Source organism: Cuneatibacter caecimuris, assembly GCF_004216775.1.
GTDB lineage: Bacteria > Bacillota > Clostridia > Lachnospirales > Lachnospiraceae > Cuneatibacter > Cuneatibacter caecimuris.
Genome location: NZ_SGXF01000003.1, coordinates 1 through 57671, shown reverse-complemented (window position 1 = coordinate 57671; position 57671 = coordinate 1). Strand labels below are relative to the sequence as shown.

The 57671-nt window shown below is 48.6% G+C and carries 56 protein-coding genes, 2 tRNA genes and 1 CRISPR repeat array (1 of these 59 running past the window's edge); of the genes, 11 read left to right on the top strand and 47 right to left on the bottom strand.

What is annotated here, in order from left to right:
- The 4 genes from EV209_RS08575 to EV209_RS08560 all read right to left on the bottom strand — a co-directional run.
- A protein-coding gene (locus EV209_RS08575) for a hypothetical protein (RefSeq protein ID WP_130435053.1) crosses the window boundary here: on the bottom strand, positions 1-474 show its 5' portion. 378 nt of this gene lie to the left of the window's left edge; only the first 474 of its 852 coding nucleotides appear in the window; it begins with the start codon at positions 472-474; its stop codon lies off the left edge, out of view.
- Between the two features lie 168 nt (positions 475-642).
- A complete protein-coding gene (locus EV209_RS08570) occupies positions 643-1713 on the bottom strand; it encodes an undecaprenyldiphospho-muramoylpentapeptide beta-N-acetylglucosaminyltransferase (RefSeq protein WP_130435052.1) in 1071 nt (356 codons plus the stop codon).
- Between the two features lie 10 nt (positions 1714-1723).
- A complete protein-coding gene (locus tag EV209_RS08565) occupies positions 1724-1975 on the bottom strand; it encodes a TIGR03905 family TSCPD domain-containing protein (RefSeq protein ID WP_130435051.1) in 252 nt (83 codons plus the stop codon).
- Between the two features lie 88 nt (positions 1976-2063).
- The gene (locus tag EV209_RS08560; RefSeq protein ID WP_330520998.1) at positions 2064-2474 is read right to left on the bottom strand and encodes an HIT family protein; all 411 of its coding nucleotides are present in this window, start codon (positions 2472-2474) and stop codon (positions 2064-2066) included.
- Between the two features lie 220 nt (positions 2475-2694).
- Here EV209_RS08560 and EV209_RS08555 point away from each other — a divergent pair, with 220 nt between their 5' ends.
- Complete coding sequence (locus tag EV209_RS08555; protein WP_130435050.1) at positions 2695-3405, top strand: sensor histidine kinase; 711 nt, start codon at positions 2695-2697, stop codon at positions 3403-3405.
- Here EV209_RS08555 and EV209_RS08550 read toward each other — a convergent pair.
- The 17 genes from EV209_RS08550 to EV209_RS08470 form a co-directional block, all read right to left on the bottom strand.
- Positions 3344-4384, bottom strand: coding sequence for a rhomboid family intramembrane serine protease (locus tag EV209_RS08550; RefSeq protein WP_130435049.1), 1041 nt, complete (start codon positions 4382-4384; stop codon positions 3344-3346). The genes EV209_RS08555 and EV209_RS08550 overlap by 62 nt on opposite strands.
- Positions 4385-4415: 31 nt before the next feature.
- Entirely contained in the window at positions 4416-5588 is a 1173-nt protein-coding gene (locus EV209_RS08545) for a DUF6382 domain-containing protein (RefSeq protein ID WP_165388871.1), read from the bottom strand.
- A complete protein-coding gene (locus EV209_RS08540; RefSeq protein WP_130435047.1) occupies positions 5536-5985 on the bottom strand; it encodes a hypothetical protein in 450 nt (149 codons plus the stop codon). The genes EV209_RS08545 and EV209_RS08540 overlap by 53 nt, the downstream gene beginning before the upstream one ends.
- The gene (locus EV209_RS08535) at positions 5982-6410 is read right to left on the bottom strand and encodes a prepilin peptidase (RefSeq protein ID WP_130435046.1); all 429 of its coding nucleotides are present in this window, start codon (positions 6408-6410) and stop codon (positions 5982-5984) included. The genes EV209_RS08540 and EV209_RS08535 overlap by 4 nt, the downstream gene beginning before the upstream one ends.
- Positions 6411-6414: 4 nt before the next feature.
- A complete protein-coding gene (locus EV209_RS08530) occupies positions 6415-7311 on the bottom strand; it encodes a TadE/TadG family type IV pilus assembly protein (RefSeq protein ID WP_130435045.1) in 897 nt (298 codons plus the stop codon).
- A gap of 6 nt (positions 7312-7317) precedes the next feature.
- Positions 7318-8754 (bottom strand): DUF5702 domain-containing protein, encoded by a 1437-nt coding sequence (locus EV209_RS08525; RefSeq protein ID WP_165388870.1) that lies wholly within the window; start codon positions 8752-8754, stop codon positions 7318-7320.
- Entirely contained in the window at positions 8744-8917 is a 174-nt protein-coding gene (locus tag EV209_RS08520) for a Flp1 family type IVb pilin (protein WP_130435043.1), read from the bottom strand. Before EV209_RS08520 ends, EV209_RS08525 begins: the two co-directional genes overlap by 11 nt.
- Before the next feature lie 17 nt (positions 8918-8934).
- Positions 8935-10392 (bottom strand): type II secretion system F family protein, encoded by a 1458-nt coding sequence (locus EV209_RS08515; protein WP_130435042.1) that lies wholly within the window; start codon positions 10390-10392, stop codon positions 8935-8937.
- A gap of 6 nt (positions 10393-10398) precedes the next feature.
- Entirely contained in the window at positions 10399-11067 is a 669-nt protein-coding gene (locus EV209_RS08510) for a type II secretion system F family protein (protein WP_165388869.1), read from the bottom strand.
- Positions 11048-12367, bottom strand: coding sequence for a TadA family conjugal transfer-associated ATPase (locus EV209_RS08505; RefSeq protein ID WP_130435040.1), 1320 nt, complete (start codon positions 12365-12367; stop codon positions 11048-11050). The genes EV209_RS08510 and EV209_RS08505 overlap by 20 nt, the downstream gene beginning before the upstream one ends.
- A complete protein-coding gene (locus EV209_RS08500) occupies positions 12345-13325 on the bottom strand; it encodes a P-loop NTPase family protein (RefSeq protein ID WP_130435039.1) in 981 nt (326 codons plus the stop codon). Before EV209_RS08500 ends, EV209_RS08505 begins: the two co-directional genes overlap by 23 nt.
- Before the next feature lie 11 nt (positions 13326-13336).
- A complete protein-coding gene (locus EV209_RS08495) occupies positions 13337-13843 on the bottom strand; it encodes a prepilin peptidase (protein ID WP_165388868.1) in 507 nt (168 codons plus the stop codon).
- A 454-nt stretch (positions 13844-14297) separates the two neighbouring features.
- Entirely contained in the window at positions 14298-14966 is a 669-nt protein-coding gene (locus EV209_RS08490) for a peptidoglycan recognition protein family protein (protein WP_243647554.1), read from the bottom strand.
- 61 nt (positions 14967-15027) lie between these two features.
- Positions 15028-15672 (bottom strand): hypothetical protein, encoded by a 645-nt coding sequence (locus EV209_RS08485; RefSeq protein ID WP_130435037.1) that lies wholly within the window; start codon positions 15670-15672, stop codon positions 15028-15030.
- Positions 15669-17123: a sensor histidine kinase gene (locus EV209_RS08480; RefSeq protein ID WP_130435036.1), complete on the bottom strand. Its 1455-nt coding sequence runs from the start codon at positions 17121-17123 to the stop codon at positions 15669-15671. Before EV209_RS08480 ends, EV209_RS08485 begins: the two co-directional genes overlap by 4 nt.
- A complete protein-coding gene (locus EV209_RS08475) occupies positions 17120-17779 on the bottom strand; it encodes a response regulator transcription factor (protein WP_130435035.1) in 660 nt (219 codons plus the stop codon). Before EV209_RS08475 ends, EV209_RS08480 begins: the two co-directional genes overlap by 4 nt.
- Before the next feature lie 52 nt (positions 17780-17831).
- Positions 17832-19121, bottom strand: a complete 1290-nt coding sequence (locus tag EV209_RS08470) for an LCP family protein (RefSeq protein ID WP_130435034.1) — start codon at positions 19119-19121, stop codon at positions 17832-17834.
- 390 nt (positions 19122-19511) lie between these two features.
- A CRISPR array of direct repeats spans positions 19512-19955; the repeat unit is 34 nt; unit sequence ATTTCAATCCACGAAGCCTACGCAAGGCTTCGAC.
- Between the two features lie 341 nt (positions 19956-20296).
- On the opposite strand from EV209_RS08470, the gene EV209_RS08465 reads away from it, so the two are divergent.
- Positions 20297-20557: a DUF2508 family protein gene (locus EV209_RS08465; protein WP_130435033.1), complete on the top strand. Its 261-nt coding sequence runs from the start codon at positions 20297-20299 to the stop codon at positions 20555-20557.
- 42 nt (positions 20558-20599) lie between these two features.
- On the opposite strand, the gene EV209_RS08460 is transcribed toward EV209_RS08465, so the two are convergent.
- On the bottom strand, positions 20600-21211 hold the full coding sequence (locus EV209_RS08460; protein WP_243647553.1) for a TetR/AcrR family transcriptional regulator: 612 nt from the start codon (positions 21209-21211) through the stop codon (positions 20600-20602).
- Positions 21212-21365: 154 nt separating this feature from the next.
- Here EV209_RS08460 and EV209_RS08455 point away from each other — a divergent pair, with 154 nt between their 5' ends.
- Positions 21366-22364 carry an NAD-dependent epimerase/dehydratase family protein gene (locus tag EV209_RS08455; protein WP_130435032.1) on the top strand — a complete coding sequence of 333 codons (999 nt, stop codon included), beginning with the start codon at positions 21366-21368 and terminating at the stop codon, positions 22362-22364.
- A gap of 165 nt (positions 22365-22529) precedes the next feature.
- Here EV209_RS08455 and EV209_RS08450 read toward each other — a convergent pair whose 3' ends face one another.
- From EV209_RS08450 to EV209_RS08440, 3 genes are all read right to left on the bottom strand, one after another.
- Positions 22530-24821 carry a hydratase gene (locus EV209_RS08450; protein ID WP_130435031.1) on the bottom strand — a complete coding sequence of 764 codons (2292 nt, stop codon included), beginning with the start codon at positions 24819-24821 and terminating at the stop codon, positions 22530-22532.
- A gap of 82 nt (positions 24822-24903) precedes the next feature.
- Positions 24904-27207, bottom strand: a complete 2304-nt coding sequence (locus EV209_RS08445; RefSeq protein ID WP_130435030.1) for a sensor histidine kinase — start codon at positions 27205-27207, stop codon at positions 24904-24906.
- Positions 27208-27209: 2 nt separating this feature from the next.
- A complete protein-coding gene (locus EV209_RS08440) occupies positions 27210-27917 on the bottom strand; it encodes a response regulator transcription factor (RefSeq protein WP_130435029.1) in 708 nt (235 codons plus the stop codon).
- Between the two features lie 144 nt (positions 27918-28061).
- Between EV209_RS08440 and EV209_RS08435 the strand changes: the two genes are divergently transcribed.
- Positions 28062-28134, top strand: a tRNA-Val gene (locus tag EV209_RS08435).
- 77 nt (positions 28135-28211) lie between these two features.
- On the opposite strand, the gene EV209_RS08430 is transcribed toward EV209_RS08435, so the two are convergent.
- Complete coding sequence (locus EV209_RS08430) at positions 28212-29084, bottom strand: SIR2 family NAD-dependent protein deacylase (RefSeq protein ID WP_130435028.1); 873 nt, start codon at positions 29082-29084, stop codon at positions 28212-28214.
- 252 nt (positions 29085-29336) lie between these two features.
- On the opposite strand from EV209_RS08430, the gene EV209_RS08425 reads away from it, so the two are divergent.
- Complete coding sequence (locus EV209_RS08425) at positions 29337-29675, top strand: winged helix-turn-helix transcriptional regulator (RefSeq protein ID WP_130435027.1); 339 nt, start codon at positions 29337-29339, stop codon at positions 29673-29675.
- Between the two features lie 83 nt (positions 29676-29758).
- On the opposite strand, the gene EV209_RS08420 is transcribed toward EV209_RS08425, so the two are convergent.
- From EV209_RS08420 to EV209_RS08360, 13 genes are all read right to left on the bottom strand, one after another.
- Positions 29759-30772, bottom strand: a complete 1014-nt coding sequence (locus EV209_RS08420) for an N-acetylmuramoyl-L-alanine amidase (RefSeq protein WP_130435026.1) — start codon at positions 30770-30772, stop codon at positions 29759-29761.
- Between the two features lie 51 nt (positions 30773-30823).
- Entirely contained in the window at positions 30824-31609 is a 786-nt protein-coding gene (locus EV209_RS08415; protein ID WP_130435025.1) for a rhamnogalacturonan acetylesterase, read from the bottom strand.
- Entirely contained in the window at positions 31599-32195 is a 597-nt protein-coding gene (locus EV209_RS08410) for a nitroreductase family protein (protein WP_130435024.1), read from the bottom strand. The genes EV209_RS08415 and EV209_RS08410 overlap by 11 nt, the downstream gene beginning before the upstream one ends.
- A gap of 23 nt (positions 32196-32218) precedes the next feature.
- Complete coding sequence (locus EV209_RS08405) at positions 32219-32653, bottom strand: Fur family transcriptional regulator (protein WP_165388867.1); 435 nt, start codon at positions 32651-32653, stop codon at positions 32219-32221.
- Positions 32654-32702: 49 nt separating this feature from the next.
- Complete coding sequence (locus tag EV209_RS08400; protein ID WP_130435022.1) at positions 32703-33533, bottom strand: putative manganese transporter; 831 nt, start codon at positions 33531-33533, stop codon at positions 32703-32705.
- A 173-nt stretch (positions 33534-33706) separates the two neighbouring features.
- Positions 33707-33779, bottom strand: a tRNA-Lys gene (locus EV209_RS08395).
- 77 nt (positions 33780-33856) lie between these two features.
- On the bottom strand, positions 33857-34624 hold the full coding sequence (locus EV209_RS08390; RefSeq protein ID WP_130435021.1) for a response regulator transcription factor: 768 nt from the start codon (positions 34622-34624) through the stop codon (positions 33857-33859).
- Between the two features lie 132 nt (positions 34625-34756).
- Positions 34757-35626 (bottom strand): carbohydrate ABC transporter permease, encoded by an 870-nt coding sequence (locus EV209_RS08385; RefSeq protein WP_130435020.1) that lies wholly within the window; start codon positions 35624-35626, stop codon positions 34757-34759.
- A gap of 13 nt (positions 35627-35639) precedes the next feature.
- Positions 35640-36527 carry a carbohydrate ABC transporter permease gene (locus EV209_RS08380; protein WP_130435019.1) on the bottom strand — a complete coding sequence of 296 codons (888 nt, stop codon included), beginning with the start codon at positions 36525-36527 and terminating at the stop codon, positions 35640-35642.
- Between the two features lie 81 nt (positions 36528-36608).
- A complete protein-coding gene (locus EV209_RS08375; RefSeq protein WP_130435018.1) occupies positions 36609-38000 on the bottom strand; it encodes an ABC transporter substrate-binding protein in 1392 nt (463 codons plus the stop codon).
- A gap of 53 nt (positions 38001-38053) precedes the next feature.
- Positions 38054-39853 (bottom strand): sensor histidine kinase, encoded by a 1800-nt coding sequence (locus EV209_RS08370; RefSeq protein ID WP_130435017.1) that lies wholly within the window; start codon positions 39851-39853, stop codon positions 38054-38056.
- 101 nt (positions 39854-39954) lie between these two features.
- Positions 39955-41367: a phosphoglucomutase/phosphomannomutase family protein gene (locus tag EV209_RS08365; RefSeq protein ID WP_130435016.1), complete on the bottom strand. Its 1413-nt coding sequence runs from the start codon at positions 41365-41367 to the stop codon at positions 39955-39957.
- Position 41368: 1 nt separating this feature from the next.
- Complete coding sequence (locus tag EV209_RS08360) at positions 41369-43768, bottom strand: glycoside hydrolase family 94 protein (RefSeq protein WP_130435015.1); 2400 nt, start codon at positions 43766-43768, stop codon at positions 41369-41371.
- 219 nt (positions 43769-43987) lie between these two features.
- On the opposite strand from EV209_RS08360, the gene EV209_RS08355 reads away from it, so the two are divergent.
- Both EV209_RS08355 and EV209_RS08350 read left to right on the top strand, forming a co-directional pair.
- Positions 43988-45316: an MATE family efflux transporter gene (locus tag EV209_RS08355; RefSeq protein ID WP_330520977.1), complete on the top strand. Its 1329-nt coding sequence runs from the start codon at positions 43988-43990 to the stop codon at positions 45314-45316.
- Positions 45317-45334: 18 nt separating this feature from the next.
- Complete coding sequence (locus EV209_RS08350) at positions 45335-46687, top strand: MATE family efflux transporter (protein WP_130435014.1); 1353 nt, start codon at positions 45335-45337, stop codon at positions 46685-46687.
- Between the two features lie 120 nt (positions 46688-46807).
- Here the strand turns inward: EV209_RS08350 and EV209_RS08345 are convergent, their stop codons facing one another.
- The 4 genes from EV209_RS08345 to sfsA are packed head-to-tail and all read right to left on the bottom strand — an operon-like array spanning position 46808 to position 49804.
- On the bottom strand, positions 46808-47638 hold the full coding sequence (locus tag EV209_RS08345; protein ID WP_243647552.1) for a TPM domain-containing protein: 831 nt from the start codon (positions 47636-47638) through the stop codon (positions 46808-46810).
- A gap of 13 nt (positions 47639-47651) precedes the next feature.
- Positions 47652-48731 carry a hypothetical protein gene (locus EV209_RS08340; RefSeq protein ID WP_130435013.1) on the bottom strand — a complete coding sequence of 360 codons (1080 nt, stop codon included), beginning with the start codon at positions 48729-48731 and terminating at the stop codon, positions 47652-47654.
- A gap of 14 nt (positions 48732-48745) precedes the next feature.
- On the bottom strand, positions 48746-49030 hold the full coding sequence (locus EV209_RS08335; RefSeq protein ID WP_130435012.1) for a hypothetical protein: 285 nt from the start codon (positions 49028-49030) through the stop codon (positions 48746-48748).
- A 21-nt stretch (positions 49031-49051) separates the two neighbouring features.
- On the bottom strand, positions 49052-49804 hold the full coding sequence (sfsA, locus tag EV209_RS08330) for a DNA/RNA nuclease SfsA (RefSeq protein ID WP_330520972.1): 753 nt from the start codon (positions 49802-49804) through the stop codon (positions 49052-49054).
- A 155-nt stretch (positions 49805-49959) separates the two neighbouring features.
- On the opposite strand from sfsA, the gene EV209_RS08325 reads away from it, so the two are divergent.
- The 4 genes from EV209_RS08325 to EV209_RS08310 are packed head-to-tail and all read left to right on the top strand — an operon-like array spanning position 49960 to position 52730.
- The gene (locus EV209_RS08325) at positions 49960-50535 is read left to right on the top strand and encodes a xanthine phosphoribosyltransferase (protein WP_130435011.1); all 576 of its coding nucleotides are present in this window, start codon (positions 49960-49962) and stop codon (positions 50533-50535) included.
- Between the two features lie 10 nt (positions 50536-50545).
- On the top strand, positions 50546-51628 hold the full coding sequence (locus EV209_RS08320) for a Gfo/Idh/MocA family protein (protein WP_130435010.1): 1083 nt from the start codon (positions 50546-50548) through the stop codon (positions 51626-51628).
- Positions 51629-51640: 12 nt separating this feature from the next.
- Complete coding sequence (dtd, locus tag EV209_RS08315) at positions 51641-52087, top strand: D-aminoacyl-tRNA deacylase (RefSeq protein WP_130435009.1); 447 nt, start codon at positions 51641-51643, stop codon at positions 52085-52087.
- 1 nt (position 52088) lies between these two features.
- Positions 52089-52730 (top strand): histidine phosphatase family protein, encoded by a 642-nt coding sequence (locus EV209_RS08310; protein WP_130435008.1) that lies wholly within the window; start codon positions 52089-52091, stop codon positions 52728-52730.
- Between the two features lie 224 nt (positions 52731-52954).
- Here the strand turns inward: EV209_RS08310 and EV209_RS08300 are convergent, their stop codons facing one another.
- The 4 genes from EV209_RS08300 to EV209_RS16495 all read right to left on the bottom strand — a co-directional run.
- A complete protein-coding gene (locus EV209_RS08300; RefSeq protein WP_130435006.1) occupies positions 52955-53662 on the bottom strand; it encodes a GTP pyrophosphokinase in 708 nt (235 codons plus the stop codon).
- A 32-nt stretch (positions 53663-53694) separates the two neighbouring features.
- Positions 53695-57021 carry an FtsX-like permease family protein gene (locus tag EV209_RS08295; RefSeq protein WP_130435005.1) on the bottom strand — a complete coding sequence of 1109 codons (3327 nt, stop codon included), beginning with the start codon at positions 57019-57021 and terminating at the stop codon, positions 53695-53697.
- Positions 57022-57077: 56 nt separating this feature from the next.
- Entirely contained in the window at positions 57078-57446 is a 369-nt protein-coding gene (locus EV209_RS08290) for a Fur family transcriptional regulator (protein WP_334295321.1), read from the bottom strand.
- Positions 57447-57459: 13 nt separating this feature from the next.
- A partial coding sequence (locus EV209_RS16495) for a hypothetical protein (protein ID WP_207220591.1) occupies positions 57460-57671 on the bottom strand: 212 nt, incomplete at its 5' end.

Here is a 57671-nt window from a genome sequence, read left to right as displayed (position 1 = left end):
TTCCAGGTAACGTTCTTTACCCTTTTCATTGGCCAGCAGATGGAACAGGGCCAGGCCAAGCGCGGCCACTGCACCTCCCGCCGCAGGATACATCATCTCCCTCGCAGAAAAGCCAAACCACAAACAGCCCAATAAATCAGCGGCTGCCGCCAGAAGGCATGCTACCCCGGCAGGAATCGCAGCACGGGCAAAGCTGGACAGATGTATTCCGCACACCCTGTAGGAAAACAGCTTTTTGCGAGTGAAAACTTGTCCATCCATCACTCCTGCGCCAATCTGCGCCGCCTTTTCATATTCCATCCTCAATCTCTTAAAAAATGGATGTTTCGCATAAACAATCCTCTCTGCCTGTTTGTTTAATCTTCTGTAAATATGCCCTGCTGTCAATTCGCACAATATACCCAGTGCGCACAGAGCTCCCATCAGATACACAACGTATCCCTGCGCCAGAAATTCTTTCATAAAATCTCTCATAAAAAAAGCGCTCCTTTCTTTCCAATGTGCAAACATAATATCATGATTCCACTTTTTTGGAAAGAGAAGAGCGCTAAGAATCGTTCGTCCTATTTCACTGCATTCTATGCTGTTTTTCTAATATTCGACAGCCATTTTTCTTTTTCAGCAAAATACTGTCCCCGACATTTATCGTCCGTTTTCGCAAAAGCCTTCCAAAAGCCCTGAGACCACTTGAACTCCGTCATTTAGCTTGCTGTTTTCCATAGCAGATATATATTTTCTCCGCTCCGCATATACCTTCCGGATTCCGCTCAGCAATGTTTCTTCGTTCAGCCTTTCTTCTTCAATCACATAGGAATATCCCTGCTTCTCAAAGGATTTGGCATTCAGGATCTGATCTCCTCTGCTGGCCGCAGCCGAAAGCGGAATCAGGATATTGGGCTTATGTAATGCCAGAAATTCACAGATGGAATTTGCTCCTGCCCTGGATAATACAATATCTGCGGCCGCCATCAGATCCTTCAGTTCTTTGCTGATATATTCATATTGAACATATCCGTCCAACTTCAGCCCAGGAACTGTCTTACCCTTTCCGCACAGATGGATTACCTGAAAATCCTTCAGCAAATCAGGCAGGATTTTTCGAAGATTTTCATTGATAATTGCAGATCCCAGGCTGCCCCCCATCATGAGGAGCACAGGACGGTTTGCAGAAAGACCGGTAAATTTTAATCCGGCCAGGCGCTCTCCCTGCAGCAGTTCTCTGCGGATCGGCGAGCCGGAAAGCACAGCCTTTTCCTCAGGAAGATGCTTCATTGTTTCCGGAAAATTACAGCATACCTTATCTGCTTTAGGAATACAGAGGCGGTTGGCAAGCCCTGGCGTCATATCAGACTCATGAATCACAATAGGTATGTGATATTTCCTGGCAGCAAATACTACCGGAACAGCCACAAACCCGCCTTTTGAAAACAGCACGTCTGGCCGGTAGGCCTTTACCAGTTTCTTGGCCTCACCATACCCTTTGAGCACCCGAAAAGGGTCTGTCAGATTTTTCAATGAAAAATACCGGCGCAGTTTTCCTGTAGAAATCCCATGATAAGGGATCCCAGCTTTTTCAATCAGCTGCTTCTCAATCCCCTCATAAGAGCCGATATACTCCACCTGGTACCCTTTCTCCTTCAGCGCGGGTAAAAGAGCCAGGTTTGGAGTTACATGCCCTGCAGTTCCCCCGCCGGTAAGCAATACCCTTTTCATCTCCATGCCTCTACTGTCTCTCTTTCTTGTAAGCAATCAGTGCCTTTGCCAGCTGATCCGGGCAGGATGTTCCCTTTCCGCCGCAGTCAATCCCCTGGATTCTGGAAATAGCCTCATCAACATCCATTCCTTCCAGTAAACGGGCGACTCCCTGGGTATTTCCCGCACAGCCCCCAACAAAATTCACTTTCTTTATAGTATTCTCATCAATTTCGAACTCAATTGCACGGGCGCATACTCCCTTAGTTTTATATACTTCCATTGCTGTTTATTCCTCCTGCGCTATAATATGCAGAAACCATCATAGCAGATTTCCCTCCTGCTGTACAGTCCTGCTCTTACTGATCCTATCAAAGAAAAGACGCAAGTTTTCCTGCTACTGATTTCAGGGCCTCAGGATCTGACTTTCCCGGTTTCCAGCTCACCACGTCCGGCCCGCCTTCATATCTGGGAATAACATGAACATGGAAATGAAATACCGTCTGTCCGGCGCTTATTCCATTATTCTGCAGCACATTAAATCCAGTGCACCCCAAAGCCTTCTTCATAACCTCTCCGATTCTGGCTGCCAGGGGGAGCACCTTTGCCGCTGTCTCAGCATCCAGCTCAGTTATGTCCGTAAAATGTTTTTTAGGAAGAATCAGAGCGTGCCCTTCAGAAATAGGGTTCAGGTCCAGTATTACTCGAAACTCCTCATCTTCATATACCGTGGCAGAGGGTATCTGCCCTGCTGCAATTTTACAGAAAATACAGTCATTCATATTAATTCTCCTTACCTTTTTTAAGTTTATGGTCTCTTCAAACCTTTCATGATATGATTTTAGCACTTCTTCAAAAAAAATTGAACCCTCTCTCCGCGTTTTTTCAATAATTCGACATCCGGCGCGAATTTTGTCGTACGAAATCATTTGTCCCCTTATAAGATTAATGGTATACTGTCCTAAGATTTTATAGATTAAATGTATTAAAGGACAGACTATTATGGAAACTCCCATCAATATTACCGACAAAGAGAAAAAGGATCCAATATTTTCCGCGCTGACCCATGAACTACGCAATATCCTGACCATGACGTCCTGCTCTATCGACCTGATCGAGCTAAAACACCCTGAAGTAGTTTCTTTCGCCCACTGGTCTGATATTCGGTCGGACTTCCAGACAATGCGCTCGCTTCTCCAGGAGCTGTCAGATTATAATAATTCTGCAATTTTAAACCTGACTCTGGTTGATCTCCCAGCCTTGGTCAGACATATCTGTTCCACCTGTTCGCCATGGCTGCAAAAGCAGGGCCAGACACTGTCTTTGCATGTTGCAGAGCCTGTTCCACTCCTTTCACTGGATTCTACGAAAATCAGCCAGCTGTTAATTAATCTCATTAAAAATGCTTCTGAAGCAAGTTCTGTCGGCGGACATATTCATGTAAGCCTTCATCGCTGCACCGCAACAGTACAATTAAAAGTATCTGATAATGGCTGCGGCATTTCGTCTGAAGAAGTATCCCATGTATTTGAGGCTTATCATACCACCAAACCTGATGGGACAGGGCTTGGCCTGCCGGTATCTGCCAGAATTGCACAGGCGCATGGAGGAATTCTGTCTTATACAAGCAATCCCGGAGGAGGTTCCTGTTTTACTGTCTCGCTGCCCTGTTCCCTGTCCGGAACAGAACTGCTCCCAGCAGAAAACCAGTAATCAGTCCGCCTATATGGGCGCTGTTATTAACTCCCGCAGTGGAAATACCATGGAACAGGGTAAAGCCGATAACAAGAAATAGCTGGTTTCGGCTGATCCCGTCCACATGGCCGCGCCGTCGGAGGAGGATCGCCAGCAAAGCCCCCAGCACTCCAAAAATGGCTCCTGACGCTCCGGCAGACACTACCATAACATCACCTGTATGGATGTTCCATAAAAGCGAGATGGCATTTGCGCCTATTGCGCTCAATAAATAGAGCATTGAATATTTTTTCCACCCCAGCAGCTTTTCCAGCTGGGCTCCTGTGACAAGCAAAACAAGCATATTGTTAAACAAATGCTGAACGCCAAAATGCAGGAACGCGCTGGTAATCAGCCGGAACCACTGTGGATCTGTGAGGAACTCAGATATGCCGAGCCCTCCCCAGTGATAGACATATGCTGCGCTTCTGGTATCCCCCAGCATCTCCATAATTGCAAAAATAAGAATATTCACAGCAATAAGCAGCGTATTAACAGGGGTCACCAATTCTTTCCAGGCTTCAGTTCCTTTTCCTGCCAGCGCTCGTTCAATGCAGTCCCGGGCGGGCCCGTATTCTCCCGGCTGGTTTTCATAGACCACAAGCCTTCTGGTATCTTCGTCCACCAGCCAATAAAAAATGCTGTCTCCTGCCTGTTCTCTGCTCCTGACCACATTATCTGTCAGTATCACCGCCAGCATATTATACTGGGCAAAACTATCTCCGCTGAATCTGCTCCATTCGTTTCTGATATATTCCCCAATACTCACAGATAAACGGTCATAAAAGCCATACCCAAAACGCTCCAGCGCTCCGCCCCTGTCATCAGCCAGGCACAGACATTCCACGGTTCCCCCTGCCTCTTTGAGAAAAAATATAATTTCTTCATTCTGCGTTCTCACCATTGTATATTTTCTGGCAAGTAACTGATCTTTTACAGCAGTCTTCAAGTCTGACATCAGGATTTCACATCCCTTTCTATATGCTGATTCAGACTTTATCACTTAATCCGCTCTCTGTCAAATCAGTTTCAATTTTTTCTTCCTCTTTTGTCTTTCTGTATATAGCCACTACCAGTTCGTCCGTACCATTTGTCATTGAAACAAGCTGATATCTGGTCCTGTCAGTAAAAAATTGTACCGCATTTTTCTCAGGGGATATTGCCATCTCAATCCCTTCCTGCACCGCATGATTTTCATTTTCTTCCGTTCTAATCTCCTTTTTGCCGGATAATTCTGCAGTTCTCTCCGGCTCTTTGATCTTCTCCGGCACTTCTTCCGCCCGGACTTCCTTAACTCCCATACCTTTCCTTATTCCAGCATATTTTAACAGAGCAGCAAATATAAGAACACCGGTACCTGCCAAAAACCATGGGAAATACCTTTGAAAATTTTTCCCTGCGCCGAACAGCAGTTCCCAGGCTGCAGCACACCAAATAATTCCGGTAATCCAAAAGATAAGATGAATTTTTTTAGGGGCGCCGGAGTTTTTCTGTTCCGCAGGCTTAGGTTCATCCTTTTCTTCATAAGTACCGGTTTCTTCTGCTGGCTTTTTTTCTTCCTCCTCTCCTGATGCCTCTGCATGTTCCTCCCTGTTCTCACGAAGCAGTTCCAGCAGCTCTTCCAGATCAAAATCCTGTTGAACTGCAGTTTGATACACTGCATATGCCAGTTTAGCAGCTGCCTGATCCTGATGATCAACTTCTTTAATCATCATTTCTGATAGTGCAAGAAATGATTTTGAAAAGCTCAACTGTTCATCCAGGCGGTAGCAAAAAAACAACTTCGTTCCGGCATGATCCAAAAAAATACATTCCGGCTCTAAAACCAGCTGATGAAAATCCAGCAAAAACTTTTCCAAATTTTCTATCACAGCATGGATTTGCAAAACAATTCTGGTGATTTCCCCGACATTCAGGTCATGCTGCCCTAAATATTGAAGCAGCGCCTGTTTTCCCGTAATATCATAGTAATACTCATTACAGCCGTCTACCTGCCGGAAATTTACTTTTAAAAGCCCTTCTACCTGATTCCCCGTCATCATTTTCAGCTGGTAAGGCGATGCATAGTGTTCTTCTTTTCCCATTATCACCAGATAATTTCTGGTCATTTCATTTCTGTAATGGACCATCATCCTGCCCTTCCCCCCTTCCTTTCCAGGCATAAAGAATCCGTACCGCTTCCGCCGCCTGGGGATGTCCGCAGCATGTTTCAGCGTAAAACAAAATTTGCTTTTTTCCTGATACCAGTTTCCATATACCTGGTATCGGCATCTCAAATTCAGCACTGCAGTTTACTTCTGTGGTCAGCAGCCCTTTACTGATCTCAATCTCCAGAACTCTTGCTCCAAACATTTTTTCTTCTGATGTCTTCCATATTTCCCTGCGCAGTTCCTCTTCCTCTCTCCATGCCAGCTCCCAGCTTTTCTTGGCAGCGATACTTTCCAACACTATTTTGTCATATTGACAGACCGCCAGCATGACCACTGACCAGACAGAAAAGATCAAAACCCACATAATCAGCGCAGCTTCTACTGTGTATGAACCTTTTAACCCTTTCATCCCAACCACCCCGCACAAATTTGGAAGGCTGCCGCTAACAGCAGGCAAGGAGCAAACGGAATTGCTGTTTTTCTGTTCCCCCTGCCAGCGATTAGGACTGTCGCGGACACGCCAGCTGCAAAAATAAGTGCCAGCAGAAGCATTTCCAACATGGAAGCCCAGGTCATAAAACAGCCGCAGGCTCCTATGAGTAGCGCATCACCTATTCCTATGGCTCCATGTGTTATCAAACTTATAACAAGAAAGCACATTGCCACTAGGCTGTTAATTCCCAGATGGTGCCACCCGATCTGTCCCCCGCAAAACAGAATGCCCGCCAAAGCCAGTCCTGTTATCCACACAGGCGGCAGCTTTCTGGTCCGAAAATCCACAACTGCACAGGGTACCGTTAACAGCAGCAGCCCTCCTATCTGTAATATATTCATATTCTCATCCACCCCCGCACCGGCTGCATGGCTTCAGGTTTTCTTCTTCCGCCTCTTTCCGGGTAATCGTCCTGATTCCTCTTGTTAAACCTGAACATGAAATCGTACCGTGATAGCAATCCCCGTCTGACGTGATGAAGGTCCTTCCGGCATGTGCGCCTGTTATGCATCGTTCACAAGGCCGGTACTTTGCTCCGGCATTATTTCTAAGAAATTCCAGTTCAGAAAAATCCACCTCCCTGGCAGACAGATTCAGATGGCTGCAGTTCAGAGATTCATGATACACTGCGCCATAAGAAGTCACATATACCATATCTTCAGAATTATTCTCTCCTGAGCTGAACCCAGACCAAATTTTTCTCCTGCATCTCTGCATACAGTGAATGTACTGATTGCCTAGTATTGGAATGGGAATTTTTACCTGATAAGCGGCAATCAGATCCACCACCTCGTCATCTACTGAAGAGCCGGCGAATGAAATTCCTTCGGCTCCGCCTTTTACTCTTTTTTCCTCCAGCCAATTCCGCCCTACCTTAGAGATCACTGCGGCCCGCAGTCCAAGAACAGTATAGAAGTCTCCGTTAATCCCATTTCCCAGCTGCCCTACCGTCTGCTCCTGCCCCTCCTGTCCAATAACAGCCAACACCGCAGCAGCCTGCTGTACTTCCGCCTCCATTGCCCCCTGCAAACGTAATTTTAGTATCATCACATCTCCCAGCAGCAGCACTGCAGTCATTATAAATAGAAACAGCGGCAGCGCAAAAGCAGTTTCCACTGTAATGCTCCCGGAAGCAAAGACAGATACCCTTTCCCTGCACTTTCTGCGCGCCTGTGCCTGGAGAGCCTCTGTTTTTGCAGATCTTTTTTTGTTTTTCCCTGTATAAATGCCGGAAAAGGGCATCTGTCTTCACCTCCTTGCATAGGAAAAGTAATCCTCAGCAGTTACTTCTGATTGTCCCCGCCTGCCTGCAGTGCCTCTTACTGTGCATCCAGCTGCCCCTGTACAATCAGCGGCACGGAATGTGCTGTCGGTTTGCTGCATGCGCAGCTGTATTACGTCCATCATCCTGTAACACTTATCCTGCCCATCTGCCAGTGCAAGAAGAATTCTAAGATAATCCTGATATTTCAGGCCTTCCAGGGTTTTGTCCTCCCCCAGATCTTCACTGCCCAGGGAGACCAGATTTTCAAGAGCAAAATTCCAGGTGTCCGCACTTTTTAACAGGGGCACTCTTCCTCCCTGAAGCAGAATATGGACATCTGACAACGCCTCCGCATAGGACCATCCAGCCAAAATAAGATATTTTGCCGCACTGATCAGCGCCGGATTTCCTGTCCATCCCAATGCCAGCGCCGCTGCCCCTCCTGCCTGTGCTTTTTTTCCTTCATCCTGCATCAGATACATCAGATTCAAGCCAGATCTGAACCCTGCTATCCGGTTCAGTATTGCATAAAGATTTTCCTCCTCATCTTTTTTTCCTGCCAAAATATATTCTATCTCATACTGCAGACCATCCTCTTGAACCTGATCCGTACAGCAATTTGCCCTTAGCAGGACATATTCGTCAAACAGCAAGGTTCTCACAGGATTTTTAAGAAGATCAAGTCCTTCTGCACCTTCCGGAAGCGCCGTCCTGTAGTCGGCAGACGGAAGCCCGTCTTCCGGAATATTCCGGCCTGAGAGCACTGCGCCATCCGGCTTTACCAGATTCCAAATTCCCTTGCCTGCAAATCTCTCCAGCTGTCCCAGACCGCTTTCCAGTAAAGAATCCTGAACCTCCTGATTGCTGTATCCCGTTTCTACTTCTTCTGTTTTGCTCCAGTCAGTCCCTTCAAATTCTTTCTTCCACCCTTCGGCTTCCGATGCGGAATCCATACCCAGCCCCAGGGTCTCCAGCTGTTCTAACAGTGAAACTGCAAATGCGCCAGGATTGTTGTATTTTAAAAATGCCAGTGCACTATCAACCAGCTGCGTTCCTCCCTGTTCTGACATGCGGAGCTCCTTTAAATAATCATCTTTTTTAATATCAACGCTAAAGAAGCTGTCTCCTGCTGCCGGAAATTCTTTTCCCGGATCGCGCTCGTAATCCAGATACTCCAGAAATTTTCTGTTCAGCTCCTCTTCACTGCCTATAGCGAACATCAGCCCATAGAGTTCCATCAGCTCCCTGGAATAACCTGCAAATACTGATTCCAGGGCAGAGGAGGTATACATTTGCAGCATAGCCTCTGTCCCCCTGAGCCTGGCTGCCTCAAGGAACGATCCAATCATCCCCAACAGCACCGGCAGCAGCAAGCTCAGAAAGACTGTGATCTGCCCTGAAACCTTCCGGTCAATATACATCTGTGGCAGAATCATTGATCTGCCCAAAAATGTTTTTAACCAACTGGATCAGCTGATTCTTAAATATTAAAACTAATCCGATCAGCACCACTAATATCAGGATTACTTCCACTACGCCGACGCCCGATTCATCTTCAAAAAAATCCCTGATTGTATTCCCCATCTGAAAATCCTCCCTTATTAAAATGCCAGAAACGCTGGGACTGTGACTATCACGAGTACCACTCCCAAAAGCATGAACAGCGGCAGCATCATTTTGGAACCAGCCTCCTCCCCTAATTTCCGGGCCAGGTTTTTCCGTTCTTCAAATGCATTTTGAACCTCCTGCAGAAGCATTCCCTGCATACCTCTTGTCCCTTTGGACAGGTTTTGTTCCAGCAGCCCGCTCAGCCTTAAATAAGGATATAGACCACAGCGCCTTCCAAATTCCCCATATGCCCGGTTTTCTCCTGCTCCCTGCCTGATCTGGTTCACCATAAGCACAACTTCTTCATAAACATAGTTTTTCTTTGAGATCCCTTCTTTCAATTTTTTCTGGTAATCATCTGCCAGGCGCTCCCAGGCGCTTCGCATGGTCAGTCCGGCCCCTGTCAGTACCGCAAGCTTACTGACCATACCCGCATATCCGTTTCTCAGCTGCCGTTCTCTCTCCTGATACCGCCTCCTTATTTTCCCTGCAGGAATCCAAAAGCCAATACCGGCTCCGGCCGCTGCCAGCAGCACCAGAGCCCCTCCAGGATTTTCCTGAAAGTGTGTATATGTGAGCCGGCCCCCCTCCAACTCTTCCGGCAGATATATCTCCTTTGCAGCCGGATCTTCTTCCACAGCCTTCTTTAACAGTGATTCCAGTTTTTTCCTCATTTTTTGATTTTCAGTTTGTTCAGCCGGCACAAGACGTACCGGAAATTGGTATGTTTTTTCCGTTTTTTTATATCGCAGCATTAGAGTTAAAACTGTCACAGTGCCTGTCTCCGGAAGCTCGTCTGTCAATAGTTCTCCCGTAAAATCCATTAATTCCGGATTTTGAGGATACCAGTCTGCCCGGATATTTCCTGAGACCCTGTCAGGAAGCAGCAGATCGCCTGATACCTGATCCAGGGATGGATGCCCATTTAAAATACTTGTTTTCAGCTGTTCTGCCGTCTTATCTAAAAGAGTCTCAAGTTCTCCATCAGAGGGTTCGCGGCCCCGAACCTGTACTTCCACCACCTCCTTTTCATCATTTATACCTTCTACCTGAAGCAAATAGCTCTGTTCCCCGTCTCCAATATCCCCACGCTGCAGAACAGTCACATTTTCTTCCCTGCCCATAAATGATCGGGCCGCAGCAAACAAAAAGAGCAAGATAAACAGCATACACCAGGCCCCTGCCACACATTTCTGAAATGGCGGGTTTCCTTTTCCATTGCCCGATTTTTCTCCACAGCGTTCCACTGCTATCTGCTGTTCCCGCATCCCGGCAGATATTCTGCCGGCTGCTGCAACATTTTTTTCCAGCCAGTCTCCCAGCGGGTACAACAGGCCCAGCGTCTGTTTTTCTATCCCCTCTCTCTTTCTTTTCCTTAAATTTGTCACGACCACAGGCAGAATGATCAGCGCCAAGCAAATAAACTCCATATCCAGTCCTTTCATTATCATTATGTCTCACACGGAAATTTCTGTAATTCTTCTGCCCATTGCACAGGCGCCCAGATATACTGCTAAGCAGGCAGTCATGACGCATCGGCCCATTGCCCCTTCATACATCACCCCCAGTAATTCCGGGGCGCTAAAATTCAAATATAGCAATATACCCACCGGAACCCAATTCATAATACGCAGCTCCAGTTTCCGGGACGCGATCAGTGTCTGGATCTCCTGTTCCGTCCGGATTTTCTCTCCTATCTGTTCTGCAGTACGTTTCAAATTCCCCGAAAAATCACCTCCTGTCTTTTTGAGCACTGCAAAAATCTGTGCAAAATCTTCCACATCTTCCAGTCCGCTCTCTCTCCCAAAATCAAGCCATGCACTCTCCAGGCTTTTACCCAAGCCCATCCTGTTCTTCATCCTGCTCAGTTCTTTACAAATCAGACTGCTGCTTCCCCATAACTGCTTCATCTCCTTTTCCGCTTCCTCCATTCCATTTTCCACGGAAAATCCCGCAGATAAGGAACCCGAAAGGGAAAGCGTCATATCCCTGAACTGCCGGCGCAAAAGTTCCTGGCGCTTCATACTGTATTTTTTCTTTCCTTCGGACAAATACCAGATCAGCCAGGGACTGCAGACCAGGGGAGCCCAGAAACTATGATAAAACTCATAGGTGACTGCCGTCATCAGAATGATTCCCTGAAACAGGCAGCGCAGGAACTCCTCTGCATTCCACCCTCCGCAGCTGTTCCTGCAGCCCGGCCGCCTGGAGCTTGGCCGTATTTTCCAATCGGCGCTCCGTCCTTTCCAATTTTCCTTCCACTTTCCCATTTTTCTCACCCGATTCCCGAAAAATATATAGTTCCCCCAGACCTATTCCTCCTTCATGCAGCCCAGTTACTTCTTCGATAGACAGTACCTTTCTGGTCCGGTCCCGTAATCTTCCCAGGTGTACCATTATGTCCAGCGCAGAGGCAATCTGCCCTCTCACTGCCTGCAGCGGCAGATCCATCCCCATCAGCACCATTGTTTCAATTCTGGACAGCATATCTCTGGCAGAATTGGCATGTCCTGTGGAAATAGAACCATCATGCCCTGTGTTCATAGCCTGAAGCAGATCAAGCGCTTCCGGTCCGCGAATCTCTCCGATCAGCAAACGGTCGGGACGTGCCCGCAGCGCCGTACGCACAAGATCCCTGATGGTTATTTCCAGCATACCGTCCATATCCGCGCTCCTGGCTTCCAGTCTAACCAGGTTTTGAATGCCTTTCAGCTGAAGTTCTGCAGAGTCTTCTATGGTAATCACCCTCTCATCCGATGGAATATAGGCGGATACTGCATTCAGAAATGTTGTCTTGCCGGAGCCGGTCCCGCCGCTGATAAAAATGTTGTAACCCGCTCTCACCAGAATTTCCAGAAATGCCGCGGCCTCTTCCGTAATAGATCCCAGGCAGATCAGCTCTTCCATCCCAATGGCATGAAACGGAAATTTTCTGATTGTCACCACCGGACCGTCCAGGGCGGCGGGAGGCAGAACAATATTTACTCTGGAACCGTCCGGCAGTCTGGCGTCCGCTATAGGAGAGCGGGCATTCACCTGTCTGTTTATACCGGAGACAATTTGCTGAATAATATTTTCCAGCCTTTCCGAGGATGTAAAAGCCTTGTCACAGCGTTGAATTTTTCCTTCTTTTTCCACAAAAATTCTGTCATAACCATTGACCATAATTTCGGATATGCTGTCATCCTCCAGAAGCGGGCTTAAAACATCCAGTCCCCGAAAATAATGAAACAGTTCTCTGCTCAGCTCTGCCTTTTCCACAGCTGTGATGCAGATATCTCTGCTTTCTTCCGTCATAACCCGGGCAATCATATCCCGCAGTTCAGAATCCTCCGGCATCGCGGCAGGGTCCAGCCGTTTTTCTACTTTCTCCGCCAGATATCCTCGTATATCCTGACCTTTTCTAGCAAAGTCTGCTGCGCACATAGTCTCCAAATTCCCCCCAAACCAGTTGATCCAGATAGACCTCGCCCCCGCCAAAACAATGGCTGTAAGGCAGCTTCAGCTTTTCTGTTCGGAGCATCACCTCTTCTTTCCCCGCCTGCAGCATATATCGTTCATATTCCCGAAGCTTTGCCAATGATACTGTGTCTTCCTTTACCGGCATGTAAATCCTGCTGCAGCATTCCAGAATGTGAGCCACGTCAGTAACAAACCCGCCCACGTCTATTACACTGCACTGATATGCCCCGGACTGCTCCAGCAGATCCAGTACCGCATTTAAATCTCCCGCTGATACCTGATGAAGATCTTCCGGGCATCTGGCTGAGGCCAGATAATCAAGACTGTGATGTGTTCTCAGCATGGAATGAATTTTGGATTGGAGATCCCCCTGACGGAAAAAATAAAGCGCATCAGACAGATCTTCCTCTCCTTCTCCCCCCAGGATGGACGACAAACCTGAAAATGCATCCAAACTACAGTATACTGTCTTTTTTTCTCTGGACAGCATTTCTCCTAAAACCAGAGATAAGGAGGTCTTCATACAGCGGCCCAGCGGTGAATACACTGCAATCCGTTCTGTGGACCGGCATACCGCGCAGGATATTTCCTCCTGACTTCCATATGCCTGCACCACTTCCCGGATAACGCTGTCTGATGATTGGTACTTGTAAATTGCAGGATACCGGCTCAGTTCCTTCAGCACATCGCCTTCCGTCAGAAGCATGATCTGTCCGATATCTTTTCTCAGTATTTCTTCAGAAATCACATTTTGACTGATCAGCAGCACATCCACATGGCGTTTATCCAAATAGCTGACCAATGCCTGCCTGGAGGTAAACGCAACCATCTGAAAAGGATGGCTGGTCCTGGTATTCAGATAGGATGTAAGCCTGTCCCCATAGGCGGTATCTGTATCGTAAACTGCCAAAATTCTTTTCACTCTATCCCCCCTCAGAAAAACAAATAGCAGAAAAATCCGGCCGCCACTGCTCCGGAAAAGCAGATTGATGCCTTATTCCTGTCCTGTACAGGCACATCATAAGGAGTCCATGTTCTACATAAAACAGCTCTCCGGCAATGGCCTATAAAACAGCGCAGCCTGCTGATGAGACTCCGCTGCAGCAGCATCCTGACCAGTCCATATACAGCTCCCAGCAGCAGAGACCATAATGCAATCCGAACATATGCCTTCAGGCCGAAATATCCTGCGCCAAGCCCCAGAAGTTTACCATCACCTCCCCCCAGCGCCCCAACGCGGAACAGTAAAACAAATGGAACAAATCCAATAAAAGTTCTCAGCGGAAACAAAATAAACTGAATCAGGCCCCCGCGCCCCCATGAAAGTACCAGGCCGCAGACGGCTGAAAACCACAGCACTTCCGAAGGAATCCTTCTGCATCGGATATCCCACAGAGCGCTCACCATTAAAGTGATCAGAAATGTAATATGAAGTGCCAAGCTCATTCCCCCCATAAAAACGTACGCAAAATCCCCCTTGCAATTTCTTTTAATTTTAACAAGATAATAGTAAATTGGCCGAGACAGCCAGGACGGATCATTCCGCCAGAGCAGCATATGCTGCAAGAAGAGGCAGGCGCCTCAATAGGAAATATGAATTGTGAGTATCATTTTACTCCGTTATTTTAATAAGTCAATACCCTGTAACAATCTGTAACTCTTATGAAAAATTCCCTGCAAAAGACGAACTGTAAAAAATCCCACGAACAGGATTTCCCGCCTGCGGCGTGTCGCACAAGCGACATAATTCCTTATGCCGCAGTGCGATCCTCCGAAGGATTTTGCTGCATAGGAAGAACAGTTTCCTATGCAATTAAAAATCAGGTTATCTTCTGACACCCGCTTTCCTACGGTTCCTGGCACAGGACTATAATTATTTCCTGGTATTGTTTTATCATGCACTTGCCAGAGCTTTTCCCACATCTTTCAGGAACTGCTCCCAGGCATCCTCATGCTGAACAAAATATCTAGGGCATTCTTTCCCGGTCACATCATAATGACGGATCACATCTTTTTCTGTCAAGCCATAGGTCTGACACAGCCATGCTACCAGCTTTACTTCCGCGCGGTAAGTAGCTTCCGTGTATTTTCCAGTCTCATCCGGATGGCAGGTTTCTATTGAAATCGTATCCTTGTTTCTGAAGTTGCTGGCCGAAGACTTTTCGTCCAAAGGTACGCATTGAATAATTTCACCATTCAGTCCCACTACAAAATGCGCGCTCACCTCTGCCTGATCACCGGCAAAAAAATCCCGGTTGTTCTGGGCTGTGGTACCGGGATTCCCAACATAATGGAGCACAATATTTTTTACTCCTTCCAATTTTTCTCCCCTGCGCGCCACGCCGTGCACAGGAATGATCTGAACATCCACCCAGTCCGGAACTTTCACCTGTTTTCCCTTGCCGGCTGCTTCGGTTCCTACCGGCAGCTTTTCCCTGGTGCTCTCCACATAGGACTGGCTGGGTGTCATGCTCCCCTGCAAAGCTTCTTTCTTACCGCAGCCGGACAGCAGAACAGCAGCAGCAAGAATCATTCCCCATTTAATTCTGTTTTTCTTTTGCATAAAACAGGCCTCCTCATCATTGAATAGTTTGATTCTATCAGCCCGTTCCATCATATTTGCATCACTCTGTCATATCAAGCAATCCCTGTGAATCGTAATACTTTTTCAGGAAATCATACCCTGTTTCTGAATTTTGTCCTCCGAATATGCCCACGATCTTTCCCGTTTTATCATCCAGCCAGCCGTCCCATTGCCACCCGTCAATAATAATTGAAAAATTCCAGACCCAAAACTGCCTTTTTAATTCCTCGCTGTCACAGAACAGCACAGGACGCGCCTGCCAGGTGACAGCGGATGATATTGCTTCCTGCGTATCCCCATCATTAACCGTATATTCTCCTTTCACCTTCAAAGGTCCGTTTCCCCACTGAATAAAATCCTGAATATTTTCTAATATTACCGCAGGAAAACTGTCATAAGAATTTTCAAGCTTGTCTTTATCGGGGCGAACCTCAACATACGCCATGACCAAACCAGTTTCATTGACAATCTTCATCTTTTCTTCCAAAGTAAGCGGAATCTTTTCAGGGTTCTCTGAAAGCGCCAGCTCAATGGGCTTCAAATCAGACAGGACCATCTCCTGTTCTCTCATGCCGTCCTGCATAGAAAAGACTTTTCCAGGCAGTTCTATGCTGCCCCAGAACAAAATCCCAATTCCGGCGGCCATCCCTGCCGCCGCCAGTACTTTTTTCCAGATCCGATTCATCTTCCGGCTCCTCTCAGACCAATTACAGTGCAATCCTCCGGAGAGTTTTGTGATATAGGAAAAATCAGGCGTACACGCATTCCTTTTCCAGGTCTGCTGTCAAAACTCATCCTGGCCCCATGAAGCCTGACAATTTCAGCACAAACAGACAAGCCAAGCCCGACGCCTCCCTGGCGGCGGCTGCGTGACTTATCTTCCATATAGAAAGCTTCTGTCAGTTTCGGCAATTCTGACTGCTCCATCCCTCTTCCGTCATCTTTTACCTCGGCTGTAACAGCGTTATTTTCCTCCAAAATCCGTACCCAGATATTCCCACCCTTCTGGCATGCCTTTCTGGAGTTATCGATCAGATTTAAAAAAACAGTTTCCATCAGTTCTTCATCTCCATACAAAGCGGCGCCCTCTGGTGAAATATCTATATACAGGTGTAAATTCTTTTCCGAAAGCACTGGTTTTAGAAGGGCAGAAAGATGCTCCAAAAAAGTCCCTGCGGCAATTTTCTTTTTCTCAATCTGTCCTTGCTTTAACAGAATAATTTCCAGAAGCTTAGCAGATAAATGTTCCAGACGTTTTCCCTCTGAAAAAATATATCCCGCAGCTTCCACCGTAAATTCAGGATCATTTTTATGAAGGCGCAGCATATCGGCATAACCTATGATTGAAGTGAGCGGCGTTTTCAATTCGTGTGCGAAATTTCCGATAAATCGTTCCTGCTGCTCATTTTTCTCCTGCAGGCGGGAAAAATCTTCTTCCAAATGCTCCGCCATCTGGTTGATGTCTAAAGCCAGCATCCCCAATTCATCTTTTCTCCTTGCTCCGGCCCTTGCTTCCAGATTTCCTCCCGCTATTTCCCGGGCAACTTTTGACAGCCTGCTGACAGGCCCGGCAATCCAGAAAGAGATTAAAAGGCTCACCAATGCTGTTCCTGCTGCCGCGCCCAGAACAATCCACCGGTAAATCCGGACCAAATTTTCACGATCAGCAAAGATTCCGTTTACATTTCTCCAATTCTCCACATAGAGAACTGTGCCGTTTACAGTCAAAGAACTGACTGTTCTTAAATTCCAGTTTTCCCCAGTCTGGCTCATTGTCTGCATCATTTCTTCCGTATCCGGCAATTCTTCCGGCAATTCTGCAGGACAGCCTGCCTGCTCATAAAGCACACTGTCTTTTTCACGGATACGCACAAAAGCGTCTTTCTCAGGAGAATCTGACAGTTCCTTCATCACATTTTGAACTGTTTCCTTCCGATTTTCCCACTGATCCGTCTGAACAGAAGCCAAAAGCGCAGCAACAGAGGCGCGCATCAGCTGATTCTGGCTCTCTGCGCTCTGTTTTTCACGGTTCAACGTACTATGAAAAGTAACAGATATTAAAAAGGTGGCGCCTAGGCTGAATGTCAGCAGCACCACCAATAGCATGGCAAAAAAAATCTTCCAGCGCAGTTTCAACGGTGCACCTCCAGTCTGTATCCCACCTTGTAAACTGGCACGATTTTGTTTTCCCAGCTCAGTTTCCTTCTCATGCGCTGGACATGTAGGTCAACGGTTCTGCTGTCCCCCTGATATTCGCCTCCCCAAACCTGTTCATAAATGCGTTCGCGGAAAAGTGCAATTCCCGGATTCTGAAGAAACAGCACTAAAATTCCATATTCTTTCTGAGTTAAGGAAACAGCGTCTCCGTCTTTTGTTACCGTTCTGGAAAGTAAGTCCACCTCTACTCCATCCATAGAAAGACTGGAATCCAGTTTATGGCACCTCCTCAGCACTGTTTCCACTCTGGCCAGCAGTTCCATGATTTCAAAGGGCTTCCCCAGATAATCATCCGCGCCCAACCGCAGGCCTTTGATCCGGTCCTTAACATCTGACTTCGCAGTCAGAAAAATGACAGGCACGCCGGTAGGGCGGATATATTCCATCAGCTCAAACCCGCTGATTTCAGGCAGCATAATATCCAACAGCACCATATCAAAATTCTGCTGTTCCAGCAAAATAGCAGCCTCTGCCCCATCATAAGCGCAGACACACTGATAACCCGCTCCGGACAGACTATATTCAATCAGGCGGGAGATGGGCTTTTCGTCTTCCACAATTAAAATACGATTCATCACAAACCTCCGTCTCCCCCTGATTATACATCTTTTTCCCATCAAACCTGCATCATTGGACTCCTGTATCGGAAATTATGCGCTGCGAAATCTGCTGTACTTTTGCAGAAGGCGTATATTCCAGGCCAGGGAACATTTCCTCGTGGAGCCTTGTCACGTTAGAAAGCAGGGTTTTTGGTACTACGCAGTCATTTTTCCCGGGAACCGTCATCGCAACTTTATCATAAGGAAAGCCCATGCTTGTGCCTAAATGATAACGGAACAGGTTCAGCCCCATCCAGGTCATCTCGCCCCCTGAAAGTGAGGTGGAAACCTGGGGAAGGATTTCATCCACCAGCCGCATCAATGTTCCCACACCTGCATGCTTCATTTTGGTAAACATCTGAGACAGAACTGTCCTCTGTCTCTCCGTGCGCTGGTAATCCATGCCGATATAGCGGATACGGCAGTAAGATACAGCCTGTACTCCGTCCAGTGTCTGCAGCCCGGGCTGAGCCAACTGAGTGGTGGGGATTCCGGTACTTGCTGAAGTTTCTGTACAGTAGCCGTTCAGATAGGGCAGTTCCTCAGCAGTCACATCAATTTCCACGCCTCCTAAAATATTGATGGCGTTTGCCACAGCCGCCCAGTTTACGGCAACATAGTCTTCAATATCCAGATCCAGATTCCGGTTCAGGGCGTTCATAGCCTCTTCCGGGCCATAGTAGTAAAAGCCTTCTGTCAGTTTTCTGTACATATCGTCTGCTTCATTTACATTTAGATAAGTATCCCTGTACACGGAAATCAGCCTGATCTCCCCTGTTAAATTGTTAATGCTCAGCACAATATCTGTATCCGCGTGCATTTCCTTGCCGATCCTGGAACCGTCCCGGGCATCCACACCGAATAAAGCGATATTAGTGTATCCTTTGAGGTTTACAGGCTTCCCATCCGCCATGGTATTTTTCACGATCTGATCATCTGAAATGGATGCCCGCTGCATCTTGGACAGTTTGCTCCAAATCAGGCCTCCTGCGGCTACTACGAGCAGCAGAAGAATCAAAAAAATCAGCATAAAAACTCTTCTGATCCGGCGGCGGCGTCTCTTTTTCTTCATTCTTTGCTGTGCCTCCCGCCGGGCCTCCCGCTCTGCTCTTTCTCTGGCAGCTGAACTTTTCCGGGGTCTTGCGGCGCGGTTGCCGCTGCGCTGCCCGTCCCTGCTCCCATTGCCTGAAGGCTTGTCCTGGCGGCGTTTTTGCTGCGGAGCATCCATCTGGTATATTTCCTGCCCGCCGGGATATTCCTCCTGTTCAGACTCGTATTCTTCAATTTCTGTTTCTTCTAATTTGTCATCATCCCACATAAAATTTCCTCCTTTTACCAAACTGTTGCTCTATATGCGAATTTTCAATGCTCCGTTATGCCCGGGCGGCAGAGGATAAGGGCCGGGGATGGGATTTCTATCATCCCGCATAACGGAACGGAGGCGGCATTTGCTCAGCAGCGATGCAACTATCCAGCGCTTATATTATCAGGAGCGCTGTGCTTTGCTTGCTTAAGTACAATGTCATTCACATTATACCATGCCTTCCTCATTTTCCAAAATTAATTTTTTCTTTACTGTTCTTACTTTTTCCTGAATTTTAATAATTATTAATTTTTATCTAAAAAACTTTGGTTTTATAAATATTAAAATCCAGAACCAGTGCAAAGCTTCAACATGGTAAATGCATTAATGGTAAAAACCTCCAAAATTTCAATCCGCGAAGCCTATGCAAGGCTTCGACTGGGAGGTGATAAATCATGCTTGACTGGATTTTTATTTCAATCCACGAAGCCTACGCAAGGCTTCGACGCGCAGAGATATGAGTGATATTACATTATCACTATTTCAATCCACGAAGCCTACGCAAGGCTTCGACTTGAGCATATTATTCAGGAATTGTATTGTGTGAGAATTTCAATCCACGAAGCCTACGCAAGGCTTCGACGATCAAGCCCGGGAGGGGTACTCCTTAGAAACGCAGATTTCAATCCACGAAGCCTACGCAAGGCTTCGACAAAGTACAGTGTTTTTACTAATATGGATTATTCTATTTCAATCCACGAAGCCTACGCAAGGCTTCGACTCTATCCGCACCCGATCGATCATATAGACCCGCTATTTCAATCCACGAAGCCTACGCAAGGCTTCGACAGCAAACGAGCACAATTATCATTCCCTCTGCGCCCTGCCTATTGTTCAATATTACCACATTCGAAAGAGATCATCAATACACATTCCTCTTTTTCACCCTTTTGTCGTCAAATATACTCATCTTATCAGGTGCGAATCCCCCTGGGAAATCATGTTCACTTGTGGTTCGCACCGTCGGTTCCTTCCTTTATATTGTAAATCTTTCATTTTTTACATCCCTGCATCCCTATCACCCTGCTGCAAGAAAAAATAAAAATACCGCACAGGACATATTTCCCTGCCTGTCCTCATATGTTTTAGCAGGACAATAACAAAAATCAATCATAACAGGAGGATTTGCCATGTTACCTCGCCCCAGAGCATTATCCGCTAAAAAAGCCGCAGCCCGCCAGGAACAGCTGAGACGTCTGGATTTCCGCCGGGAACTTCTTTCCGCCCGGGAAAGCCTGGCGCTGGCCCAGAACCATCTGGATCAAGTCACTGATCCGGAAATGATCGACTGCTGCATTTATCAGATCAATGCGGCGCAGCTGCATTACCAGGTCCTTCTGAAACAGGCCCGGGCAAACTCTGATATCATCTCCAGGGAATTGATCGACTGATCCCATCCAATTGAAAAACAGATGAAACCCGCATGCTGAGGATTATATGCGGCCGACAGGCCACTCCGGCTTTCTGCCGCATAAAAATCCCATTCCGCTGGTCATCATACATTCCGCCATTTCCGCAACTTCTTCCGGCGCGGCTGTCATTCCGTCCGCCAGCCATTTCTGCAGGATACCGATACAGCCGGAACTTGCAAAAGCATAGAAGTATTCAATCTGTCTAGGCGTAGTGTTCTGAAAATACCGCGAGTAGCTTTCCACACATATTTCCCTGCCAATCTGAAGAAGTTTCAGCGCAAAGGCCTTATCCCCATATGGTCCCAGGGTAACTGTGCACAGATCAGAATTTTCTTTCAGACAGCGGAACACTTCCGTAGTAATCCTCACCGGAGTCCTTTGCGCTTCATCCATTTCCTCTAAGGGTTCCAGAGCCTGGCGGAACCCCTGCAGCATATCTTCTTCTATATCCTCCTTCAGTTTATAAATATCTGAATAATGGCTATAAAAAGTCCCCCTGTTCAAGCCTGCCTCCTCACACAGTTCCTTTACGGAAATGCTCTGAATGGGTTTTTTCTCCAGCAAGCTCAGAAATGCTTTTCGAATCAGCATTTTTGTAACCTTTATTCTGTGGTCATTTATTAACTTTTTCAAAACTTCCGCTCCTTTTCAACACCTGATGTATAGTTTGTTCAAAAATCGGGCATCAGGCTAATATCTGATGGTTGCAGCCATCTGCTGTTCTTATTATAATACAGATAAGAAAGTAAATCAACAGTGTGTTTGTTATTTGAAAGAGGTGTCTATTATGAAGAAACTTTATATTGTCACAGGGGCTAATGGCCATTTGGGAAGCACGCTTCTGCGCTCTCTGGAGCATCAGGACTGCCAGGTCCGCGGCCTGGTTCTGCCGGACGAAGCAGTTCAAAACCACGGTAACATCACCTACTTTAAAGGGGATGTCCGGGATTCCTCCACTCTGTCCCCCCTGTTTGAAAATACTGAGGGTTTCCAGGTTACTGTATTCCATACCGCAGGATTAATTGATATTTCAAAGGGACTTACCAGAAAAATGGAAGAAATTAATGTGGAGGGAACCATTAGAATTGCTGAGATGGCGCTGAAATACAAGGTATATCGTTTTATCTATGTCAGTTCGGTACACGCGATTCCAGAAAAAGGCATAAAGGGAACCCTGAAGGAAATCCGGCATTTTACGCCTGCCTCGGTGGTAGGAGGATACGCCAAAACAAAGGCTGCCGCTACACAGGCTGTTCTGAATCTGGTTCCCCTGGGCCTGAATGCGGTGGTCGTCCAGCCATCCGGAATTTTGGGGCCCTATGACAGTTCCAGAAATCATCTGGTTCAAATGGTGTCAGATTATCGGAAAGGCCGCCTTCCCGCCTGTGTCCGGGGCGGTTATGATATTGTAGATGTGCGGGACGTGGCCCAGGGATGCCTGCTGGCGGCAGAAAAAGGAAGGACCGGGGAGTGTTATATCCTGTCCGGAAAATACTACGATATCAAAAGCATTCTGTCCCTTGTCCGGGAAATTGAAGGAGGACGCCGCCTGCCGGTACTGCCGATTTGGATGGCGGAAGCCTTTGCTCCGCTGTTTGAATGGATATCAAAACGAAGAAAAGAACGTCCTTTATATACCCGCTACTCTCTGTACACACTGAAAAGCAACAGCAAATTTTCTCATGACAAAGCTACCAAAGAGCTGGGATACTGGCCCCGCAGCCTGAGAACCACAATTGCTGATACCCTGCAATGGCTGAAAGCGCCTGAGACCGCCGTTTTGTGAACCAGATCCGATTTTCTGCCTAAGTAAGGGCTTTTTCATATCGTTCATTTCTCATTACTGCCCTGCGTCAGGGCATAAAGCAGCCGCTCTCCCAAGTAACTGTGTTAATCGGGAGAGCGGCTTCTCATGTTATGTCAGACGGCCGGAAAAATGCGGTCAGTTAAGTCAATGATTTCGATAATAATTAATCAGGCATCCGTCCAGGATAATCTCTCTTTCATCATCTGTCAGCTCACCCAGCCGAAGGGTAAAAGGAACAAGTTTATCCTTCACCACATAACCGGTAATAGTTTCTGCTTTTTCCTTCACTGCCTTACGGATTCCGGGAATAAACAGGAAGTCCAGATTTTCAAAAGGAAGTTCTTCATCATCCAGCAGGAATGGCAGCATGCCCCAGTTAATCAGATTAGAACGGTAGCGCTTTGTAGCATATCCTTTTGCGATATTGGCCCAACCGCCTAACACCTTCTGGCAGGAGGCGGCCTGCTCGCGGGCAGATCCATCCCCTGGCTTCACCGCATAGATCGCTGTCCCGATCCCTGTTTCCCTGGCCTTCAGGTCCGGGTAAGATTCTTTCACCTTGCGGAACGCATTTCCAATTTCCTGGTCCTCCTGCATGGGGCAGGCATTGGTCCGGCGGATCGTTTCCGCTGCGCGCACCTGCTTCGCCCGGCCTACATACCCAGGGTCTTTCCGGGAAAGAGTAAATTCTGCCAGGCCTTCCGGATTGGAGCGGTAGGAAGAGGTTTCTCCGGAAGGGATAAGCTCGTCTGTAGTGGTCACCGGGTCGTGAATGACGGAAACCACCCGCAGCAGAATATCCTCAGTCAGCGCCACCATCTCAGGCCAGTCCTTGATCCCAGGCCCCAGCTTGATTTCCTGGGCAGGGTCCGCCTTGCCCACGCCGTTATAAACACGGTTGGCATAAATATTCTTATCGAAGAAATACTTCGGCTTCGTAAAGTCAACATCCACATCCGTGGCTGCAGTAAGATACCCCTTATTGGCGGCTGTAGCGGCAATAGAACGCGCGTCCATCAGGGCTACGGAAGCGATCTGGCCGTTTGTCACCTTTGATCCTTCCCGGTTGGGGAAATTACGTGTGGAATGGCGGATACTCAGCCCTCGGTTGGCAGGCACATCACCAGCCCCGAAACAAGGGCCGCAGAATGCGGTTTTTACGATCGCTCCTGTTTCCATCAGCTGAGCCACACGGCCGTTTTTCACCAGCTCCATATAGACAGGCTGGGAAGCCGGGTATACGCTCAGCGTAAATTCATCCGCACCGATGCTCTTCCCCTTTAAAATATCCGCCGCATCGCAGATATTTTCAAAACCGCCGCCCGCGCAGCCAGCAATAATGCCCTGATCCACGTACAATCTGCCGTCCCGGATTTTATCCCGCAGTTTGAACTCTATATTGTTATTGCTCAGACTTACCTGGGCCTTCTTTTCCACATCCGCAAGAATATCTTCCAGATTGGCGTTCATCTCTTCAATGGTATAGACATTGCTGGGATGGAACGGCATGGCGATCATGGGTTTGATTTCGCTCAGGTCTACTTTTACCACGCCGTCGTAATAAGCCACATCCCCGGGCTTCAGCTCTTTATATTCACCGCTTCTGCCATGAATCTCATAGAAATCTCTGATCTCTCCGTCTGTGGTCCAGATAGAAGACAGGCATGTTGTCTCTGTCGTCATCACATCCACGCCGATCCGGAAATCCGCGCTCAAGTTGGATACACCGTCTCCCACAAACTCCATCACTTTGTTGTTCACATAGCCATTGGCGAATACTGCGCCGATGATGGCCAGCGCCACATCCTGCGGGCCCACGCCCTTCTGGGGTTTCCCGGTCAGATGAACCGCAACAACTCCCGGCATGTTGATATCGTAAGTCTTGCGCAGCAGCTGTTTGACCAGTTCCGGGCCGCCTTCCCCCACTGCCATGGTCCCTAACGCTCCATAGCGGGTATGGCTGTCAGAGCCCAAAACCATTTTCCCGCAGCCAGCCAGCATTTCCCGGGCGAACTGGTGAATCACCGCCTGGTGGGGAGGCACATAAATGCCGCCGTACTTTTTCGCACAGGAAAGGCCGAACATGTGATCATCTTCATTGATTGTCCCGCCCACAGCGCAAAGGCTGTTATGGCAGTTTGTCAGCACATAGGGCACAGGGAATTCCTGCAGTCCGCTTGCCCTTGCTGTTTGGATGATTCCCACAAAAGTAATATCATGAGACGTCAGGCAGTCAAATTTCACCTTCAGTTTTTCCATATTTCCGGATGTATTATGAGCCTTTAAAATTCCATATGCCATAGTCTGCTGCGCGGCTTCTTCTCTGGATGGAATCCGCCCCAGCTTCTGCTGCAGCACTGCTGCCGCATCCGGCGTATCCTCCACCAGCTCGCTGCCGTGAAGCAGATACGCGCCGTGTTTGAATAATTCAATCATCTTTTTTCCTCCTCACAGAATACTTTAGCTTATTATAGCGTTGAAAGGCCACTTTTGCAAGTGGCCTTTCAAAAATTCCATTCTATTCCTCTTCCCAGGGGGAAACAACTGCTGTCTCTTCTTTTTTCTCTCCCCCGTCCGGCACCTTCGGTTCTTCTGTTCTGATAATCTCAGGGAATTCCACAGTAGCCCGGAACAGGTCTCCATCCAGATACAGTTCCAGCCGCCCGCCCATCAGCTCTGTCAGGCTCTTGGCAATAGAAAGCCCCAGGCCGCTGCCCTCAGTGCTGCGGGAAGCGTCCCCTCTGGTAAAACGCTCTGTCAATTCATCCGCCGGAATATTCAGCGGGCTTTCAGAAATATTTTTCATGACCACAGCGGCCATGCCATTACTCCTGCACATATCCAGGTAAACCCTGGTCCCCGGCATGGCGTATTTGCAGATATTATTCAACAGATTTTCAAACACCCGCCATAAACGCCTTCCGTCTGCCAGGATTAATGCCCCTTCTTCCGGCAGATTTGGCACTACCAAAAGATTTCTAGCCGCGAATTTATCCTCCAGTTCTCCCATAGCCTGTTTCAGCAGCTGCACCATATCCAGGCGCTCCACGTTCAGCTCAATATTCCCCGTGTTGGCCTTTGCGGCTTCTACCAGATCCTCTGTCAGCTGTTTCAAACGCTGGGATTTCTGATCCAGGATCTGTATATACTTGCGGATATTTTCATTTTCACAGTTTTCCCTTCTGATCAGATCCACATAATTGATGATCGAGGTCAGAGGGGTCTTGATATCATGAGATACATTTACAATCAGCTCCGTCTTCATCCGTTCATTGCGGGTGGCGGAATCAATTGCCTTCTGCAGGCCCGCGCCCATCTGGTTAATGCTTTCCGCCAAAGTCTTTTCCTCTGCCCACATCCCTGCGGTGTCAATCTGATGGTCCCAGTCTCCCTCCGCCTGCTTTTCTGCTCCTTCGGAAATCTTTCTGCGCTGTCCCACATATCTCAGCAGCAGCGCCAGAGTCCCTATATTCAGCGCAGCCAGAAGCAGGAACAGGATCAGCCTCATAAAACCGCTGTATGTGCTGTCCCACAATAGCAGAAGAAATGTGCTGGCCAATACGTAGGACACAAAGCCCAGTATCACTCTCCCGGACATATTCCGGTCTTTATAAAGAGCTTTAAAGCCCTCCCTCAGCCAGCGCAGCACAGCCCTCGCCCCTGATAGCAGCAGGAAATTATCAGCCAGAGAAGTATGCGCCTTGAACCGGCGTACACAGGTAAACAGCAGCCAATAACATCCAAGATAAACAGCGCCCATCACACTGGCATTCATAATTACCTGATACACAGCCGAACTGCTGCTGCCTATTCCGCTGCCTAATATCCCGATGGGCACCATTAAAACCGTCCACAATCCAAATACTCCGATCACCAGCAGAAAGGTGTAACCCTCCAGCCTCATATGATCCATTCTGGTCAGCACAATACCTTCTTTGTGTTTTTTATAGCCGGTACAGGCCAGCAGCAGGACCAGAGAAACCAGCCACCCCAATCCGCCCGTCAAAAGCAGGGCAATCATGAAAGTCTGCCACTTTTCGGCATTAGAATAATCCGCAATATAGTCCTGATACTTATCTGCCGCCGGCATCATACCGTCCACCCCATAGGCAATCCTGTATGACCCGGTGTCTACGTTTTTGAAATACCGCATTCCTTCCGCATCCTGCAGATCTTTTATCCCACAGGCCAGCACGGACTTGCCGGTTTTTTTATCTTCTACATAATATCTGAAGTTTGAGGATTCTTCAGTGAAGTTCATGTAGAATTCTTCCTCTGATTGATAAGACAGTTCTTCCGCATAAATTCGGTTCATCCACGAATATATTTCATCATAAAACAAATCTTCCAGACCATATTGACTGGTAATATACCCCATCTCCGGAGATTGCGCGTACCAGCCCTCTTCCTCCTCAAAAGTCATCTCCTTTTTCACATTCCCGCCGCCAAACACATATTTATCGCCTGACTGATAAAAATAAATTCCGCCTTCCTCCATGGCCAGAACTTCCTGTCTGGTAATCTGGATCTCCTTCGTTCTGTCCTCATTGTAAATATAAATTACAGGCTGATTCTCATCTCTCCCCTCTATGCTGCGCTTTTCTCTCTCCTGAAGATACTTCTGCAGCCTTTCCAGATCCGCCTCCACATAGCGTTTGAAGCCGCTGCTCTGCTCCACCGGCTGATTTTTCAACGCTCCGGAAATCGCATCGGATATCTGAACCAGAACTGAGGCAAAAAGTATAAGAATCACAGCAGATATCACCTGTACGCTTCCTAAAAACAGGCGGAGCAGCCGTGAACTTTTCCAATTATGCTTCAATGTTATTCCTCCTGTGCAAATTTTTCAACCTTGTAGCCAATCCCCCAGACCACCTTCAAATACCTGGGCTCTCTGGGGTTTATCTCAATTTTCTCACGGATGCGGCGGATATGCACTGCGACCGTATTATCGGCTCCAAACGCTTCTTCCCCCCATACCTGTTCATAGATCTGGTCAATGGAATATACATTTCCGGCGTTCTTTACCAGAAAGAGCAGGATCTTATAATCAATAGGCGTCATTTTCACCTGTTCGCCGTCCACGGTAACTGTTTTTTTCTCATCATCTATCCACAGACCGCCGGTCTTATACACCTTGCTGCTCTCCTCTGTGCCGATTGCGCCCAGCTTTGTATAACGGCGGAGCTGGGATTTCACCCTGGCGATAAGTTCCAAAGGGTTAAAAGGCTTTGTCAGATAATCGTCCGCTCCGATATTCAATCCCAGTATTTTGTCTGTATCCTCAGACTTGGCGGACAGCATGATAATCGGCACGGAGCTTTCTTCTCTCACCTTAAAAGTCGCCCTGATCCCATCCATTTTCGGCATCATGATATCCATGATAATCAGATGGATTTCCTGATTTTTCAGAATATGCAGCGCCTCCATTCCATCGTAGGCCTTTACTACCTGATACCCCTCCTGTCCAAGATAAATCTCAATTGCGTCTACAATCTCCTTGTCATCATCGCACACTAAAATACGGTACATATTTTCCTCCCAGAGCAAATCAGCCCACTCATGATGTTTTTATTATAATTGCCGAATCTGAAAGAATCCGGCTGGTTTTCTTACAAATTTCTGAAAAAACTTATTGACATTTCCCGCAGATGTAGTAAAATAATATTGTTCTATGGAGGCATAGCTCAGCTGGGAGAGCGTTCGCCTCACACGCGAGAGGTCATGGGTTCGAGCCCCGTTGTCTCCATTATAACAGAAAACCCCGTAATTGCAAGGAAGTGCAGATTTCCTGCGGTTGCGGGGTTTTTGATATGGTGTTTCCTTTTATGGTATACATTCCTCTAACACAGTTCCAATATCTTCATTCATGCAGATGGACTGCATCTCAATCTCTTTTGGGCAATATGCCTCCCCTTTATTGACACAGGCATATATCGCAGCAGGATTCTCCGCCGTAAGCTGCCAGAATGGATATTTAATAATTCCCGGGGTATTCATCCCCACGCCCAACTCCCAAAACAAAACATGCTGTTTTTTGTGATTCTGAATAAAATCGTGATATCTTTCAGAAGCAGCATACCACCCGCCGTCCTGGACAAAGCTCCCGTCGCAGCGCAGGTTCATGGTCATCGGAGCGCCGCAGACCGGGCACCTGGGAATCAGTTCGGAGGGGATTTTCATATGATTCTGCCGGGCCGCCATCTTCCGGACTTCTGTTTCATTGTCGTAGGTTTTTCGATGGCAGGGTACGGAACACTGCCACAGGCCGTAATCGCCCTGGGTATAGAACAGCCTTTTCTTATCAAATCCAGCAAGCTGAAACTGATGGTCAACATTCGTTGTGATCACAAAATAATCCCGCCCTTTTACTAGTTTCAGCAAATCACAATAAGGCTTGCCCACACCGGCTTCATAACGGTTGACCATGATCTGCCTGCTCCACCAGGCCCAATATTCTTCTAATGTATCATAGGGATAAAAACCGCCTGAATACATATCCTCAATGCCGTACTTCTTTTCGAAATCCGAAAAGTTTTTTTCAAACCGCTGTCCTTTATAGTTCATTCCCGCAGCGGCAGACAATCCGGCGCCAGCGCCGATCACAAGGGCTTCCGCGTTCTTTATCTCTTGTTCCAGCCTGCCAACCTGCTCTGAATAACTTCTGATAAACACCGGGGACTGTTTCTCTCTGAACATGGAATATCTCCTCCGCTTTACTAAAAATATCAATAACGATTTTCTATGCCCCTATTTTATGCCTTTGGTTATTGATTTTAAAGTACGCACTTTATTGTACTATAGTTACCTGAAGGAAACCATTACGTCCTGATGCAAGTTCGGAATTACCAGGCACACTGCTTTTTTCAGGAATCCTTGACCCCAAAACAAACATACTGTATAATCAGAATCATAGGATCAAAAAGTGACTAGTGTAAGGAGAACTCACTTATGAGTGAACATGAAATACAAAAAGGCCTTCCTGCCTGTCCGGTAGAAACTACTCTGATGCTGATAGGAGATAAATGGAAAGTATTGATTTTGCGAGATTTGATGCCCGGCACCAAACGGTTTGGAGAATTGAAAAAGTCCATCGGAACTATTTCTCAGAAAGTGCTGACTGCACAGCTCCGGGACATGGAGCGCAGCGGCCTGCTGATCCGCACCGTATATGCGGAAGTCCCTCCCCGAGTCGAATATTCGCTGACAGATCTGGGCAGAAGCCTGAAGCCGATTCTGGACGCAATGTGGAATTGGGGAGAAAATTATAAGGCCCGCACTCAACTATAGAAAAATTATGTAAAACCTGAGAGTTGAAACAAAAGGGGAGCAGGCCATGGCATGCCCCCCCTTGTTCGCTGCTTTTCTTTTATTTATTGTGGCTGACTAGTAAAGTCGCCGCCCAAAGCGATCCAGCCCGCGCCGCTCTTGAGCTTGCCCCAGAGATCGGCGCCGTTTCCTGCCGATGTCTGGACCACCGTATAGCTCCCCTGGTCGCGGATCACTCCCAGGACAGGGTAGTCAGTCCCAGGACCGCTTCGTATATTCAGATCTTCTTTCACTTTCACCATCGCAGGGAGTTTTTCCTGGCCTTCCTGTTCACCCGAAAGCTTACGGCAGTATTTTTCATATACAGAAATCCAGCCCGCGCCTGATTTCAGCCTTCCCCAGTATCCGTTCTGAATTTCTGTAACTGTATACGCGCCTTCATCTGTAATATGCCCGGTTTCTTCATAATTTGTTCCCGGGCCTTTTCTGATCGTCAAATCCGGCACAATTACCTGGTACATTCCCGGCCCATACTCTTCATCCGGTTGTGCCGGGCTCTCTCCTCTCAGCCGCGCTCCCACATCCGCCCGGAAGGTATCCATATTCTTCCCGTGCTTCGGCCACCAGTGCTCAATATCAATGTGGTTGCTGCCATAGCCCAGGCGGTGCACCTCGGCGTGGCAATAGATATCCCTCTCCGTCAGCCCGTATCTCTCGCAGAGATACACAAATAACTGGATCGCCTGCTCATAGATATCAGCAAAATAGGCCGCGTTGGCCTTCACGTCATATCCCACCATTGTTCCGCTGTTTGGCAAATACGTGTGTCCTGCCGGTTCGCAGACCTCCACCCCGATTGACAGGCCGTTCCAGCCTCCCTTTGGCCCAGCCCCCACATGCGCGCCCACATTATCCCAGGGCATCACTTCCAGCACTCTGCCCGATCGCTCCAGAAACGCATGGGGCAGTGCATTGACAGCGGGGTTGTTATAATATTCAAACAGCTTATCCGCATCCGGCTGTGCGGTCCCCGGACTGTGCACCACCAATTTCTCCACCTGCATTTTGCCGCGGTCAAAATTTTTATTCGCCTCAGCCCACTTTTCTACTACATTCATGTTCCTACCTCCTTCTCCACATTATATGCGGAGGCAGAACAAAGCGGACTTTTAACAGCGGCAATTCTCCTTTTCTTCCAAATACTTCTTCAGGGGAGCCAGTGCTTCTTCTCCGCTGGCCAGTATCTCCCGGACCAGCAGGCCGGCAAATACTTCCGCTCCTTTTTCCTGGAGATGAGCGTTATCCTCTACGCCCCCGCAGTATTTGCCGCAGGGATATTCTCCCTGTTCTGCCCAGAGAAAAATTTCCTTCGTCTTCTCAGGGCCAAGTTGTTCACAATATTCCCTGGTAACCGCCCCCAGATCCAATACAGGCGCAATTCCCTTTTCAGCCATTTTCAGCATAACCTGCCTGTATTCCGGAAAACTAAAATGCAGATGTCCCAATGCGTCGAAATCACGCATTACAATGGGGGTCACCAGGACACAGGCGGCTCTCCTTTTCCTGCAGACATCTACATAGCGCAGCAGCCAGCTTTCAAATTCCTCAGCCGGCACATATCGCTCCTTCTTATCCCTGTTGGCGTCATTATGAGAAAACTGCATAAACAAAAAATCTCCCGGGCGCAGCCTCTGTTCCAGACAATCCAGCCTGCCTTCTTCCCAGAAGGTCCGGCTGCTCCTTGCAAATTTCGCATGGTTTTCTACCGTCAGTCCGGGAACCACATAGCGCCGGACCTGATCAAAGGGTACGTCCTGGGGACGGGATACCTCCGGCTCTATGCCGGACATGGCTGCGCACAATTTCTCGCCCCATCCGGCCTGGGGCCTGCTGTCTTCGTCGAAACTCTGGACTGTGGAATCCCCGGCCAGAAAGATTCTGACTTCACTTTTCATCTTCAGACCCCCATTTCTGAACCAGTACCTCCTCCAGGCTGCGCTTGGGCACATAATGCACCTGGTTTTCATCCCTGTAATATCTGATATCCCCGTCCTCTCCCAAAGGGACGATCTTCACTTCTTCTCTTGGAACGCCCAGGGCGATTACCATGCTCACCGCAAACCGATTTTCATCCAATCCCAGGATACCGGCCAGCTTTTTCCTCTGCACATTCATCAGAAAGCACCCTCCCAACCCCATTTCTGCGGCTCCCAAAAAGATACTCTGACCAGCAATCCCCTCGTCTGCAGTCATGGCTTCCTGGATTTCTCTGTCCCGGAGCATCACAATATAAGCAGCCGGACGCTCTCCCGGTTCCGGTCCGTCCCATTCCGGCAGGTATCCTGCCCAGCCCAGGCAGGAAAATATTTTTTCATTGATTTCCCTGCTGCAGCTGGCCACATATTTTATGTACTGTTTGTTGGCCCCGCAAGGGGAAAGCCTGCCCATATCAATCAGTTGTTCCAGCTGTTGCATACCCAAGGGGACTTCTTCCTCAAACCTCCTGCAGGATCTGGCTCTGCGCACTAATTCCTCTAACATATTTATGCCTCCATTTTGCTGTTTTACATCTTCTTCCTTGCGATGCTGCATTCATTACAGTACCCGTACAACTCCAGCCTGTGCCCCGTCACCGTAAAATCTCCGGCTTCCGTATTCAGATGCATGTGGGCAAAGGGACAGCTCTGGAGCGGAATTCTCTTATGGCATTCCAGGCAGACAGCGTAATGGATGTGTTCTGCTCTGTTCAGCTCATATACCGCAGTACCATCCCCCATCCAGGCGTCCCGGTTCACCAGCCCGTTCTCTTCAAAATTATTCAGGATGCGGTAAATGGTCGATACGGCATAGCATTCCCCGCTATCTTCTCTTACAACCCTGCCATAGATCTGTGATGCTGTTAAAGGCTCCCGGGCCTTCAGCAACACATCATAGACGTTCTTTCTCTGTTTCGTCCATTTTATTCCTGCGGGATACCCACAGCGTCCCTTATTATCCACGCGGCTGCACCTCCTGTCTCCTGTGCTGTTTTTGATTTTATCCTATGTTCTATCTTAGCACAATACCGCCCAAAACACCAATCGCATATAATAATGCAATAATTTTAATATTTTCTTTTTTATTTCGATTCACCCGGAAAAGTACCAGCACGCCGATTCCGGCGCCGGACAGCAGCCCCGCCATCATTGTCCCAAAACTCATAGCGCCTTCCAGATACAGCTGTGTGATCACAACCGACGCCGCGCAGTTTGGAATCAGCCCTACCGCGCCCGCGATCACAGGGCCCAGCACAGGCCTGTTCAGCAGCACGCTTGCCAGCGCCTCCTCACCGCCAAAACTTAAAACCAGATTCAGCGCAAATGTAACTGCCATGATAAACAGCGTAATCTGCAGCGTATGGCGCACCGCCGAACGGAAAATTCCTTTTTCGCAGTGGCAGTGCTCTTTTTCACAGATATCATGGATATGATAATGTTCCTCAATATGTTTTCTTGTAATCAACAAGTCGATCAAAAAACCCGCTGCCATCCCGATTGCGATTTTCAGCAGCAGTATTTTACCAATCAGCCCCAGTCCAGCCTGTTCAGAAATCAGAATAGGCAGCATTTCGTCCGATGTGGACAGGTAAATGGAGATCAGTGTCCCCAGTGTAATCACCCGGCCTGCATACAGATTAGAGGCAGCAGCAGAAAAACCGCACTGCGGCACGGCGCCCAGGGTTCCTCCGATCAGCGGCCCCCATTTCCCGGCTTTTTTTATCATCTTTTCTGTTTTTTCACTGGTTTTATGCTCCAGATATTCCATAGCCAGGTAGGTCAGGAACAGAAATGGAATCAGCTTGATACTGTCCAACAGTGTTTCTTCTATAATATGCAGCATTTTATTTTATCCTTTCCTTGCAGCAATATAGCTCCAGATGCAAATGCAACTTATTCGCATCTAAACTATAGCATACTCTGCAGGATTGTCAAGGGATGATTTCTTCAGAAATATTTAACAGCACAACAAAAAACCGGCCTCAGAACATCAGTCCCAAACCGGTTTCTTCTCACTGCGCCTCCAGGGGCTCGAACCCTGGACACCCTGATTAAGAGTCAGGTGCTCTACCAACTGAGCTAGAAGCGCGTCTCTGCTTGTCTCACAAGCACGATGAACATTATATAACATGCCTCCTGAAAAATCAAGTACTTTTTAAAATTTTTTTACTGTTCCCGGCGCAGGCTGTTCCTGTATTCATTTGCAGACATGCCGGTGATTTTTTTAAACACCCTGGAAAAATGAGCGGTATCCACGAATCCCACTTCCTCAGTTATGCCGCTGATGCGCATGGAAGGATCTTTCAGCAATTTTTTCGCTTCCCGAATCCTGATTGTGTTTAAAATTTCAGAATAGCTTTTCCCCAAATGGCCGTTGAGCAGCTTGCTCAGATGCCACTGGCTCACATAAACCTGATCCGCCACGTCAGATAAGGTGATCTTTTCTTTATAATGCTGTTCTATATAAGTCAGAGCATTCTTCACCACAAAACTGCCTGCCGCATTGTCGCCGAGCCCTTCCCTGTCTTCCTCCTGCTCCTGGGTTTCCTCCGGGCACAAGGCTTTCAGGCGTTCCAGCATCGTATGAAGCGCTTCTTCAAGTTCGTCCATCCTGGATGGTTTCAGAAGATAGCGCACCACGCCCAGGCGGATTGCCTCCTGTGCATATTCAAAATTCCGGTATCCTGTAAGGATGCTGATCTGAAGATCCGGAAACTCAGATTTAATTCCCGCAATCATCTGCAGACCATTGAGGCCCGGCATGCTGATATCCGTAAACACAATATCCGGCTTTTCCCAACGAATCACGGTCATGCCTTCTTCTCCATTGCAGGCCGTCCCTGCCACATGGCATCCATACTTCTCCCATGGAATTACCTTCTGCATTCCCTGTACAATGATTTCTTCATCATCTATCAGCACAACTTTATACATCGCAAACACCCCGGATAAAATGCAATGCCGCAGAATCCTCGCCATTATTACAGGTTTTATCTTCAGGCGCCGGATTCCGCAACATCATCATTTTCATTCTTTTTATATTGTACTACACCCCTCCCGTCGGGATCAACCTTTTATTGCCCCCGCTGTCATTCCTTTAATAATATATTTCTGCAGGCAGAAATATATTATTATCACCGGCACAATAACGATGGTCACTGCCGCAGCCAGCAGGCCATAGTCTGTTCCTTCCTGGGAACTGATCTCATTCAGCAGCCTGGTAATGGCCCACTGGTCCGAGTTGCGCAGTGTAAACATCTGCGTAAACAGGTCATTATAACTCCATAAGAAACAGAAAATCCCAACTGTTGCAAAAGACGGTTTTGTCAGAGGCACTACAACCTTAAAGAATATCTGGAAAACACTGCAGCCCTCCAAATAAGCAGCTTCCTCCAGGTCGATCGGCAGGCTCCGTATGTAGCCTGATAAAACCACAATCGCAAACGACAGGTTTCCGGCAATCTGGGGCAGCGCAGTGGAAAGCAGCGACAGCCACAAACTATCGGTATTCACAATTTTCCAGGACAGCATCATCCGGAATACCGGAATGATGGTAGAAAATACCGGGAACATCATCGCTGCAATTACAAGGGACTGAAGGAAGGCCTTTCCTTTGAATTGATAGCGCACCAGGGCATAGGCACACAGGCCGGCCAACAGGATCACCACCACTACCACACTGATCGAAATCACCAGGCTGTTTCTGTAAGCGCCCCATACGTTCAGCTTGCTGAAAGCCTTGGTATAATTATCCAGCGTGAACAAGTCTCCTACCGGCAGAGAGAAGGAATTAGAAACAATCCGTCCTCTCAATTTAAAAGAATTCATCAGCACCCATAAAAGCGGATACAGCGTAGTCACAGCCCAAGCAGACAGCAGCGCGTAGACCAAAACCATCCACGGGGAGAATCTGCGCTTTGTTTTTACTTTTTCCATGTCACAGTCCTCCTTAATAGTCTTTTTCTTTTAGGGCATGGTTAGCGATCTGAGAGAGCACCACACCCAAAACAACGATTACAAGAGCAATGGCGCTGCCGTAGTCCACATCTTTTGTCGAGATCGTCTGATAGTACATGTAGGTCCCAGTAAGCCATGTCTTGTTGTTGGGCATGCCGTTGGGGAACATGGTATAGGGCAGGTCAAACACCTTCAATGCGCCGGTAATCGCCAGAGTGATACAGGTGCAGATCACATTGTGCAGCAGGGGCAGTGTGATAAAACGAACCCTCTGCAGCTTTGTAGCCCCGTCAATGGACGCCGCCTCATAGATATCAGGAGAAATATTATTTAATCCAGTCACCAGAATGATAAAATAAAATCCCACGTACTGCCAGGTAACCGGAATAATCATCGTGAGCACAGCCAGAGAACCCTTTTTAAAGTCCAGAAGCTCATTGGCTCCGAAAGCCATACGGATCTGATTGAGCATCCCGGTATCATACAGGAAAATCAGGTTGAACAGCAAAGCCAGGGCTGTGGCGGAAATCACGATGGGGAGGAAATAGAGCACCCGGAATAATTTGGCTCCGCGCTTGATGTTATCCACCATCATGGCCAGCAGCAGCGCGATCCCGACCTGGCCGATCAGAGTAGCCAGCATCATCCACAGCGTGTTGACCATAGCCGTACGCATTTTAGGATCAGTAAATATCTTTAAATAATTACTGTACCACGGGTCATTCCAGCCCTTGGCCGACTGTCCCAGACCTTTTATCACATGAAAGCTGTTCCATATATTCAGGAAAAACGGATAGTACAGAAATACTACCATGAATGCAAAAGCCGGAATCAGAAAAATCAGCAGCGGCTTCTTATTTTTATAAATCATTGAGCCCATGGAATCACCTCTTTTTGTCAGAAAAAGCCGGAGACAGTCTGTTCATATCTCCGGCTCTTTGTCAGTCAGACTATTTTAATTTCATTCAGTCTTTGATTCAGCAACCAGAGTCAGCATCTCTACTACTGCCTCTTCCGGAGTCACTTCGCCGGAAACGATTGCCGCCATATTGTCAAATACAGGTACTCTTGCTTCTGTGGGAATTCCATCCTGCAGAGCCAGGGCCAGGCCTGTAGCTTTGCTGGCCATATCCTTGCCGCTCAGCTGCAGCGCATTGTACTGGGATTTGTCGATCTTTGCCGGGGTCTTCAACGCGTCAGTGGAAACGCCTGCAAACTTAGCTACTACATCGTCCGTTGTCATGGACATTACGAAATCAACTGCTGCTTCGCGGATTTCCGGATCTTCCCAGGCTTTTCTGGTGATCATATAGCCGGAGGACATACCTGCGATAATATCGGTAGATTTACGGTTTCCTTCACCAGGCACATAAGTTACAGTGAAATCTTCAGGGTTCTCAGCACCTTCAAAAATGCTCTGAGCCGCCCAGTTGCCGTCGCAGTAAAATGCGGCCTTGCCGTCTATAAACAGCTGTTTTGCTTCCTTGCCGTCCATGGAAAGCGTATTTTCAGGGAACAGGCCCTTTTCATACATTTCCTTCATATCGGTGATGCCTTCTACCAGCGGCAAATAATCATCTTTGTTATCCGGGGACGGAATCACATTCTGAGTCTGAACATCGCGGTGGTTGAAGATACAGAATTCAAACCAGTAATGGATTTCTGTCGCAAGTGAAGCTGAAATCGGGGTGATGCCTTTTTCCTTCAGGGTTTCGCAGTCTTTAATAAATTCTTCCCAGGTGGTGTTTTCATCCGGAACATCTACTCCTGCGTCCTTCAGCAGCTTTGTGTTTACGAACAGGCCTTCCCAATATCCGTTCACCGGAACTCCGTAATGGTTTCCATCCGAGGATGCAGGAACTTTAGTCATATCCATGTTGCTGGCATATTCCGGGTACGCCTTCTGGATCTCAGAAACGGGAACCAGTTTATCCAGAAAACTGTCTGCGTCAGCGCCGGTGAAGTACATCAGGACATCCGGTTCCGCGCCGCTTTCAAAGTCTGCAGTCACGCGTGCTTTTACTGTCTCGTCGGAGATTGCGGAGCTGTCATATACCGTGCTTCCGGTTTTCTTTTCCCAGGCTTTGTAGGCGTCCTGGAACAGCCTGGCGTTGGCGTCATTGCCTGCATATGTACTGAATACGCTTAATTTCACCGGGGTCAGCGCGCTGGTCTGCCCTTCTGTGGGGGCTTCTGTGGTGGAGTCATTTCCGGCCTTGGTTGTAGCTGCCTCTGTCTTGGGGCTCGTTGCAGGGGCGGCTGTCGTCGCGTCAGCAGGCGTGGAGCCGCATCCGGCCAGCATGGAAACTCCCATAGCCATCGCCATTGTTAATGCTAAACCTTTTCGTTTCATAATCAAATCCCTCCTTAATTTTTGCGTTACCGTTCCTTCTTGGTATGTTTCTATTATTGCTCATTTTCATAAAAATGAGAATTGTCAAACTGGCTGTTTGTTGTATTTTTTTGTTCAGATTGGTTTTTACACAACCTTATCCGTGCAATTACCACATTATTTTCGCCGTTTTCAATGGTCAATCCGGAATTTTCACCATACAGCAGCTTGACCCGCATATTGACATTGGATATTCCCAGATTTCCGGACGGTTCCTTGCTGCTGTCGTATTCCGGGTCCAGCAAACGGGCCACCCTCTGTTCATCTTCTTTTGTCAGGGTCCCGTCATTGATGATTTCAATCGTCAAGTTTTCCTCTGTCTGGCAGACCCTGATCCGAATCGTGCCGTATGTCCGGGGCTCCACACCATGTTTCACCGCATTTTCAATTAATGGCTGCATAATCAGCCTTGGCACCTCATAATCCATCATTTCCTGATCCAGCTCTTTCACCACTGTCAGCCGTTTCCCCAGCCGTTCCTGAGCGATATAGAGATATGCATTTACATAGGACATTTCCTCCGCCAGCCTCACCAGCGGTTTCTTCTTCCTGTCCATGGCAGCGTTCATCAGTGTGGACAGTGCCTCGATCATCTTAGGCACCTTGACATTCCCTGACATCCTGGCCTCCCAGTTAATGATCTCCAGCGTATTATTGAGAAAGTGCGGATTGATATTGGACTGAAGCGCCACGATCCTGGCATCGCGCAAAGCCAGCTCTTCTTTATAAATATGTTCAAACTGATACTTCAGCCGGTCGCTCATCTGATTAAAGGACTTCTCCAGATATTGAAATTCCCGGCTGCGCAGCTCTTCCTCCAGATGGCCCCCATAATTTCCCTTCTCAATCTCTTCTGCCCCTCGCATCAATACAGACACCGGACGCACGACCTGAGAGCGGAACACCCGGGTCAGGAGGGCCAGCATGACAAGCAGCATAAGCAGCATGCCGCATACTACAATCCAATAGCCCACAAAAGGTTCCGACAGCATCTTGGAATCCATTTCCATTACAATTCCAAGCCAGAGGGTCTCTCCGGGAATTCCTTCGTACATCAGGTAATCCCCCCGTACCCGGCTGACGCCGTCCCCAATCCGTTTCATCTGTCCGCCGGCTTCTTCCATGGTGATCTGTTTTCCTGAAAGCACCACCGGTTCACTGTCCAGATATACCGTTACAGCGCTGCTCCAGGAAAAATCCTTCAGATTTTCCAGTATATAATCAGGATTCAGCCTCATCACAATTGTTCCGAAATGTTCATATTCCGGGCTCATCAGGTTCCGGATCATATACAGCTTATCCTCTTTTTGCCAAAACCGGATTTTTGTTCCCAGTGTTTTAGCAATTTCCTTTACTTCCTGGTGATCATTGACCCAGTATTCCCGCTGCTCCTCATATTTTCCGCCGGAAGAAGTATTAGTCATACTGTAATTGAGCACCTCAGGATTCTCGGTATACCAGAAATACACATCCTGAAAAGCTTTTTCCTTCTGATATGTACTGAAAATATAGTTGGACGTGCGCAAATAAAGTCCATTCGGAGTGAGCTCCTCCGCCGTATAACGCTGATAAAGCTCCCAGAGCTTCCTGTCATAAGTGGAAGCCCTGGAAGCCGTAACAGCCGTATCGACCCGCTCTGCGCAGATCTTTCCTGTAAAATAGAGCTGGTCGGACAGACCCTCCAGCATCTGCTCTCCGTAATTGCTGCGCATATACCAGCCCAGCACCACAATCAACAGCAAAATCGGGACGAACCAGCCGATAAATATAATCTGTACCAGCCTCCCTTTTAGAGAAAACGTCTTTTTCTTCATAATTCTACCTGCCCCCAATAAGCTACCTACATTTTATCATACTGGTCAATATTTATCTATGGAAAATACCGGGGACAGGCAGAGCTGTATTTTCATGCTTCCTACAATTTTAGAAATTCTTCCAGCCTGCGCACATTTTGCACTGCCATCTCCCTGGAGGGCATCTCGCTGAAAATCCTGAGCAGAGGTTCAGTGCCGGAAAACCTGGCTATTACCCACCCACCATTCTGAAAGTACACTTTGCAGCCATCCATATAGCTGACCTTTTCCACCGGGAAATCAAAACCGGGAAGCAGCTTATCCTTCATCAGAGTTTCCTCTATATCAGCCTTTTTTTCCGTGCTGAAGCGGAAAGCATACTCTACCATCTCAGCTGCGCCGGATAACTCCTTTACCTCCCTCAGCAATTCTGACAGTTTTTTTCCGGTCACCGCCACCATCTCCACCAGGAGGGAAGCAGCGTAAACCCCGTCTTTACCATGAATATGCCCCCGCACTGTCAGCCCTCCGGAAGACTCGCCGCCGATTACCGCGTCCTTTTCCTGCATCATGGCAGAAATATATTTAAAGCCCACAGGCACTTCATAGCATTCCTCACCAAAAAAATCTGCCAGCCGGTCCAGCATATGTGTAGTGGCGATATTGCGGACCGCAGGGCCGTGCCAGCCCTTGTATTTCAGCAGATAATAGTACAGCATCAGCAAAATTTCATTGGGATGCAGGAACTGTCCTGTATCGTCAATGACGCCCAGCCGGTCTCCGTCTCCGTCCGTCGCCACGCCCATATCAAAATGTTTGGCTGTCACATAATTCTGAAGCGGCCGAAGAGTTTCCTCATTAGGAGCAGGCAGATGCCCTCCGAAAAGTGTATCATGATTTTCATGCATGGTATCTACTTCACAGCGCGCGGTCAGCAGGATGGTCCTCAGGGAGGCTCCGCTGACGCCGTAAAGAGGATCCAGGGCAATTCTCATCCTTTTGCTGCGGATCATTTCCATATTAATCGTATCAATAATATTATCCAGATACTCATTCAAAGGATATATCTCCTCGATGAGGCCCTCTTCCACGGCACGGTCATAATCCATGACTTCTACTTCACAGGGATCTATGTCTTTACAATATTCTTCAATCTGACAGGTCTGTTCTTCTTCTGCGTCCCGTCCGGCTTCCGTAAAAATCTTGATACCGTTATAGAGAGCCGGGTTATGGCTGGCAGTGATCATCATGCCATATTTCATGCGGTGCCGCATCACGTAGAACATTACCACCGGGGTAGGGACTGAATAATTAATCAGCCTGGTTTTGATCCCCTCCGCAGCAAACACCTGGGCGGCCCACTGCATGGCCTCTTTTGATAAAAAACGCCTGTCATAGCCAATCACCATACCCGTTTCCTGGACGTTTTCATTCCGCATCTTGTCGCACATGGCTTTTGCCAGCACCTGAATATTGGACCGGATAAAATCATCCCCGATGATCGCTCTCCAACCGCCTGTACCAAATTTAATCACTTTAATCCCTCCCCATTATAATTTTTACGTTGCAAATACTGCCTTCCGGCTGCGGATAAATCTTTTCTGTTTTCCGGCCTTCCACATATATTTCCCGGACGCCCTTGCAGATCCCTTCCGGATTTTCCACCGAAATCCTGTATTCAGCTCCCCGCCACCGGCGTACTGCAGAAAATCCTTCCCAGTCTGCCGGGATACAGGGATCAATTTCCAGACAGTCCAGCTGCGGCCGGATGCCCAGCATATATCTGGTCGCAGAAAAATATGCCCATCCGCTGCTCCCGGTCATAAAGGGGTGTCTGGCCCTGCCAAAGGCGCTGTGATCCCTCCCCACAATAAATTGACAGTAGGAATATGGTTCCGCCTCCCTGACCTCGATCCTGTCATTCTGCAGGCACGGGCACAGCGCATTATAAAACTTCATCGCCCTGTCTCCCCGTCCCAGCACGCATTCTGCGGCCCAGGCCCAGGGATTCGGATGGCTGAAAATGGAACCGTTTTCCTTCAGCCCAGGGTAAACTCTGGTGACAAATCCAATATCGTCATCAGGCCTGGTATAAGATGGACCATTGATCTGGATTCCATAGGGAGTAAAGAGCATATCATCCACGCTGTCCATGGCCATTCTGCCCTTTTCTTCCTCCGCGGCGCCGGACAATACCGCCCAGGCATTGGATTCCAGATGAATTTTGCCCTCCTCATCCTTTGCGGTTCCGATTTTACGCCCGTTTTTTGTGATTCCCCGGATAAACCACCGCTCATCCCACAGGACTGTATTGCAGATCTTGTGAACCTGTTCCTGCATTTCTCTGTATTTTTTTACATCTTCTTTCTCTCCGGCAGCCTCTGCCAGCTCCAGGAAATGGCCCAGAGCCCAGTAGTGAAGGAACGACACCAGAGCGCTTTCCCCGCCGCCCAGGTTCAGGCAGTCGTTCCAGTCTGCCCGCAGGCCCAGGCAGACGCCGTCGGCTCCAACCATTCTTCCGGAAAAATCCAGGATTTTTTTCAAATGCTCATATACTGTTCCGCAACCTCCGTCCGCATAGGACACCGTTTCATAAAGAAAGTCCATACGCCCTGTTTCCCGGATATATTCTGAAACAGCCGGAATCAGCCACAGCGCATCGTCTGAACAGGCATCCTTCAGCCCATGGATCATACTGTCTTTATCCGGCGTGGGAACCACTGTGGGGGACTGGAATGGTTTTTTCTCTTCTTTATCAGGGGCAAACCAGGCTGGATCAAACAGATGCAGCCCATATCCTTCTGAGACCAGGCCTCTCAGAAGTTCTACAATTCGGCTGCGGCATTTTTCGGGATTAGAGTGGGGAATCGTCATAGCGTCCTGTGCCGTATCCCGGTATCCAAGCCCTGTGCGCCCGCCCACTTCGATGAATGAAGCAAAGCGGGAAAACATGATGTTTACCTCTGACTGATAGAGATTCCAGGTATTGATCATCGTATCCATGGCCTGGTTAGGAGTCCGGATCTGAAGCCTGCTGAACTTTTCTTCCCAGAAAACAGCCAGCTTCCGGTATTCCTCATCCACTGCCGCTAAGTCCGCATATTTTTCTCTTACTCTGCGGCCCTCTGCCCTCCCGCCTTCTCCCAGAATGAACAGCAGCCGCGCATCCTCTCCCGGCTCCAGCTCCACAATCTTCTGCAGGGCGCCGCAGTGATTCCCGCCTTTCTCTGTGTGTCCCTCCAGCCTTCCGTTTTCCACCTGAACCGGATTGCTTTCAGACCTGTAGGGCCCGATAAACCGGTCCCGCAGGCACTCATATCCGTCCGGGACAAAGTTGGAGGTAAAGTACTGGTATCCAAATTCTTCATAAAACAGATCATATTCAATAATTCCGTCTTCATAGGAAGAACCGGCGCAGTAAAGGCTCATCTGAAAATTCTGGTTATCAATTTCTACCAAATGATAGGAAAATTCACAGTAGGAAATTACGCTGAGCCTTCTCTTCCTGCCGCTGTCATTCCTGAGACTGATGTCCCAAAGCTCCGCCGCTTCCCCCATGGGCACGGTCATCCGCTGCCTGGCAGAAATCCCCTGGCAATCACATTCGTACACAGAATAGGACATTCCATGACGGCACCGGTAATCCGCCTGGTCCAAAGGACGGCCCACCGGCTGCCAGGAGACGCTCCAATATTCCCCTGTATCCTCGTCTCTCACATACACATAATGCCCCGGCCGGTCCATCGGCATTCCGTTGCCTCTGAACCGGGTGATTCTGTGGTATTCCGGAGATTTATAAAACATATATCCCCCCGCAGTATGGTTCAGCACAACGCAGGTATCCTCTACTCCCAGATAGTTGGTCCAGGAAACCGGAAGGTCCACCCGGTCAATCACATATTCTCTTTTTTCATTGTCAAAATGTCCGTATTTCATCCCAATCCTCCCGGGCATGCAGCCCCATGTCTTTGGTTTTATTATACCGGATGATCTTCCCGGTTGGGATAGCCAGTCGTGGCAATATTTGTACCTTTTTGTTCAAAACCCTTTTTTTCGGTTGATTTTGCCGGGAAAAGCTTCTAGAATAATAAGTATCACCAGTTACAGACAGAAGGGAGATTCGTTATGAGGGGTTCTGCCCGGGCGGATCACGTTATGATGACAGAAGGGAACATTTGGAGGCACCTGGTCTGGTTCGCTCTGCCCCTGCTGATCGGCAACGTTTTTCAGCAGTTCTATAATACCGTGGACAGTATCATTGTGGGAAATTTCGTGGGCAAAGAGGCTCTGGCTGCAGTGGGTTCCAGCGATCCTGTGATCAACACGATTATCGGGTTTTTTTCTGGCATGGCAACCGGCGCAGGAGTAGTCATTTCCCAGTATTTCGGCGCGCGCAATGATAAGAATGTACATGAGGCTGTACATACCACCATCTTGATGACCTTCATTCTAAGCATTTTGTTTACTGTTTTGGGCGTTCTGATGGTTCCGCCGCTCCTGCGGATGATGGGAACGCCGGATGATGTTTTTGACTCTGCATCCACTTATCTCAGAATCTATTTTGCAGGCGTTATCGGACTGATGTTTTATAATATGGGCGCAGGTATCCTGCGCGCTGTAGGGGATTCAAAACGTCCCCTCTATTTCCTGATATTCTCAGCAATTCTGAATGTTCTTCTGGACCTGCTGTTTGTGGTAGTCTTCCGGGCCGGAGTCGCGGGGGTAGCCTATGCCACTATAATTTCCCAGGCCCTTTCCGCAGTTCTCATTCTCCTTACCCTGACCAGGGAAACCGCCGCTTACAGGATCGTTTGGAAAGAAATACGCCTCAACAAACTGATGCTTGGAAAAATATTTCGGATTGGCCTGCCTTCCGCCCTGCAGATGGGCATTACATCATTTTCCAATGTTTTCGTCCAGTCCTATATCAATGGATTTGGCTCTGCCTGCATGGCTGGCTGGTCTTCCTATGGCAAAATAGATAAATTCTGCATGCTTCCCATTCAGAGCATCTCTTTGTCAGTAACCACCTTTGTGGGACAGAATCTGGGGGCCGGGCAGCTAAAGCGGGCGAAAAAAGGCTCGTCCATCGCGTTTTTCCTCTCTATCGCCGTGTCTGTCCTGATGATGATTCCCATCATCATTTTTGCGCCTTCGCTGGTGAAGCTATTTAACCAGGAACCTGATGTAGTGGGTTATGGCACGCTGTTTCTCCGGATTCTGATCCCCTTCTATCTCTGCTGCTGCGCTAACCAGGTTTATGCAGGTTCCCTGCGGGGCGCCGGGGATACAAAAGCCCCAATGCTCATCATGATGGGCAGCTTTATTGTTTTCCGTCAGGTCTATTTGTTCATCGCCTCCCGCCTGACAGACTCCGTAACCTGGATCGCCCTGGGATACCCCTTTGGCTGGCTGGTCTGCAGCGTCCTCATTTATCTGTATTACCGCCTCAGCCATTGGGAGAAGCACAGAATTACCATGTAAGAAATGAAAGGAGTTCCTATGAACCATACAACAGCTAACCCTCTGGGCACAGAGAAAATCCCCCGCCTTCTCGTCCGTTTTGCAGTCCCCAGCATCATAGCCATGCTGGTCAGCGCCCTCTATAACATGGTAGACCAGTTTTTCATCGGCCACAGCGTAGGGATGCTGGGCAATGCCGCCACCAATGTGGCTTTCCCCCTCAATACCACCTGTACGGCCATTGCCCTGCTCTTTGGAATCGGCGGCGCGGCCAATTTTAACCTGTGCATGGGCGCGGGCAGGGAAGATGAAGCCCGGCGTTATCTGGGCACCGCAGTTTCCATGCTGGTGATCTGCGGGCTGGCTCTCTGCCTGATCGTGAATATCTTTCTGGAACCCATGATGAAAGCCTTCGGCGCCACTGACGATGTGCTGGGCTATGCTCTGACCTATACAGGGATCACAGCCTTTGGCTTTCCCTTTGTGATCCTGGCTACCGGCGGCGGCCACTTAATCCGGGCGGACGGCAGCCCCAAATTTTCTATGGTCTGTATGCTCACCGGCGCAGTGCTGAACACTATTCTGGACCCGCTCTTTATTTTTGTATTTGACTGGGGAATTGCAGGGGCGGCCTGGGCTACCGTAATCGGACAAGTTATCTCAGCCTCCATCGCTGCATGGTACCTGGCTCATTATAAAACTGTAACGCTCCGTCTGGCGGACCTGAAACCTAAGGTCAGAGACTGCCTTCAGATCCTGTCTCTGGGCATGGCGCCCTGCTTTAACCAGCTGGCCATGATGGTGGTGCAGATCACGATGAACAATGTTCTGACCTCCTATGGAGCCTTATCTTCCTACGGCAGTGAAATCCCTCTGGCCTGCGCCGGAATCATCGCAAAGGTAAGCATGATTTTCTTTTCCTTTGTCATCGGTATCTCTCAGGGGCTGCAGCCTATCACCAGCTTCAATTATGGCGCCCAAAAGGGACGCAGAGTAAAAGAAAGCTTCTGGCTGGCCCTGGGTGCTGCGACGGCAATCTCCACCCTGGCATTTCTGGTATTCCAGATTTTTCCGCGCCAGATTATCGCCCTGTTCGGTTCCGGAAGCGAAGATTATTTCCGCTTCGCAGAACAATATTTCCGCATTTTCCTGTTTTTTACTTTTCTGAACGGAATTCAACCAATATCTTCCAACTTCTTTACCTCCATCGGTAAAGCAAAGCTGGGCGTTTTTCTGTCCCTGACCCGGCAGATCATTTTCCTGCTGCCCCTGATCCTGCTGCTGCCCGTATTTATGAGAATCGACGGAGTCATGTACGCAGGGCCCATCGCAGATCTGGCCGCCGCCCTTCTGGCGGGAGTACTGATCCTTCGGGAAATGAAAAAACTGTAACAGGAAGAAATATCGTGCGCGTCCTCCCGGAGGGTTTTATTGCATAGGGAACGCAGTTTCCTATGCAATAAAAAAATCACCCTGGCAGGCCGCGGCCTTTGCCAAGGTGATTTAATTGATTCAGAACTTCCCGCTGCTCCCCCCATGGGAACGGCCGGAAGAACTGGTATGGGTGCTGCTCCCTCCCCCGCTGGAACCGGTATCCCTGGGAATTTCCGTTTTGCTCACATGAGAATACATAAAACGGTCCTGTTTTTTGCTCAGTACCATGCTTCCGGGACGGATATACTGATCCGCATCCTGTTTCATGGTCACCGTTTTCAGAGAACTTTTCATCACCTGCAGGATGATCAGCGCGATTGCCGCGCCGATCCCCAGCGCTCCGGGAATCCATAAAAGGCTCAGCGGCTTTTTCGGCATATTTCCCACATCATACGCTTTGCCGCTTCTGGCCTGGGCCAGAAAATCGCTGCACAAATCTGCAAATCCGGAAAATGCTTCTGCATAATCTCCGTCGCTCAGATCCGGAAGCACCTGATCCATAATATAATCCTGCCCCGCATCTGTAAAAGCCCTGATGCCGAAGCCATATGTACTCACCGCCCAGTCCCTGCTGTTCATGGCGATCAGCAGAAGTATTCCGTCGTCTCCGGCTCCCATGCCATATCCATTATAATCGTAAAAATCATCTGCATAATCCTTGGCCGACTTTCCTTCCAGAGAATCCACAGTCACAATCGCTACATCACACTGCTGCCTCTCGCTGATTTCATTCAGCTTCTGAAGCAGTTTTTTCTCCTCACTCTCCGTGAGCAGGCCCGCCCGGTCCACCAAACGCTCCATCTGCCGGTCCGCGGGAATGCTGCTTCCTGCCGCATCCGCCCAGACACATACAGAACTCATTAAAAGCAAGAAACAGAGCAGCAGGGCTGTTATTTTCCATCTTTTCATCCTGAGCCCTCCTTTAATGCAGCAGCCATACAAGGCCGTACGCTGCCGCGCCGATCACTGCGGTAAGGCCTGTAAACCAGCGCCAGTAAGCGCCCCGGTCCACAGGCAGATTGCCTACAAACTTGCCGGTCTGCCCATTCATGGCAAACAGATACTTCTGTCCCTTCCAGGTGGTATTCAGCACCCATACCGGGTAAAGCGCATAGCGCACTTTCCCTTCGCTCAGGCGGACGCTACCTCCCTCCGGGGTGACGCTGCTGTACCCGGAAACGGTTTCACGGAATGCGTCACTGGTGCTGGTTTTCACCCGGGCATTCGCCCGTTCCCTGCTCTTTTCCGCCGTCACATCATAACGGTCTGCCAGATAACCCGCCAGATAGCCGGGACTGAACTCCGCGGACTCCTTCCAGTCAAAGGGTTCCACTGATTCCATCAGATCATCCGGCATTTTAGAAGAGCCGTCCACAGGAACCCGCTCAAAATTGATGCTGCCCTCCCGAATCACCCTGTACACAGAAGTTTCCGTATAACGGTATTTGGAATCGCTCCAGTGCCTGAGACGGGTGGCCCGGTAAGTCATACGGGCGTCAGCTTCACACTGAAAAAGCCAGAAGGGAACATAAACGCCTTTCACTTCTTCAATATGATTCTGGGACTTAAAGATCTTCGGCAGCAGCTTCTTGCCTGTCAGATGCTTTTTTAAAGATGCTACTGCCTGGTCTTTATCCAGTTTGAAAGGTATGATATAATCCGGCCGCAAATCTCCGGAAAACTGCCCGGCGATTACCACCGGGCTGCCGCAGTAAGGGCAGCTGGCGGCTCCCATACTCTTATCCCCGATGATTTCCCCGCCGCAGGAATTGCAGGAATAAACCGCCATGTTTTCTGTTTCATCGTCCTCCCATTTTGGGCCGGAACTGGTATCCCACTCCATCCTGTCCTGCCCGCCGCTCTGCTTCTCTTCCTCATAGGACTTCAGCTCATCCACATCAAAGCTGGCGTCGCAGTAAGGGCATTTCATCCGCTGAGACGAGCTGTCAAAGCGCACCGCGCCTCCGCAGTTGGGGCATTTAAAATCCAGTATTTCCGCCATCCTTCCTCTCCTTTCTAAAACTCAAAGGGCATTTCATCCTTCGGCATACCAGGAATATCTGCCAGCATCTCCTTTAACTGCAGTTCCTCCTGCGCTTTCTGCACAGAATTCAGGTCCATATACATTACAAAAATGTCCTCCAGGGCCAATTCATGTTTCTCTGCCAGCCGCTCCATCTCTGGGCGCAGCATCTCCAGCTTGACGGATACCTGGGTTTTATCCGTATCCACGTCACAAAACACTTTATCAGCATATGCGTTAATCTGTTCCACAATTCTGATCTTCTCGTTTCTCGTCATTGTCCTCACCTTTCTCTGTCTTCACTTTATACCCGTAGGGTTTTGTTTCGCAGGATGCACATTCCTATGAAATGAAAAAATCGGGAGATGTACAGGAACAGGCGCGCCTATATTCAGGCTGTCCGGCAGAACCTGACAATCCATGGCCAGAATCCTGACTCCCGCCTCTTTGGCTCTTGCCAGGGCTTCTCCAAATTCAGGGTGTGTTTCCATATTCGGGGCAAATCCCAGGACCGGGCGCATCTGTATCACAAACAGCAGCAGGCCCATGCCGCCTTCTTTCACCCACCGGGTCATTTCTTCCACATGCTTGACCCCCCGCAGCGTCGGCGCATCCGGAAAAAGCGCTGTCCCATTCTTTTCCAGAGTAACGCCCTTCACCTCCACAAACAGCGGCCCCTCCTCTGTCTCCGCAAACAAATCAAAACGTGAATTGCCCCAGACTACTTCCCGGCGCAGCCTGCGGATTCCAGGCAGTTCCCCGCCCGGCGCTCCTGCCCTCATCCATTCCTCGGCGGCTGCATTAGGCGCCTGGGAATCTACATTAACCAATATTTCATCCTTATAAACAGCGACCAAATCATACCTGGTCTTTCTGGCGGCATTGCCGCTCTCTTCCAGAAATACCTGGGCTCCCGGCAGCAACAGTTCCCGGCACCTCCCGGTATTTTTTACATGGCAGGCCACCGCTTCACCTTCCAGCTCCACCTCAGCTGCAAAACGGTTGGTCCTGGATATAAACCTTCCCTTTTTAATCCCGCGATACCTCATCATGCCTCTCCAATTTTGTCATTTTCCGCGCATGGTACTATCATAAAAGGATTTCTCCAGGAAGTCAATACTTGCCACTCACATAAAAATATAGTATAATCGCAGCAGCAACAAAAATACATGAAGGCAAAAAATGCTTTCCTACAGAAGAGGTCAAAATGGAACTTTTAAAAGAACGCATCCGCCGGGATGGAATCGTGAAAGAAGGGAATGTTCTGAAGGTGGACAGTTTCCTGAACCACCAGATGGACATTGAACTTCTGAATGAAATCGGCCGGGAATTTAAAAGACTGTTCTCCCACTGCCCCGTCACAAAAATTCTGACCATAGAAGCATCCGGAATCGGCATCGCATGCATCGCCGCCCAGTATTTCGGCGTGCCGGTGGTCTTTGCCAAAAAAACGCAGAGCGTCAATATTGACGGCGAGGTTTACAGCACAAAGATACAGTCCTTTACTCATAAGAAAGTTTATGATGTAATTGTATCGAAAAAATTTCTGGGGCCCGAAGACCATGTTTTAATTATTGATGATTTTCTGGCCAATGGATGCGCGCTGGAGGGGCTTACAGAACTGGTTGCCAGCGCAGGAGCTGTCATTGAGGGAATCGGCATTGTAATTGAAAAGGGGTTCCAGCAGGGCGGCGACCTGATCCGGGGCAAAGGGCTGCGCCTGGAGTCCCTTGCAATTGTGGACGGAATGGACGCGGCCACAGGTGAGGTTATTTTCCGTTAAAGGAGGAACTATGGGAACACATAAAGCTGATGGGATGAACTATGCGCCAAAAGGGAAAGCCGCGCCGGTGGTCGGTCCGGGCGAGTTTTCCGTAGGCGTGATGTATCTGGATCACGGGCACATTTTCGGCATGGCAAATGGGTTGACAGAGGCAGGAGCAACGCTGAAATATGTCTATGATACCGACCCTCTGCGGGCTGCTGATTTCTGCCGCCGGTATCCTGGCTGCAAAATTGCGTCCTGTGAAGAACAAATTCTGGAAGATCCGGAAATCAGGCTGGTGGCCTGCGCTGCGATCACGTCCAGGCGCTGTGAGGTAGGGCTGAGGGTTCTGGACGCGGGCAAAGATTATTTTTCCGATAAAGCCCCGTTCACCACGCTGAAACAGCTGGAAGCCGCCAGACAAAAAACAGCCGAAACCGGCCGCAAATATATGGTCTATTATTCCGAGCGGCTCCATGTGGAAAGCGCAGTCTATGCGGGGAATCTGATTCAGGACGGAGCCATCGGACGGGTGCTGAACGTGATGGGACTGGGCCCCCACCGCCTGAACGCCCCCACCAGGCCTTCCTGGTTTTTCCAGAAAAAGCAATACGGCGGTATCCTCTGCGATATCGGCAGCCACCAGATTGAACAGTATCTCTACTTTGCCGGGGTTAAGGATGCCGTGGTGCAGCAGAGCCGGATTGCAAATTATAACCACCCTGATTATCCTGAACTTGAAGATTTCGGCGACGCCATGCTGGTGGGAGACAACGGGGCTACGAACTATTTCCGTGTGGACTGGTTTACACCGGACGGCCTCTCTACCTGGGGGGACGGACGGACTGTCATTGTGGGTACCGAAGGTTACATTGAGCTGAGGAAATATACAAATGTAGGGGTGCCGGGCAGCGGCACGGATCATCTGTTTCTTGTTGACCAAAAGGGGGAACACTATATTCCGGCAGAAGGTACGGTCGGTTTTCCTTTCTTTGGCGATCTGATCCTGGACTGCCTGAACCGGACAGAAAATGCCATGACACAGGAACACGCCTTTAAAGCAGCAGAGCTCTGTCTGAAAGCGGAAGCACAGGCAGTCCGTATCTGCTGATTAGGAGGGTCTATGAAGTTAGTCATCCAGCGTGTCAGCCGGGCTTCCGTTACGGTTGACGGGACAATCACAGGCCGGATCGGTACAGGATATCTGGTTTTTCTGGGCGTGGGCAGCGGAGATACCCGGGAAATGGCTGATCGTTATGTAGAAAAGCTGTCCAAACTGCGTATTTTTGCTGATGAAGATGGAAAAACCAATCTGTCTATTGCCGATGTAAAAGGACAGATACTGGTAGTATCTCAGTTTACGCTCTATGCAGACTGCAGGAAAGGCAACCGTCCCAGCTTCACCAATGCCGGGAGCCCGCAGCTGGCAGAAGAATTATATGATTATTTCCTGCAGCGGTGCAGAGAAATAATAGGCAGTGCGGAAAGCGGGATTTTCGGCGCAGAGATGAAAGTATCTCTGGAAAATGACGGCCCCTTCACCATCGTATGGGACAGTAAGGAGTGGTAATATGGTAAGAATATATCTGATTCGCCACGGTAGGCAGGATACAGACCTCTGTAATGTGGATGTAGGCTTGTCTGAGGATGGAAAATACCAGGCAGAGCTGGTGGGAAAACGGCTCTCACGGTACCCGGTGGACGCTCTCTATTCCAGCAACATGCTGCGGGCCGTAGAAACTGCAGAGATCATTAACTCCTTTCTGCATGTTCCTCACTTTCGGGTGGAAGATCTGCGGGAGATCAGTTTTGGAGAATTGACAGGACACAGTGATTTGGACAATCAGGAACACTTTGATTTTTTTCTGAAAAAACAGGCCAGAATGGAGTGGGATTTACCTTATCCCGGCGGAGAAAGCGGAGAAGATGTATATAAACGCGCCCTGCCTCAGCTTCAGAAGATCGCCCGGTCCGGCGCAAAAGAAATCGTGGTGGTCACCCACGGCGTCCTGATACGTTCTGTGCTGGCCGGGATCATAGGCTGCGGCTTTGCCCGCCGCAATATGTTCGGCCACCATATGGAAAACTGCAGCATCAATGAGCTTGTTTACGATGAACAGTATGATCGTTTTCTTTTGGAACGTTTTAATGATTTCTCCCATCTGGAAGATACGCCTCAGCTGATGAGGCGCAGCTGGAAGGGGAAGCAGTGAGTCCGGCGGACTGGATTCTGTCAGCGGGAATACTGGCTGCTTCAATAGCTGCCGTTTTTCTGCAGAGACGTGTCAAAAAAGCGGGAAAAGGCTGCCGCGGGTGTTCCGGTTCCTGCTGTTCCGGCTGCGGCGGCAGAATGGGCAATAAGGATATTTCTTGAAGATTTTATTTTTAACGCCCCAGGGATACTGTATCATATCAGTTTTCCCTGGGGCCTCTTTTATTATCCATTTCTGCTCTGCCTTTTTTCCGCCAGCTGCCGTTCTGTTTCCGCCGCCATTTCTTCCGCCCTGTTCTGCTCTTCTTCCACTTCCCGGATCGCCTCGTTCAGAGAAAGCATCTTTGCGTCCAGCATATCCACAATATCCGCGCACTCCTTCAGTTCAGCCTTAATATATTCCGGAGCATTTCCTTCAAATTTATAATAAATTTTATGTTCCAGGCTGGCCCAGAAGTCCATGGCAATGGTACGGATTTGAATCTCCACCTTTGTCTCCACGGGACCGTCCGACAGAAAAATCGGAATGGACACCACCATATGATAGCTCTTATATCCATTGGGTTTTGGATTGGCAATATAATTTTTGATGATCAATACCTTAACATCACTCTGCCGCCGGATCATATCCGCGATCCGATAAATATCCGAAGTAAAAGAGCAGATAATCCGAATGCCTGCAATATCGTTAAGATACAGAAGCATATTTTCAATGGTCACTTCATGCCCTTCCCGTTTCAGCTTCTTCACAATACTTTCCGGAGATTTTATACGGGATTTCACATGTTCGATGGGATTATAGTTATGAACATGCTGAAACTCGTTATTCAGAATCTCTATTTTTGTTCCAATCTCCTTTAACGCTGAGTTAAACATGAACATAACCGTTTTCCATTCATCAATCTGTTCATATTTTTTCGGTATGGTCATCATAGTTAAAATCCTCCTGGTCTTTATAGCCGTCTTTATTCCACACTCTTCAGAGATTCAATCATATCGATCTTCCGAAGCCTGTAATACATTATAAAATTCACAAACACCGCGAATATCAGCGTCAGCAGGGCGCTGTACACAAAACTGGGCCAATCAATCTTTCTCCCGAACATCATGGCATCCACCTCCACAGTCTGTATCACAAACTGATGGAGCACAATCCCCATGCCCACCCCGGCGATCATTCCGATCAAAGTCAGCAGCACGTTTTCCCTGTACACATATTCCGCGACCTCCAGATTATAGAAGCCCAGAACCTTAATGGTGGCCAGCTCTCTCTGCCGCTCAGTGATGTTGATATTGTTCAGATTGTATAATACCACAAAAGCCAGCAGCCCGGCAGAGGTAATCAGAACATATATTACCATATTAAGGCTCTGCAGCATCTTATCAATACTCTCCTCCAGGTCCCGGATAAAGGTGACGCCTGATACAGCATCCAGCTCCATCATTCTCTGCCCCAGCTGTTTCTCCGCCCCCTCAGAGGTGTCGCTGTAGTTCATCAGCATCTGATTATATACAGGGGCTTCCCCATACAGCTCTTTATATAGTGAGGGAGTCAAAAATATGTAATGATATACATAGTTTTCTACAATGGTTTCCACCCGCACCTCCGCAGAAGAGGTTTCCCCTTTTTTAATGACCACTGTATCACCTACGCCAACTCCCAGCATTTTCGCGGTTTTTTCAGTCAGGGCTGCTCCGTTCTCAGGGAAAGGGTATTCTTCTCCGCTCTTCCGGTCGCGGAACTTCATGAACTCAAATACCTTATTCAAATCGGCCGGCACATACAGCGTAGCGCTCTTTGTACTGTCCCCTGCTTCCAAATCTACGTTCTGACTATAAAGCTCCATGTTCTCCCGCATACCCGGGTATTCCTTTACTGCCTCACTCAATTCCTCTTTCTGAGCCCCATCCGCCTTTGTATTCAAAGTAATGGCAGAATTATAGGTAAAAATATTTACATACTGATTCTTCGCTACAGTCAGGATCGAATCCTGTACGCCAAATCCCACCAGCATCAGCGCCATGCAGCCCCCGATCCCAAATATTGTCATAAAAAATCTCTTCTTATAACGCACCAGGTTTCTCACTGTGGATTTCTGCGTAAAATTCAGCCGGCGCCATAAAGGGCCTATATGTTCCAGAAATACCCGTTTTCCGCCCTTGGGAGCTTCCGGGCGCATCAATTCAGATGGCTTGGCTCTGAGCTCTCTCCAGCAGGCCGCCAGAGTTGCAATTCCTGTACAGGCTGCTGAAGCAATCACAGCCTGCAGCGCCTGTTCCCAGTTAATTGGAGTCAAATAATAGGGCAGGCCGGTATAGAGCATTCCGTAAGCCTTCATGATAACCCAGGGCAGCACCTTTTCTCCAACTACAACGCCCAGCACGCTGCCTCCGATTGTAGCCAGCATAGCATAACAGAAATATTTCAGCGCAATGATCCCATTCCCATATCCCAGCGCCTTGTAAGTTCCAATCTGGGTACGCTGCTCCTCAATCATGCGGGTCATCGCCGTCAGGCTGACCAGGGCCGCCACAAGGAAAAACATTACCGGAAATACTTTGCCGATATTGCTGATTCTCTGGGCGTCCTGTCCAAAAGTCACATAAGACTCTATCTTATTCCGGTCCAGCACATACCATTCCGGGACCTCCAGCTCTTCAAGCGTCTTCTTTCCCTTATCAATCTGCTCCCGAGCGTCGGCCAACTGCTGCAGCGCCTCCCCGTGGGAATCCTGAAATTCCTGTTCCGCATCTGACAGCTCCTGCTTTTTTTCCTTCAGCTGTTCTTTGCCATCGGCAATCTGGCTTTCTCCGTCAGATACCAGCTGTTTTGACTCCTCCAGCCTCGCCTCTCCATCCTTCAGCTGCTCTTTGGCCGCAACCAATTCAGAAGACTTTTGTTCCAGCTGAGCTTTGGCTGCAGTCAGTTGGGACCGGCCTTCTGCGATCTGAGTCTCGGCTGACGCAATCTGTGCGGCAGCGGCATCCAGCTGCTGCCTGGCGGCTGCAACCTGGCCGGACCGTTCGTCCACTTCTTTTTGGAGTTTATCCAGGTTTTCTTTCATCGCATCAAAAACAGGCGTAGTAGTTATACCCAGCTGATCCAGCTGCGCCTTATAATCTTCCATCTCTGCCTGAAGCTCGCCAAGGCGTTTCTGTGCAATCTCCAACAGCCCGGCGCCTGATTCATATTCTGCTTTACCGGAAGCGTACTCTGCCTTACCCTGGGCCAGCTGTTCTTCCGCCCCCTGAAGTTCCTGCTCTTTCTCTGCCAGCATTTGTCCGGCCTGCGCCAGCTGTGCTTCCCCATCCGCAATCTGCTGTCTGGCAGATTCCATCCCGGCTTCTCCATCCTCGATCTGAGCCTTGGCATCCTGAAGTTCCTGTTCCTGTTCCAGAAGCATCCGCTCCGCTTCCGACAGCTGCCTGCTGCCCTCATCCAGCTGATCCCTGCCATCCGCCAGGGCCGCCTCTCCATCCGCAACCTGTTTCTCCGCATCTGCAAGCTGCTGCTCCAGATCGGCCTTCAGCACATGATACCTGCGGAGACAGGCTCCTTCGGCAATACCTTCCAAACGGCCGGCCACCTTCTCAGAAATGCTGTCATAAGCATCCTCATAGCTCATCTCTTCAGCCGCGCCCTCAAGAGCCACATATATCTCCGTAAAGGCCGGAGAAGTAAATGCTGCCGGAGAAAGTACGGCAAAACAGTCAATGCTGCCGTCCCCTATAGCGCCTGTCCCCCGGCTCAGATCCATATAATAAGGTAACCTGCCAACCCCCACAATTTTCAATTCCGTAAATTTCAGAGATTCCGAAAGATCGGTGTCCGTTCCTGACTGTAACTGAATCGTATCTCCAATATCATACCCTGATTTTGTTAAAAAAGCAGTGTCGACAAGGCATTCATCTTCCTTTGCCGGCAGCCGCCCCCTGTCCACCGCAGCAGTATTAATCACCGTTGTTCTGGATACCAGCCTCAGAGTCAATTCGACTTCTCCTGTATCGCAAAGCGCCTCCAGCGCATATGCGCCTTCCGCGCGCTTCACGCCTTCCACGCTGCTGATCTCTGCGATATCATCTTCCGTAAGGCCAAGCGTGCTCAGTATCCGTATATCCATTAAGTTTGTTTCATCATAATATGTATCAGCAGATATTTTCATATCCGACTGCGCGGAGCGGATTCCTGAAAAAAACGCGGCTCCCAGCGCAACAATGAAAAAAATAGAAATAAATCTGCCTTTATTTTTTCGGATCTCTCTCCAGAAATCCGTCCACAGTGCTCTTTTCATCTAAACACCTCTGTATATTCTTCTCTTTGAGTATATCATACTTCGGGCATTTTTTTCTAAAGATTCCCATAAAAGTAAACATTATGGCCGTCTATTACACCGTCATAATACTTCTCAGCCAGCTTATTCATATCCTGAACAAGCTCCATAGGCAAGTCCTGGACGCAGCCGCATTCTGTACATACTACATGATAATGGGGTTCTGTATTCCAGTCAAAATGATCCGCGCCGTCTCCGGGGGTCATTTTGTTCACCTCTCCGAGGGAAGCCAGCAGCGACAGATTCCGGTAGACTGTCCCGAGACTGATATTGGGAAAAGCTTTCCGGATATTCATATATACCACATCTGCTGTGGGGTGGTCTGTTCGTGTGGCCAGAAATTCTTTAATAGCTTCGCGTTGTTTGCTGTATTTCAGCGCCATGATTTCCTCCTTCTGGTCAATAGTGGGGGACATACTCGTAAATAATAACGATTACTAATATTGTACGCCGGCAGGAAAGAATTGTCAAGCAGAATTGAGCAGGTTTTTTAAAGATGATGCGAAGATTTAAAGTAATTATATATATCTTTTTGACTATCTTTTTATATCTTCTTAAATGTCCGCAAAGCCTTATTTTATCGGCTCTACGGGCATTTTGCTTTTGTGGTA

Excerpts from the sequence above, each read along its gene's own strand:
- EV209_RS08340 (WP_130435013.1), bottom strand. The coding sequence starts at position 48,731 with ATGGCGGAAATACTGGATTTTAAATGCCCCAACTGCGGAGGCGCGGTG.
- EV209_RS08465 (WP_130435033.1), top strand. The coding sequence starts at position 20,297 with ATGTTACCTCGCCCCAGAGCATTATCCGCTAAAAAAGCCGCAGCCCGC.
- EV209_RS08420 (WP_130435026.1), bottom strand. The coding sequence starts at position 30,772 with ATGAATGTAGTAGAAAAGTGGGCTGAGGCGAATAAAAATTTTGACCGC.
- EV209_RS08385 (WP_130435020.1), bottom strand. The coding sequence starts at position 35,626 with ATGGAAAAAGTAAAAACAAAGCGCAGATTCTCCCCGTGGATGGTTTTG.
- EV209_RS08570 (WP_130435052.1), bottom strand. The coding sequence starts at position 1,713 with ATGAAAAGGGTATTGCTTACCGGCGGGGGAACTGCAGGGCATGTAACT.
- EV209_RS08415 (WP_130435025.1), bottom strand. The coding sequence starts at position 31,609 with ATGAAAAGTGAAGTCAGAATCTTTCTGGCCGGGGATTCCACAGTCCAG.
- EV209_RS08300 (WP_130435006.1), bottom strand. The coding sequence starts at position 53,662 with ATGATGACCATACCGAAAAAATATGAACAGATTGATGAATGGAAAACG.
- EV209_RS08485 (WP_130435037.1), bottom strand. The coding sequence starts at position 15,672 with ATGAATCGGATCTGGAAAAAAGTACTGGCGGCGGCAGGGATGGCCGCC.
- EV209_RS08440 (WP_130435029.1), bottom strand. The coding sequence starts at position 27,917 with ATGTACCGTATTTTAGTGTGCGATGATGACAAGGAGATTGTAGACGCA.
- EV209_RS08540 (WP_130435047.1), bottom strand. The coding sequence starts at position 5,985 with ATGAAAGGGTTAAAAGGTTCATACACAGTAGAAGCTGCGCTGATTATG.
- EV209_RS08400 (WP_130435022.1), bottom strand. The coding sequence starts at position 33,533 with ATGCTGCATATTATAGAAGAAACACTGTTGGACAGTATCAAGCTGATT.
- EV209_RS08475 (WP_130435035.1), bottom strand. The coding sequence starts at position 17,779 with ATGAATCGTATTTTAATTGTGGAAGACGAAAAGCCCATCTCCCGCCTG.
- EV209_RS08545 (WP_165388871.1), bottom strand. The coding sequence starts at position 5,588 with ATGCCTGGAAAGGAAGGGGGGAAGGGCAGGATGATGGTCCATTACAGA.
- EV209_RS08510 (WP_165388869.1), bottom strand. The coding sequence starts at position 11,067 with ATGACGGCAGTCACCTATGAGTTTTATCATAGTTTCTGGGCTCCCCTG.
- EV209_RS08525 (WP_165388870.1), bottom strand. The coding sequence starts at position 8,754 with ATGTATATTGACCGGAAGGTTTCAGGGCAGATCACAGTCTTTCTGAGC.
- EV209_RS08295 (WP_130435005.1), bottom strand. The coding sequence starts at position 57,021 with ATGAAAAGAGCACTGTGGACGGATTTCTGGAGAGAGATCCGAAAAAAT.
- EV209_RS08380 (WP_130435019.1), bottom strand. The coding sequence starts at position 36,527 with ATGGGCTCAATGATTTATAAAAATAAGAAGCCGCTGCTGATTTTTCTG.
- EV209_RS08430 (WP_130435028.1), bottom strand. The coding sequence starts at position 29,084 with ATGTTCAGAGAGAAACAGTCCCCGGTGTTTATCAGAAGTTATTCAGAG.
- EV209_RS08310 (WP_130435008.1), top strand. The coding sequence starts at position 52,089 with ATGGTAAGAATATATCTGATTCGCCACGGTAGGCAGGATACAGACCTC.
- EV209_RS08345 (WP_243647552.1), bottom strand. The coding sequence starts at position 47,638 with ATGAAAAGATGGAAAATAACAGCCCTGCTGCTCTGTTTCTTGCTTTTA.
- EV209_RS08470 (WP_130435034.1), bottom strand. The coding sequence starts at position 19,121 with ATGTGGGATGATGACAAATTAGAAGAAACAGAAATTGAAGAATACGAG.
- EV209_RS08555 (WP_130435050.1), top strand. The coding sequence starts at position 2,695 with ATGGAAACTCCCATCAATATTACCGACAAAGAGAAAAAGGATCCAATA.
- EV209_RS08490 (WP_243647554.1), bottom strand. The coding sequence starts at position 14,966 with ATGCAAAAGAAAAACAGAATTAAATGGGGAATGATTCTTGCTGCTGCT.
- EV209_RS08505 (WP_130435040.1), bottom strand. The coding sequence starts at position 12,367 with ATGTGCGCAGCAGACTTTGCTAGAAAAGGTCAGGATATACGAGGATAT.
- EV209_RS08565 (WP_130435051.1), bottom strand. The coding sequence starts at position 1,975 with ATGGAAGTATATAAAACTAAGGGAGTATGCGCCCGTGCAATTGAGTTC.
- EV209_RS08370 (WP_130435017.1), bottom strand. The coding sequence starts at position 39,853 with ATGAAGAAAAAGACGTTTTCTCTAAAAGGGAGGCTGGTACAGATTATA.
- EV209_RS08450 (WP_130435031.1), bottom strand. The coding sequence starts at position 24,821 with ATGATTGAATTATTCAAACACGGCGCGTATCTGCTTCACGGCAGCGAG.
- EV209_RS08530 (WP_130435045.1), bottom strand. The coding sequence starts at position 7,311 with ATGCCCTTTTCCGGCATTTATACAGGGAAAAACAAAAAAAGATCTGCA.
- EV209_RS08535 (WP_130435046.1), bottom strand. The coding sequence starts at position 6,410 with ATGAATATATTACAGATAGGAGGGCTGCTGCTGTTAACGGTACCCTGT.
- EV209_RS08425 (WP_130435027.1), top strand. The coding sequence starts at position 29,337 with ATGAGTGAACATGAAATACAAAAAGGCCTTCCTGCCTGTCCGGTAGAA.
- dtd (WP_130435009.1), top strand. The coding sequence starts at position 51,641 with ATGAAGTTAGTCATCCAGCGTGTCAGCCGGGCTTCCGTTACGGTTGAC.
- EV209_RS08455 (WP_130435032.1), top strand. The coding sequence starts at position 21,366 with ATGAAGAAACTTTATATTGTCACAGGGGCTAATGGCCATTTGGGAAGC.
- EV209_RS08520 (WP_130435043.1), bottom strand. The coding sequence starts at position 8,917 with ATGGGGAATACAATCAGGGATTTTTTTGAAGATGAATCGGGCGTCGGC.
- EV209_RS08560 (WP_330520998.1), bottom strand. The coding sequence starts at position 2,474 with ATGAATGACTGTATTTTCTGTAAAATTGCAGCAGGGCAGATACCCTCT.
- EV209_RS08390 (WP_130435021.1), bottom strand. The coding sequence starts at position 34,624 with ATGTATAAAGTTGTGCTGATAGATGATGAAGAAATCATTGTACAGGGA.
- EV209_RS08335 (WP_130435012.1), bottom strand. The coding sequence starts at position 49,030 with ATGACGAGAAACGAGAAGATCAGAATTGTGGAACAGATTAACGCATAT.
- EV209_RS08325 (WP_130435011.1), top strand. The coding sequence starts at position 49,960 with ATGGAACTTTTAAAAGAACGCATCCGCCGGGATGGAATCGTGAAAGAA.
- EV209_RS08375 (WP_130435018.1), bottom strand. The coding sequence starts at position 38,000 with ATGAAACGAAAAGGTTTAGCATTAACAATGGCGATGGCTATGGGAGTT.
- EV209_RS08355 (WP_330520977.1), top strand. The coding sequence starts at position 43,988 with ATGATGACAGAAGGGAACATTTGGAGGCACCTGGTCTGGTTCGCTCTG.
- EV209_RS08550 (WP_130435049.1), bottom strand. The coding sequence starts at position 4,384 with ATGTCAGACTTGAAGACTGCTGTAAAAGATCAGTTACTTGCCAGAAAA.
- EV209_RS08350 (WP_130435014.1), top strand. The coding sequence starts at position 45,335 with ATGAACCATACAACAGCTAACCCTCTGGGCACAGAGAAAATCCCCCGC.
- EV209_RS08360 (WP_130435015.1), bottom strand. The coding sequence starts at position 43,768 with ATGAAATACGGACATTTTGACAATGAAAAAAGAGAATATGTGATTGAC.
- EV209_RS08515 (WP_130435042.1), bottom strand. The coding sequence starts at position 10,392 with ATGATAATGAAAGGACTGGATATGGAGTTTATTTGCTTGGCGCTGATC.
- EV209_RS08320 (WP_130435010.1), top strand. The coding sequence starts at position 50,546 with ATGGGAACACATAAAGCTGATGGGATGAACTATGCGCCAAAAGGGAAA.
- EV209_RS08410 (WP_130435024.1), bottom strand. The coding sequence starts at position 32,195 with ATGTTAGAGGAATTAGTGCGCAGAGCCAGATCCTGCAGGAGGTTTGAG.
- sfsA (WP_330520972.1), bottom strand. The coding sequence starts at position 49,804 with ATGATGAGGTATCGCGGGATTAAAAAGGGAAGGTTTATATCCAGGACC.